This window comes from Brevibacillus sp. HD3.3A (assembly GCF_013284375.2).
GTDB classification, from domain to species: domain Bacteria; phylum Bacillota; class Bacilli; order Brevibacillales; family Brevibacillaceae; genus Brevibacillus; species Brevibacillus parabrevis.
In genome coordinates this window covers 3,114,760-3,172,430 of the sequence record NZ_CP085874.1, presented here as the reverse complement: position 1 = coordinate 3,172,430, position 57,671 = coordinate 3,114,760, and the positions used below count along the sequence as shown (strand labels likewise).

Below are 57,671 nucleotides of genomic sequence, written 5' to 3'. Positions count from 1 at the left end.
TACGGTACAGTCACCGGTGATACAGACCACCCAGTCGCCCGAATGGGAAAGGTTGTAGTGCAAGCGGTTCCACGGCCCTTGCAGGGATGGTTTTCCATAGGCGTTCGTGCCAAACGAAATGCTTTTCGCAGAAACGGCGAACGTTTCGGCGGCAATTTTTCTAATCAGCAGATCGGCCAGCAGTCCGCGGACGCGATCTTCGCGGCGGAAGAAAGCACCGAGCCGCTGTTTTTTGTCTTCGGCAACAAAGGACAGCAGGTGAGGAATGTAATCATCTGAAAAATCGGCAATAGAGACTGCGTATATGGGCATCATGCTGAACCTCCAACTCTGTATGCAAACACACTTTCTGTAAAAGGACGCGCGTGCAGTCTAGCTCATGTGCGGGTGTGGGCATGGCCTGATGACACCATTGGCTCGATCAGCTCAATGCCAAGGTCGATCATCCGCTCATCGCCCATGAGCGACACGAGCACTTTTACCCGCCGTTTGTGCTTGTCCACTTTTTTCACAATTCCTTCCATCCCTTTGAGTGGGCCAGACTCCACATATACCTTGGAATCTTGCGTGTAGACCTGGGAAAAATCAATCTGCTCATCGTGATTCAGCAGCCTGAGAATGATCGTGATTTCTTCCTCGGGAATCTTTTTGAAACAGAGCGCCTCTTCCCTGTTTTCCACCGGATCGCGGCTTTTCCGGGGAGAAGTCGATCTGTCGTACATCAGGTCGATTTTATTCAGATAGTTCAACATCCGAATAATTTTGGAGTGACTTCTAATAAAGTAATACTTCGAGAAATTCATGTCCGTTTTTACAAAAATGTAGCCTGGAAACAAATCCTTTTCAACCCGCATAATCTCGCCGTTTTTCTTCTCGGGAACGATACGTTGTGGAACCATGGAATACAGTGTTTCTTTGTCAAAAGATTTATTCAACCAATTTTTCACAGAATGTTCATAACCCGTTTTCACATAAAACGCATACCAGTTCATAAAAATGCAAGACTCCTTTTCATAACGTTTCTAAGATCATTGGCAGGTGCAGCAGCTCAGAAATCCTCAGCCTTCATTAAACTCGTCGCTCTCTAGTTGGTTCCTGACTCGGCTCGTTGAAGCTCTTTTCCTGTAACAACCATTGGGAAACCTTATGTCTCGCTTCGCATACATGAACCGGATTTTCGGTCTGCAAATGGAAGCAACATCAGCCATGCGCAATAATGTGCGATATAAGTAGTTATTTACATAATATTATTTTATTTTACAAATAATGGTAACGAAAAGTTTACTCATCGTCAAGGTCATCCAGAAACAGTAGTCGTTCTGGTCACTATTCGGGCTTGCATTTTCCATAGGCTGAATGTAGAGCTTCTGTAGGTGAGCAGGGAACGAAAGAGAGCAAATACTGACGAATATGTATAGACAGCTGGTGGATCGCAAAGTACATGCCAAACTGCTGGTGGATTTTCCTTGAACCAAATTTCGCTGGCAGCCAGCATGGTTCAAACCTTTTCTCTAAAAAGCTGCGTACGTCAAAAAAGAGGGGGTAGGAATTGTGCCTTTTTATCACATGCCTTTTTACGAAAGTCTGCGGACTGATCAGGACAATAGCTGCTGATCCAGATAGGCAGCACACAGGAAAACAGCCTCTCGTTTTTCCGTAGAAGAAAATTCCTGTTTTCCCAGTATAAAGCATTATATGGCTTGTGAACATATAAAAATTTTAATGTTATGAAAATATTTATCGTCAAAATATAGCCGCTACGCTTTCCTTTTTTATAGACACGTTGAAAAGGAAAAATGTTGCAGCGCCGAAACGAGCCAATCACTGGCTTCGCCAAAGGGAAAAACACGTATGCCGCTTATTGATTACGCAAGCGGGAGCAGGTTTGCCAAGCAAAACTTGGATTTACGTAAAAAGGTTGTAAAAAAACTTGTTGAACTTTTTACAAAATATCCCTATTTTTTAATCGACTTCCAATTTTTCTCTGCTATAATGAGTTTCAGCGTCAGTAACCTAGTGCTTTCAGCCTGTCAGCCGATCGGGGAACTTCCTGTGATTGTTTTCATGCAAATCAGTTTTCCTTCGTTCGCAGGCGGTAAGCAGGGCCGTATCCGGCAGGCGGGAATACCAGCACCCATTTTCCGCTACAGCATGAGCAAAATATGACTTTAGTATGAAGGAAAATTCCTAGAAACAGGAAATTTTCTTGTTGTTAAAATTACCCAAATGATGGAAAATGGGAAATTGGGAATGGAACGTTGACCTTGCCTGTCTCTTGTTGGCAACCATTTCGTCACACTTCATGATAAGCAGAAGTAATTCCATTATCGGAGGGGACATATGTTAGCAAATCAGGCCAATCTCATCGACAACAAGCGGGAACTGGAGCAGCATGCGCTAGTTCCATATGCACAGGGCAAGTCGATCCATCAATTGTTCGAGGAACAAGCAGAGGCTTTTCCAGACCGCGTTGCCATCGTTTTTGAAAACAGGCGGCTTTCGTATCAGGAGTTGAACAGGAAAGCCAATCAACTGGCAAGAGCCTTGCTCGAAAAAGGGGTGCAAACAGACAGCATCGTCGGTGTGATGATGGAGAAGTCCATCGAAAATATCATCGCGATTCTGGCCGTTCTCAAAGCAGGCGGAGCCTATGTGCCCATCGACATCGAATATCCCCGCGATCGCATCCAATATATTTTGCAGGATAGTCAAACGAAAATCGTGCTTACCCAAAAAAGCGTCAGCCAGCTCGTGCATGACGTCGGGTACAGCGGAGAAGTAGTTGTACTCGAAGAAGAACGGCTGGACGCTCGCGAGACTGCCAATCTGCACCAGCCCAGCAAGCCTACGGATCTTGCCTATGTCATTTACACCTCAGGCACGACAGGCAAGCCAAAAGGCACCATGCTTGAACATAAAGGCATCGCCAATTTGCAATCCTTTTTCCAAAATTCGTTTGGCGTCACCGAGCAAGACAGGATCGGGCTTTTTGCCAGCATGTCGTTCGACGCATCCGTTTGGGAAATGTTCATGGCTTTGCTGTCTGGCGCCAGCCTGTACATTCTTTCCAAACAGACGATCCATGATTTCGCTGCATTTGAACACTATTTGAGTGAAAATGAATTGACCATCATCACACTGCCGCCGACTTATTTGACTCACCTCACCCCAGAGCGCATCACCTCGCTACGCATCATGATTACGGCAGGATCAGCTTCCTCCGCACCCTTGGTAAACAAATGGAAAGACAAACTCAGGTACATAAATGCATACGGCCCGACGGAAACGAGCATTTGCGCGACGATCTGGGAAGCCCCGTCCAATCAGCTCTCCGTGCAATCGGTTCCGATCGGCAAACCGATTCAAAATACACATATTTATATCGTCAATGAAGACTTGCAGCTACTGCCGACTGGCAGCGAAGGCGAACTGTGCATCGGCGGAGTCGGCTTGGCAAGAGGCTATTGGAATCGGCCCGACTTGACCGCAGAAAAATTCGTAGACAATCCGTTCGTACCAGGCGAAAAAATGTACCGCACAGGTGACTTGGCCAAATGGCTGACGGATGGAACGATCGAGTTTCTCGGCAGAATCGACCATCAGGTGAAAATCAGAGGTCATCGCATCGAGCTTGGCGAAATCGAGTCTGTTTTGTTGGCACATGAACACATCACAGAGGCCGTGGTCATTGCCAGAGAGGATCAACACGCGGGACAGTATTTGTGCGCCTATTATATTTCGCAACAAGAAGCAACTCCTGCGCAGCTCAGAGACTACGCCGCCCAAAAGCTTCCGGCTTACATGCTGCCATCTTATTTCGTCAAGCTGGACAAAATGCCGCTTACGCCAAATGACAAGATCGACCGCAAAGCGTTGCCCGAGCCTGATCTTACGGCAAACCAAAGCCAGGCTGCCTACCATCCTCCGAGAACCGAGACAGAATCGATTCTCGTCTCCATCTGGCAAAACGTTTTGGGAATTGAAAAGATCGGGATTCGCGATAATTTTTACTCGCTCGGCGGAGATTCGATCCAAGCGATCCAGGTCGTGGCTCGTCTGCATTCCTATCAATTGAAGCTAGAGACGAAAGACTTGCTGAATTACCCGACGATCGAGCAGGTTGCTCTTTTTGTCAAGAGCACGACGAGAAAAAGCGATCAGGGCATCATCGCCGGGAACGTACCGCTTACACCCATTCAGAAGTGGTTTTTCGGGAAAAACTTTACGAATACAGGCCATTGGAACCAATCGTCTGTGCTCTATCGCCCGGAAGGCTTTGATCCTAAAGTCATCCAAAATGTCATGGACAAAATCATCGAACACCACGACGCGCTCCGCATGGTCTATCAGCACGAAAACGGAAATGTCGTTCAGCACAACCGCGGCTTGGGTGGACAATTATACGATTTCTTCTCTTATAATCTGACCGCGCAACCAGACGTCCAGCAGGCGATCGAAGCAGAGACGCAACGTCTGCACAGCAGCATGAATTTGCAGGAAGGGCCGCTGGTGAAGGTTGCCTTATTTCAGACGTTACATGGCGATCATTTGTTTCTCGCAATTCATCATTTGGTCGTGGATGGCATTTCCTGGCGCATTTTGTTTGAAGATTTGGCAACCGGATACGAGCAGGCACTTGCAGGGCAAGCGATCAGTCTACCCGAAAAAACGGATTCTTTTCAAAGCTGGTCACAATGGTTGCAAGAATATGCGAACGAGGCGGATTTGCTGAGCGAGATTCCGTACTGGGAGAGTCTCGAATCGCAAGCAAAAAATGTGTCCCTGCCGAAAGACTATGAAGTGACTGACTGCAAACAAAAGAGCGTGCGAAACATGCGGATACGGCTGCGCCCGGAAGAGACCGAGCAGTTGTTGAAGCACGCCAATCAGGCCTATCAAACGGAAATCAACGATCTGTTGTTGGCGGCGCTCGGCTTGGCTTTTGCGGAGTGGAGCAAGCTTGCGCAAATCGTCATTCATCTGGAGGGGCACGGGCGCGAGGACATCATCGAACAGGCAAACGTGGCCAGAACGGTCGGATGGTTTACGTCGCAATATCCGGTATTGCTCGACTTGAAGCAAACCGCTCCCTTGTCCGACTATATCAAGCTCACCAAAGAGAATATGCGGAAGATTCCTCGTAAAGGGATCGGTTACGACATCTTGAAGCATGTGACTCTTCCAGAAAATCGCGGTTCCTTATCCTTCCGCGTGCAGCCGGAAGTGACGTTCAACTACTTGGGACAGTTTGATGCGGACATGAGAACGGAACTGTTTACCCGCTCACCCTACAGCGGCGGCAACACGTTAGGCGCAGATGGCAAAAACAATCTGAGTCCTGAGTCGGAGGTGTACACCGCTTTGAATATAACCGGATTGATTGAAGGCGGAGAGCTCGTCCTCACATTCTCTTACAGCTCGGAGCAGTATCGGGAAGAGTCCATCCAGCAATTGAGCCAAAGTTATCAAAAGCATCTGCTTGCCATCATCGCGCATTGCACCGAGAAAAAAGAAGTAGAGCGAACGCCCAGCGATTTCAGCGTCAAAGGTCTCCAAATGGAAGAAATGGACGATATCTTCGAATTGCTTGCAAATACACTGCGCTAAACAGATGTTGGCCACCATTTGCAGGGGCAACTGCGTGCTTTCATTCCCGTTTTTATACATTTATAACAAATAAAGATATATCCGAGGTGCCGTAATGAGTGTATTTAGCAAAGAACAAGTTCAGGATATGTATGCGTTGACCCCGATGCAAGAGGGGATGCTGTTTCACGCCTTGCTCGATCAAGAGCACAACTCGCATCTGGTACAGATGTCGATTTCGTTGCAGGGCGATCTTGATGTTGGGCTATTTACGGATAGCCTGCATGTGCTGGTAGAGAGATACGATGTATTCCGCACGTTATTTCTCTATGAAAAGCTGAAGCAGCCTTTGCAAGTTGTCTTGAAGCAACGGCCTATTCCGATCGAATTTTACGACTTGTCTGCCTGCGACGAGTCCGAGAAGCAACTTCGCTATACGCAATACAAAAGGGCGGATCAGGAGCAGACGTTTCATCTGGCGAAAGACCCGTTGATGCGGGTCGCCCTTTTCCAAATGTCCCAGCACGACTACCAGGTCATCTGGAGCTTTCATCACATCCTCATGGACGGCTGGTGCTTCAGCATTATTTTTGATGACTTGCTTGCCATCTACTTGTCCTTGCAAAACAAGACGGCACTCTCCCTGGAGCCCGTACAGCCATACAGTCGCTTTATCAACTGGCTGGAAAAGCAAAATAAACAGGCCGCTCTCAACTATTGGAGCGACTATCTGGAAGCCTATGAACAAAAGACTACCTTGCCGAAGAAGGAAGCTGCCTTCGCCAAAGCATTTCAACCAACCCAATACCGCTTTTCGCTGAACCGTACCTTGACCAAGCAGCTCGGGACCATCGCCAGTCAAAATCAAGTGACGCTATCGACGGTGATTCAAACGATCTGGGGAGTTCTCCTGCAAAAATACAATGCGGCCCATGATGTGCTGTTTGGCTCTGTTGTATCCGGACGCCCAACAGACATCGTCGGAATCGACAAAATGGTTGGCTTGTTTATCAATACGATTCCATTCCGGGTGCAAGCGAAAGCTGGTCAAACGTTTTCCGAGCTGTTGCAGGCTGTGCACAAAAGAACTTTGCAATCACAGCCGTATGAGCACGTGCCTTTGTACGACATTCAAACTCAGTCCGTCTTGAAGCAGGAGCTGATTGACCACCTGCTGGTCATCGAAAATTACCCGCTGGTAGAGGCTTTGCAGAAAAAAGCCTTGAACCAGCAGATCGGCTTCACGATTACTGCTGTGGAAATGTTCGAGCCGACCAATTACGACTTGACTGTCATGGTGATGCCAAAAGAAGAGCTTGCCTTCCGTTTTGACTACAATGCGGCTCTGTTTGACGAACAGGTCGTGCAAAAACTGGCGGGGCACCTCCAGCAGATTGCGGATTGCGTGGCAAACAATCCAGGAGTCGAGCTTTGCCAGATTCCGTTGCTGACAGAAGCAGAAACTAGCCAGCTGTTGGCAAAGCGTACGGAAACAGCGGCTGACTATCCTGCCGCAACCATGCACGAGCTGTTTTCGCGGCAGGCAGAAAAAACGCCTGAGCAAGTGGCGGTAGTCTTCGCGGATCAGCACCTGACGTATCGGGAGCTGGATGAAAAATCCAATCAGCTCGCCCGCTTTTTGCGCAAAAAAGGCATTGGCACGGGCAGTTTTGTCGGCACGCTGCTGGATCGCTCGCTGGACATGATCGTCGGAATCCTCGGCGTCTTGAAGGCAGGCGGCGCATTTGTGCCGATCGACCCGGAGTTGCCTGCCGAACGAATCGCTTACATGCTGACGCATAGCAGAGTTCCATTGGTCGTGACGCAAAATCATTTGCGGGCAAAAGTGACCACGCCTACAGAAACAATTGACATCAACACAGCGGTGATCGGGGAAGAGAGCCGCGCCCCTATCGAATCGCTCAATCAGCCGCATGACTTGTTTTACATCATCTATACGTCCGGAACGACAGGGCAACCGAAAGGCGTCATGCTGGAGCATCGCAACATGGCGAACCTGATGCATTTTACGTTTGATCAGACGAACATCGCTTTTCATGAAAAAGTGTTGCAGTATACCACGTGCAGCTTTGATGTTTGCTACCAGGAAATTTTCTCCACGCTGCTATCCGGGGGCCAGCTCTACCTGATCACGAACGAGCTGAGACGGCATGTGGAAAAGCTGTTTGCTTTCATCCAGGAAAAGCAGATCAGCATTTTGTCTCTCCCGGTGTCCTTCCTGAAATTTATTTTTAACGAACAAGACTACGCGCAAAGCTTCCCGCGTTGTGTCAAACATATCATCACGGCCGGGGAACAACTCGTCGTCACACACGAGCTGCAAAAGTATCTGCGCCAGCATCGCGTATTTTTGCACAATCACTACGGCCCGTCGGAGACGCATGTGGTGACGACATGCACGATGGACCCGGGACAGGCGATACCAGAGCTGCCGCCCATCGGAAAGCCGATCAGCAACACAGGCATTTACATTTTGGATGAAGGGCTGCAATTGAAGCCGGAAGGGATCGTCGGGGAGTTGTACATTTCCGGCGCAAACGTAGGGAGAGGGTATTTGCACCAGCCTGAGCTGACCGCGGAGAAGTTTCTCGACAATCCGTATCAGCCAGGCGAAAGAATGTACCGAACGGGTGATCTGGCGCGTTGGTTGCCGGATGGCCAGCTCGAATTTTTGGGCCGAATCGACCATCAGGTAAAAATCAGGGGCCATCGCATCGAGCTGGGAGAGATCGAATCGCGCCTGCTCAACCATCCCGCCATCAAGGAAGCGGTGGTTATCGACCGAGCAGACGAGACAGGCGGCAAGTTTTTGTGCGCCTATGTCGTCCTGCAAAAAGCGCTCAGCGACGAAGAGATGCGGGCATACTTGGCGCAAGCGTTGCCGGAGTATATGATCCCTTCCTTTTTCGTGACGCTGGAGCGGATTCCAGTCACGCCGAACGGAAAAACAGACAGGCGAGCTTTGCCGAAGCCGGAAGGAAGTGCCAAGACGAAAGCGGATTACGTCGCCCCGACGACTGAGCTGGAACAAAAGCTGGTCGCGATTTGGGAGCAAATTCTTGGCGTGTCGCCGATCGGCATTCAGGATCATTTTTTCACGCTGGGCGGCCATTCGTTAAAAGCGATTCAGCTCATTTCCCGCATCCAAAAGGAATGCCAGGCGGATGTCCCGCTGCGCGTCCTGTTTGAGCAACCGACGATTCAAGCGCTGGCAGCGTATGTGGAAGGCGGGGAGGAAAGCGCGTATCTCGCCATTCCCCAGGCCGAGCCGCAAGCGTATTATCCCGTGTCGTCTGCGCAAAAACGCATGCTCATCTTAAACCAGCTCGATCCGCACAGTACGGTTTACAACCTGCCTGTCGCGATGATCCTCGAAGGAACGCTGGATAAAGCTCGGCTGGAGCACGCCATTTCCAGCCTGGTGGCTCGCCATGAGTCGTTGCGCACGTCGTTTCATACGATCAACGGGGAGCCAGTTTCGCGCATCCATGAGCAAGGCCACTTGCCGATTGTTTACTTGGAAACGGCGGAAGAGCAAGTGAACGAGGTCATTTTGGGGTTCATGCAGCCGTTTGATCTGGAAACAGCTCCGCTATGCCGGGTTGGCTTGGTGAAGCTCGCAGAGAACCGTCACGTCCTGATCATCGACATGCACCATATCATTTCGGACGGAGTCTCTTCTCAGCTCATCCTGAATGACTTTTCCCGTTTGTATCAAAACAAAGCTTTGCCAGAGCAGCGCATTCACTATAAAGACTTCGCCGTTTGGGAAAAAGCGTGGACACAAACGAACGATTACCAAAAACAGGAAAAATATTGGCTCGATCGATTTGCGGGCGAAATCCCGGTTTTGAACCTGCCGATGGATTACCCGCGGCCAGCTGTTCAAAGCTTTGAGGGCGAACGTTATTTGTTCCGCACAGAAAAACAGTTGTTGGAAAGTTTGCAGGACGTAGCCCAAAAGACAGGCACGACCTTGTACATGGTGCTTCTCGCAGCCTATCATGTGCTGCTTTCCAAATACTCCGGGCAGGATGACGTGATGATCGGCACCGTGACTGCCGGCAGGGTGCACCCGGATACGGAGAGCATGACGGGGATGTTCGTCAACACGCTGGCGATGCGCAATCAGTCTGCGCCGACCAAAACGTTCCGGCAATTTTTGCTGGAGGTAAAAGACAACACGCTGGCCGCTTTTGAACACGGGCAATATCCGTTTGAAGAGCTTGTCGAAAAGTTGGCGATCCAGCGAAACCGGAGCCGAAACCCGCTGTTCGACACCTTGTTCATTTTGCAAAACATGGATGCCGACCTGATCGAGCTGGATGGACTGACCGTGACTCCTTATGTGCCAGAGGGGGAAGTCGCCAAGTTCGATCTGTCGCTGGAAGCAAGCGAAAACCAGGCGGGACTTTCCTTCTGCTTCGAATTTTGCACCAAGCTGTTCGCACGCGAGACGATCGAGCGCATGTCGCTTCATTACTTGCAAATTTTGCAGGCAGTCAGCGCAAACACGGAACAGGAGCTGGCGCAAATCGAGATGCTGACTGCGCATGAGAAGCAGGAGCTGCTCGTTCACTTCAACGACACGGCCGCCCTGTATCCAGCGGAGAGCACGCTGTCGCAGCTGTTTGAAGATCAGGCACAGAAAACTCCTGAGCAAACCGCCGTCGTCTTCGGCGACAAACGACTGACGTACCGCGAACTGAACGAGCGGGCCAACCAGCTCGCGCACACTTTGCGGGCAAAAGGCGTGCAGGCTGAGCAAAGCGTAGGGATCATGGCGCAAAGATCGTTGGAAATGGCGATCGGAATTATCGCTATTCTCAAAGCGGGCGGGGCGTATGTGCCGATCGATCCGGATTATCCGAATGAGCGGATTGCTTACATGCTGGAAGATTGCGAAGCCCGTCTGGTGCTGACCCAGCAGCAGCTCGCCGAAAAGCTGGTCGCAAACGTGGAATGCCTGTATCTGGATGAGGAGGGCAGCTACTCGCCTCAGACGGAAAACATCGAGCCGATCCATACCGCTGCTGATCTCGCTTATATCATCTACACATCCGGTACGACAGGCAGGCCAAAAGGCGTCATGGTAGAGCATCGGGGAATCGTCAACAGTGTGACGTGGAACAGGGACGAGTTTGCCCTTTCTGTCCGGGACAGTGGAACGCTGTCGCTATCCTTTGCCTTCGATGCCTTTGCCCTTACTTTCTTTACGTTGATTGTATCAGGCTCCACGGTCGTCCTGATGCCGGATCACGAAGCCAAAGATCCGATCACGCTGCGCAACCTGATTGCCACTTGGGAATGCAGCTACGTCGTTTTCGTGCCCAGTATGTTCCAGGCGATATTGGAGTGCAGCACTCCGGCAGACATCCGCTCTATCCAGGCAGTCATGCTCGGGGGCGAAAAGCTGTCGCCGAAGCTTGTTCAGCTGTGCAAAGCGATGCATCCGCAGATGAGCGTGATGAATGCATACGGTCCGACGGAGAGCAGCGTCATGGCCACCTACCTGCGAGATACACAGCCAGATCAGCCGATCACCATCGGGCGGCCGATTGCCAACACCGCCATTTACATCGTAGACCAGCACCATCAACTGCTGCCTGTCGGGGTGGTAGGGGAAATCTGCATCGGCGGTCACGGCTTGGCGCGGGGCTATTGGAAAAAGCCGGAGCTTACTGCGGAGAAATTCGTGGCCAATCCAGCTGTTCCGGGAGAGCGCATGTACAAAACAGGCGATCTGGGCAGATGGCTCCACGACGGCACGATTGATTTTATAGGCCGCGTCGATGACCAGATCAAGGTGAGAGGATACCGGATTGAGGTCGGGGAGATTGAAGCGGTCTTGCTCGCTTATGACCAGACGAATGAAGCTATCGTCGTTGCTTATCAGGACGATCGCGGCGATTCCTATCTGGCTGCGTATGTCACGGGAAAAGCGGCGATAGAGGAATCCGAGCTTCGCGCGCATCTGTTGCGAGAGCTTCCGGCCTACATGGTGCCGACCTACCTGATTCAACTGGACGCTTTGCCGCTCACGCCAAACGGCAAGGTCGACCGCAAAGCACTGCCCAAGCCGGAAGGAAAGCCTGCAACAGGAGCAGCGTATGTCGCACCCGCTACAGAAGTGGAGGCGAAGCTGGTCGCCATTTGGGAGAATGCGCTGGGGATTTCCGGCGTCGGGGTGTTGGATCACTTTTTTGAGCTGGGCGGTCATTCCTTGAAAGCGATGACGGTTGTGGCGCAAGTGCATCGCGAGTTTCAAATCGACCTTTTGCTGAAGCAGTTTTTTGCAGCGCCAACCATCCGGGACTTGGCCCGCTTGATCGAACACAGCGAACAGGCAGCCGGCGCCGCCATTCAACCGGCAGAGCCGCAAGCGTATTATCCGGTATCTTCTGCTCAGCAGCGGATGTACTTGCTCCATCAGCTTGAAGGTGCCGGAATCAGCTACAACACACCGGGCATCATCATGCTGGAAGGCAAGCTCGATCGCGAGCGGTTGGCGTCTGCGCTGCAAGCGTTGGTAGATCGTCACGATATTTTGCGGACGTCTTTTGAGATGATCGGCGACGAGCTGGTGCAAAAAATTCATGACCGCGTGGCCGTGAACATGGAGTATGTGACGGCAGAGGAGCAGCAGATCGATGACCTTTTCCACGCGTTCGTCCGTCCGTTTGATCTTTCTGTGCCGCCATTGCTCCGCATGAGCCTGGTGAAACTCGCGGATGAGCGTCACCTGCTCCTGTACGACATGCACCATATTGCTGCCGATGCCGCATCGATCACGATCCTGTTCGATGAACTGGCTGAATTGTACCAGGGAAGAGAACTGCCGGAAATGCGCATCCAGTACAAAGATTTTGCTGTCTGGCAAAAAGCCTTGCATGAGTCGGATGCCTTCAAGCAGCAGGAAGCGTATTGGCTGAGCACGTTCGCTGGAAATATCACCGCTGTCGATGTGCCGACAGATTTTCCGCGCCCAGCCGTGAAAAGTTTTGCAGGGGGGCAAGTCACCCTGTCCATGGACCAAGAGCTGCTCAGTGCTTTGCACGAGTTGGCTGCGCATACGAATACGACGCTGTTTATGGTTTTGCTGGCCGCCTACAACGTGCTGCTCGCAAAATACGCTGGGCAAGACGACATCATCGTGGGAACGCCGATCTCCGGCAGGTCACGCGCCGAGCTTGCGCCTGTCGTCGGCATGTTCGTCCATACGCTGGCGATCCGCAACAAACCGACCGCTGAGAAGACATTCAAGCAGTTTTTGCAGGAGGTCAAGCAAAACGCGCTCGATGCTTTCGACCACCAGGACTACCCGTTTGAAAGCCTTGTGGAAAAGCTGGGCATTCCACGCGATCCGGGGCGCAATCCGCTGTTTGACACCATGTTCATCCTGCAAAACGATGAGTTGCACGCAAAAACGCTGGATCAGCTCGTCTATCGCCCTTATGAATCGGACAGCGCGCTTGACGTGGCGAAATTCGACTTGTCGTTCCATCTGACCGAGCGGGAAACCGACCTGTTCTTGCGCCTGGAATACTGCACCAAGCTGTTCAAGCAACAAACGGTAGAACGAATGGCGCACCACTTCTTGCAAATTTTGCGAGCGGTCACGGCCAATCCGGAAAATGAATTGCAAGAGATCGAGATGCTGACAGCAGCAGAAAAGCAAATGCTGCTGGTGGCGTTCAACGATACGCACAGAGAATACCGGGCAGATCAAACGATCCAGCAACTTTTTGAAGAGCTGGCGGAAAAAATGCCTGAGCACACGGCGCTCGTATTTGAAGAAAAGCGCATGTCGTTCCGGGAGCTGAATGAAAGAGCGAACCAGCTCGCAGCCATTTTGCGGGAAAAAGGAGTCGGGCCAGCACAGATCGTCGCTTTGCTGGTAGAGCGTTCCGCCGAGATGGTCATTGCCACGCTTGCCACGTTAAAAGCGGGCGGCGCCTTTTTGCCCGTCGATCCTGATTATCCGGAAGAGCGAATCCGCTACATGCTGGAGGACAGCCAGGCAAAACTGGTGGTGACCCATGCGCACTTGCTGCACAAAGTGAGCAGTCAGTCCGAAGTCGTTGATGTGGATGACCCTGGAAGTTACGCAACACAGACAGACAACCTGCCGTGCGCAAACACGCCGTCCGATTTGGCTTATATCATTTACACGTCCGGTACGACGGGCAAGCCAAAAGGCGTCATGCTGGAGCACAAAGGGGTAGCGAATCTGCAAGCGGTATTTGCCCATCATCTGGGCGTCACGCCGCAAGATCGGGCAGGGCATTTTGCCAGCATCTCGTTTGACGCATCGGTGTGGGATATGTTTGGCCCGTTGCTGTCGGGAGCGACCTTGTACGTCTTGTCCCGGGACGTCATCAACGATTTTCAGCGATTCGCCGAATACGTTCGCGATAACGCGATCACCTTCCTTACTTTGCCGCCGACGTACGCGATTTATCTGGAGCCGGAGCAGGTGCCGTCGTTACGCATCCTGATTACAGCCGGATCGGCTTCCTCCGTTGCACTGGTGGATAAATGGAAAGAAAAAGTCACCTATGTCAATGGATACGGCCCAACAGAGAGCACCGTTTGCGCGACACTGTGGAAAGCCAAGCCGAATGAGCCAGTCGAAACGATCACGATTGGCAAACCGATTCAGAACACCAAGCTGTACATCGTGGATGACCAGTTGCAGTTGAAAGCGCCGGGGCAGATGGGAGAACTGTGCATCAGCGGTTTGTCGCTGGCGAGAGGCTATTGGAATCGTCCAGAGCTGACCGCCGAGAAGTTCGTCGACAACCCGTTTGTGCCAGGAACAAAGATGTACAGGACAGGCGACCTGGCAAGATGGCTGCCAGATGGAACTATCGAGTATCTGGGCAGAATCGATCACCAAGTGAAAATTCGCGGACATCGTGTGGAACTCGGCGAAGTGGAAAGCGTGCTGCTGCGGTATGACACGGTCAAAGAGGCAGCTGCCATCACACATGAGGACGACCGCGGCCAAGCTTACTTGTGCGCCTACTACGTGGCGGAGGGAGAAGCCACGCCTGCGCAACTTCGAGCCTATATGGAAAACGAGTTGCCGAACTACATGGTTCCCGCCTTCTTTATCCAGTTGGAAAAGATGCCGCTGACACCGAATGACAAGATTGACCGAAAAGCGCTGCCGAAGCCGAACCAGGAGGAGAACCGGACTGAGCAATATGCAGCGCCGCAAACCGAGCTGGAACAGTTGCTGGCTGGCATCTGGGCAGATGTACTGGGGATCAAGCAAGTCGGAACGCAAGACAACTTCTTTGAATTGGGCGGCGATTCGATTAAAGCAATCCAGGTGTCCACCCGCCTGAATGCGTCAGGCTGGACGCTTGCGATGAAAGAACTGTTCCAGTACCCGACGATTGAAGAAGCTGCTCTGCGCGTCATCCCGAACAGCCGAGAGAGCGAGCAGGGTGTCGTAGAAGGCGAGATTGCCTTGACACCGATCCAGAAATGGTTCTTCGCGAACAACTTCACGGATCGTCACCATTGGAATCAGGCTGTCATGCTGTTTCGCGAGGACGGCTTTGACGAGGGACTCGTGCGGCAAGCGTTCCAGCAAATCGTCGAGCATCACGATGCGCTGCGCATGGTCTACAAGCAAGAGGCCGGGGCGATCAAGCAAATCAACCGCGGGCTGACCGACGAGCGCTTCCGTTTCTACTCTTATGATTTGAAAAATCACGCGAACAGCGAAGCACGCATCCTGGAGCTGTCTGATCAGATCCAGAGCAGCATCGATTTGGAGCACGGCCCACTCGTTCACGTGGCTCTGTTCGCCACAAAAGACGGGGATCATTTGCTGGTCGCGATCCACCATCTTGTCGTGGATGGCGTCTCCTGGCGCATTTTGTTCGAAGATTTTTCCTCAGCCTACTCGCAGGCTCTCCATCAGCAGGAGATCGTCTTGCCGAAAAAGACGGACTCCTTCAAAGACTGGGCGGCTCAATTGCAAAAGTACGCGGACAGCGACGAGCTGTTGCGGGAAGTGGCATATTGGCACAACTTGGAGACTACAACGACGACTGCGGCACTGCCAACAGATTTTGTCACGGCAGATCGCAAGCAAAAACATACGCGGACACTGTCGTTCGCGTTGACAGTCCCGCAGACAGAAAACCTTTTGCGTCACGTTCATCATGCCTATCACACAGAGATGAACGACCTGCTGCTGACAGCGCTCGGCTTGGCCGTAAAAGACTGGGCACATACGAATGGCGTCGTCATCAATCTGGAAGGCCATGGGCGCGAAGACATCCAGAACGAAATGAACGTCACGCGCACGATTGGCTGGTTCACTTCGCAATATCCGGTGGTGCTCGACATGGAAAAAGCCGAGGACTTGCCGTACCAGATCAAGCAAACCAAAGAAAACTTGCGGCGGATTCCGAAAAAAGGGATCGGCTACGAGATTTTGCGCACGCTGACGACAAGCCAGTTGCAGCCGCCATTAGCCTTTACGCTGCGGCCGGAAATCAGCTTTAACTATCTCGGTCAATTCGAGTCGGACGGAAAAACAGGCGGGTTTACATTCTCGCCGCTCGGAACAGGGCAGTTGTTCAGCCCGGAATCGGAGCGAGTGTTCCTGCTGGACATTTCCGCCATGATCGAGGACGGCGAGCTGCGGATCAGCGTAGGGTACAGCCGTCTCCAATATGAGGAAAAAACGATTGCCAGCCTGGCAGACAGCTACCGGAAGCACTTGCTAGGCATCATCGAGCATTGCATGGCAAAAGAAGAAGGCGAGTACACCCCGAGCGACCTGGGAGATGAAGAGCTGTCCATGGAGGAGCTGGAAAACATCCTGGAATGGATTTGATCCGGCGACAACAAAATTGATTTTCCTCCAATAAAAGTGGGGCACGCGGCGCTTTTATTGGAGGAACCCTCTTTGAACCGATAAATCACAGAGTTGAGGTGCCAAATGAAAAAGCAGGAAAACATCGCAAAAATTTACCCGCTAACCCCATTGCAAGAGGGTATGTTGTTTCACGCTGTCACGGACACGGGCAGCAGCGCCTATTGCCTCCAGATGTCTGCAACGATCGAGGGCGATTTTCACCTGCCGCTTTTTGAGCAGAGTCTGAACAAGCTCGTGGAAAACTACGAAGTATTGCGCACGGCTTTTGTATACCAAAACATGCAGCGACCTCGCCAAGTCGTGTTCAAGGAAAGAAAAGTGACCGTTCCTTGCGAAAACATCGCGCATTTGCCAAGCGCAGAGCAGGACGCGTACATACAAGCGTACACGAAGCAACATCATGCATTCGACCTGACAAAAGACAACTTGATGAAAGCAGCCATTTTTCAAACGGCCGAGAACAAGTACCGATTGGTTTGGGCCTTCCATCATATTATCGTGGACGGTTGGACATTGGGCGTCTTGCTGCATAAGCTGCTGACCTATTACGCAGCGCTGCGAAAAGGCGAGCCGATTCCGCGGGAAGCGACGAAGCCGTACAGCGAATATATCAAGTGGCTGGATAAGCAAAACAAGGACGAGGCCCTCGCTTATTGGCAAAACTACCTGGCAGGGTATGACCATCAGGCTGCTTTTCCGAAAAAGAAGCTTGGAACGGAAGCAAGCCGCTATGAACATGTCGAGGCGATGTTCACGATCGCTCCCGAGAAGACGCAGCAGCTGATCCAGATCGCGAACCAAAATCAGGCGACGATGAGCAGCGTGTTTCAAGCTCTTTGGGGCATTTTGGCCAGCACATACAAAAATGCGGACGATGTCGTTTTCGGCTCGGTCGTATCAGGCCGCCCGCCGCAAATCCAAGGAATTGAGAGCATGGTCGGCTTGTTCATCAACACGATTCCGACCCGCGTCCAGACGAACAAACAACAGACGTTCAGCGAGCTGCTGCAAACCGTGCAAAAGCAAGCCCTGGCGTCTGCCACCTACGATTTCGCGCCGCTGTACGAAATTCAGAGCACAACAGTGCTGAAACAGGAATTGATCGATCATTTGGTCACGTTTGAAAATTACCCCGATCATTCGATGAAGCATCTGGAAGAATCATTAGGGTTTCAATTCACCGTAGAAAGCGGAGATGAGCAGACCTCCTATGATTTGAACGTGGTCGTCGCCCTCGCTCCCTCGAACGAGCTGTACGTGAAGCTAAGCTACAATGCCGCGGTGTATGAATCGTCATTCGTAAACAGAATCGAAGGGCATCTCCGCACCGTCATCGACCAGGTGATCGGCAATCCGCATGTACACCTGCACGAGATCGGCATCATCACCGAAGAGGAAAAGCAGCAACTGCTCGTCGCCTACAACGACACGGCTGCTGAATATCCGCGGGACAAAACGATTTTCGAGCTGATCGCGGAACAAGCGAGCCGGACACCAGCGAAAGCAGCAGTTGTTTGCGGCGAGGACACCCTGACCTATCAGGAGCTGATGGAGCGTTCTGCCCAGCTTGCCAATGCTTTGCGCGAAAAAGGAATCGCCAGCGGCAGCATCGTCTCGATTATGGCGGAACATTCACTGGAGCTGATCGTGGCGATCATGGCTGTCTTGCGGTCAGGTGCTGCCTACTTGCCGATTGATCCCGAGTACCCGCAAGATCGCATCCAGTATTTGCTCGATGACAGCCAGACCACGCTGCTGTTAACCCAGTCGCATCTGCAACCAAACATCCAGTTTGCAGGCAGCGTGCTTTATTTGGACGATCGTTCCTTGTACGAAGGCGGCAGCACATCCTTCGCACCCGAGAGCAAGCCTGATGATTTGGCGTACATGATCTACACTTCCGGTTCTACCGGCAATCCAAAAGGGGCGATGATTACTCATCAAGGCCTGGTCAATTACATCTGGTGGGCCAACAAGGTGTACGTCCAAGGCGAAGCGGTGGACTTTCCGCTGTACTCATCTATTTCGTTCGATTTGACCGTCACCTCGATCTTCACGCCGCTTCTGTCCGGCAACACGATTCATGTGTACAGAGGGGCAGACAAGGTACAGGTCATTTTGGACATCATCAAAGATAACAAAGTCGGGATCATCAAGCTGACGCCGACACACCTGAAGCTGATTGAACACATCGACGGCAAGGCCAGCAGCATCAGGCGGTTCATCGTCGGCGGCGAGAACTTGCCGACAAAGCTGGCGAAGCAAATTTACGACCATTTCGGAGAGAACGTGCAAATTTTCAACGAGTACGGACCGACCGAAACCGTTGTCGGTTGCATGATTTACTTGTATGACCCGCAAACAACGACCCAGGAGTCGGTGCCAATCGGTGTCCCGGCAGACAACGTCCAGCTTTATTTGCTCGATGCTTCCATGCAGCCGGTGCCCGTCGGCTCGCTTGGCGAAATGTACATAGCCGGAGACGGCGTAGCCAAAGGGTATTTCAACAGACCGGAGCTGACGAAGGAAAAGTTTATCGACAACCCGTTCCGTCCGGGAACCAAAATGTATCGAACAGGCGACCTGGCAAAATGGCTGCCTGATGGAAACATGGAGTATGCAGGCAGAATGGACTATCAAGTGAAGATTCGCGGCCATCGGATCGAGATGGGCGAAATCGAAACGCGCCTGACGCAGCATGAGGCGGTCAAGGAAGCGGTCGTGATCGTGGAAAAGGATGAGAGCGGCCAAAACGTGTTGTACGCGTACCTTGTTTCCGAGCGGGAACTGACGGTAGCTGAGCTGAGAGAATTTTTGGGGCGCACGCTGCCTTCCTATATGATTCCTTCCTTCTTTATTCGCTTGGCGGAAATTCCGCTGACCGCGAACGGAAAAGTAGAGCGAAAAAAATTGCCGAAGCCAGCTGGCGCAGTCGTCACAGGCACGGCGTATGCAGCTCCGCAAAATGAAATCGAGGCAAAGCTGGCCGAGATATGGCAGCAAGTGCTGGGCATAAGCCAGGTAGGGATTCACGACGATTTCTTTGACTTGGGCGGACACTCGTTGAAGGCGATGACTGTCGTTTTCCAAGTCTCGAAAGCGCTGGAAGTGGAATTGCCCGTAAAGGCCTTGTTCGAACATCCAACCGTAGCGGAGCTGGCCCGCTTCCTTTCGCGGTCGGAAAAAACCGAGTACACCGCGATTCAACCCGTGGCAGCGCAGGAGTTTTACCCGGTTTCATCTGCGCAAAAAAGAATGTATATCCTGCAACAGTTCGAAGGCAACGGAATCAGCTACAACATTTCGGGTGCGATTCTCCTGGAAGGAAAGCTGGACTACGCCCGGTTTGCCAGCGCTGTGCAACAGCTGGCAGAGCGCCACGAAGCTTTGCGCACCTCGTTCCACCGGATCGACGGCGAGCCTGTGCAAAAAGTGCACGAGGAAGTAGAAGTGCCGCTTTTCATGCTGGAGGCTCCCGAAGACCAGGCGGAGAAAATCATGCGCGAGTTTGTCCGTCCGTTTGATCTCGGGGTCGCTCCGCTGATGCGAACAGGTTTGCTCAAGCTGGGCAAAGACCGCCATTTGTTTTTGCTCGACATGCACCATATCATCTCGGACGGCGTTTCTTCGCAAATTTTGCTGCGTGAATTTGCCGAGTTGTACCAGGGAGCAGACTTGCAGCCGCTTTCGCTGCAATACAAAGATTTCGCTGCTTGGCAAAATGAGCTGTTTCAGACGGAGGCATACAAGAAGCAGGAGCAGCACTGGCTGAACACGTTTGCTGATGAAATTCCGCTCTTGAACCTGCCGACTGACTATCCGCGCCCTAGCGTGCAAAGCTTTGCAGGCGATCTCGTCCTTTTTGCCGCCGGAAAAGAACTGCTGGAGCGGTTGCAACAGGTAGCGTCAGAAACAGGCACCACCTTGTACATGATTTTGCTTGCCGCCTACAATGTGCTGCTGTCCAAGTATACCGGCCAGGAAGACATCATCGTCGGGACGCCTGTCGCTGGACGTTCCCATGCGGACGTGGAAAACATCATGGGCATATTCGTGAACACATTGGCGCTGCGCAACCAGCCTGCCAGCAGCAAAACGTTTGCGCAATTTTTGCAGGAAGTGAAGCAAAACGCGCTTGCAGCCTATGACCATCAAGATTATCCATTTGAAGAACTTGTGGAAAAACTGGCGATTCAGCGGGATATTAGCCGAAATCCGTTGTTTGACACGTTGTTTTCTTTGGAAAACGCGAACCAGCAGTCGCTTGCCATCGCCGAGCTGACAGCGTCGCCCTATGAGCTGTTCAACAAAATTTCCAAGTTCGATCTCGCTTTGAACGCAAGCGAATCGCCAGCGGACATTCAGTTCCAGCTCACATTCGCAACCAAGCTGTTCAAGAAAGAAACGGTCGAGCGAATGGCCCGGCATTACCTGGAAATTTTGCGTTGGATCAGTGAGCAGCCGACGGCAAGCCTCGCGGACATCGACATGATGACGGAAGCGGAAAAACGCACACTCCTTCTGAACGTGAACGATACGTTTGTCGAGCGGACCGCCGCGACCGCCTTGCATCAATTAGTGGAGGAGCAAGCAGCACGCACGCCTGATGAAGTGGCCGTCGTGTACGAAGAATATGCCTTGACCTATCGCGAGCTGAACGCCAGGGCGAACCAGCTGGCCCGTTTGCTGCGCAGTCACGGAACCGGACCAGATACGTTGATCGGCATTATGGTGGACCGTTCGCCAGGCATGGTCGTCGGGATGCTGGCTGTGCTCAAAGCAGGCGGCGCGTACACGCCAATCGACCCAAGCTATCCGCCAGAACGAATCCAGTACATGCTCAGCGACAGCCAGGCGCCGATTTTGCTGACGCAGCGTCATTTGCAGGAGCTGGCTGCTTATCAAGGGGAGATCATCGACGTAGACGAGGAAGCGATTTACACCGGAGCCGACACGAACCTGGACAACGTCGCTGGCAAAGACGACTTGGCCTATGTGATCTACACATCGGGATCGACGGGCAATCCGAAAGGCGTCATGATCTCCCATCAGGCGATTTGCAATCACATGTTGTGGATGAGAGAGACGTTCCCGCTGACGACCGAGGATGCTGTCCTGCAAAAAACGCCGTTCAGCTTCGACGCTTCCGTATGGGAGTTTTATTTGCCGCTCATCACCGGAGGACAACTGGTGTTGGCAAAGCCGGACGGGCATCGCGACATCGCCTACATGACTCGTCTCATTCGAGATGAGAAAATCACGACCTTGCAGATGGTTCCGTCCTTGCTGGATCTGGTCATGACCGACCCGGGCTGGAGCGCATGCACGAGCTTGCAGCGAGTGTTCTGCGGCGGGGAAGCATTGACGCCTGCCCTCGTCTCGCGTTTTTACGAGACACAGCAAGCTCAGTTGATCAACTTGTACGGCCCTACAGAGACAACCATCGATGCGACTTATTGGCCTTGCCCGCGCCAGCAGGAATACAGCGCAATTCCGATCGGCAAACCGATCGACAACGTCCGGCTGTATGTCGTCAATGCCAGCAACCAGCTTCAGCCAGTAGGCGTAGCGGGAGAGCTGTGCATTGCCGGAGACGGTTTGGCCCGCGGCTATTGGCAGCGCGAGGAGCTGACGAAAGCAAGTTTTGTCGACAACCCGTTTGAGCCGGGCGGCACCATGTACCGTACCGGAGACATGGTCCGCTATTTGCCCGATGGCCATATCGAGTATTTGGGACGCATCGACCATCAAGTCAAAATCAGAGGTCACCGCATCGAGCTGGGGGAAATCGAAGCCACGCTTTTGCAGCATGAAGCGGTCAAAGCGGTCGTCGTCATGGCCCGCCAGGATGGCAAAGGGCAAAACAGCCTGTACGCCTATGTCGTAGCGGAGCAGGACATCCAGACAGCGGAGCTGAGAACGTACCTGTCTGCCACCTTGCCAGCCTACATGGTTCCGTCCGCTTTTGTTTTCTTGGAGCAGCTGCCGCTTTCAGCGAACGGCAAAGTGGATCGCAAGGCATTGCCTCAACCGGAGGATGCCGCCGCCTCTGCTGCCGTGTATGTGGCGCCGCGCAACGAATGGGAAGCCAAGCTCGCAGCGATATGGGAAAGTGTGCTTGGAGTCGAGCCGATCGGGGTTCACGATCATTTCTTTGAACTGGGCGGACATTCTTTGAAAGCGATGCACGTCATTTCTTTGCTCCAGCGCAGCTTCCAGGTGGACGTACCGTTGAAAGTCCTGTTTGAATCGCCAACGATCGCGGGCCTGGCCCCACTTGTTGCGGCTGCCCGCAAAGGCACGTACACAGCGATCCCCCCTGTCGAAAAGCAGGAGTATTACCCGGTTTCCGCGGCACAGAAGCGAATGTTCATTCTGCAGCAAATGGAAGGAGCAGGCATCAGCTACAACATGCCAGGCTTCATGTATCTCGACGGCAAGCTGGATACAGAGCGGCTGCAACAGGCGCTGAAAAGTTTGGTGCAACGCCACGAATCGTTGCGCACCTCGTTCCACTCCGTGCAAGGCGAGACGGTTCAGCGTGTGCATGACGATGTCGATCTGGCCATCTCGTTTGGCGAAGCGACCGAAGCAGAGACCCGGCAAATAGCCGAGCAGTTTATCCAGCCGTTCGATCTGGGAACAGCCCCGCTGTTGCGTGCCGGACTCATCAAGCTGGCGCCGGAACGCCACCTGTTCATGCTCGATTTGCACCATATTGTCGTCGATGGCGTCTCCATCGGCCTGCTCATCGAGGAATTTGCCCAGCTCTATCACGGGGAAGAGCTGCCAGCGCTGCGCATTCAGTACAAAGATTTTGCCAAGTGGCAGCAGGACTGGTTCCAGACCGAGGAATTTGCCGAGCAGGAAGCCTACTGGCTCAACACCTTTACGGGAGAAATCCCCGTGCTCAATCTGCCGACGGATTATCCAAGACCGTCTGTGAAAAGCTTTGCGGGAGATCGCTTCGCCTTTGGCTCCGGCACTGCTTTGCCAAAACAATTGCATCAGCTCGCCCAAGAGACAGGCACGACGCTCTACATGGTTCTGTTGGCCGCCTACAACGTGCTCCTGTCCAAATACTCCAGGCAAGAGGACATCATCGTCGGCGCTCCTACGGCTGGCAGGTCCCATGCCGAAACGGAGTCCATCGTCGGAATGTTTGTCAACACACTGGCCTTGCGCAACGAGCCAGCCGGGAGCAAAACTTTCCGCGACTTTTTGGCCGAAGTGAAAACCAACACGCTGGGAGCGTTTGAGCATCAAGATTATCCGCTCGATGAACTCGTCGACAAGCTGGACATGCAACGGGATTTGAGCCGCAACCCTTTGTTTGACACGGTTTTCATTTTGCAAAACATGGAGCAAAAGCCGTTCGAAATGGAGCAATTGACGATTACTCCTTATTCGGCAGAGGTGAAACAGGCCAAGTTTGACCTGTCGCTGGAGGCGTACGAAGAAAACGCGGAAATCATCTTTAGCCTGGATTACAGCACCAAGCTGTTTTCGCGCGAGACGATCGAAAAAATAGCGACCCATTTTATCCAAATCTTGCGGGCGGTCATTGCGGAACCGGAAATGCCGTTGTCCGAGATCACCATGCTCACAGAGGCGGAAAAGCAGCGCTTGCTGGTCGACTTCAACGGTGCGCACAAAGATTTTCCGCAAAACAAAACGCTTCAGGCGCTTTTTGAAGAACAAGCGGAAAAGTCGCCGCAGGCAACAGCCGTGGAAATCAGCGGGCAGCCCCTGTCCTATCAGGCGCTGAATGAGCGAGCCAACCAGCTTGCCGCTACGCTGCGGGAGCGGGGAGTACAGCCTGACCAACCTGTAGGGATTATGGCGAACCGCTCTGTGGAGATGGTCGTCGGCATCCTCGCCATCTTGAAAGCAGGCGGAGCTTACGTGCCGATCGACCCGGAATATCCGGAGGAGCGTGTCGCCTACATGCTGACGGATTGCCAAGCCCGCCTGGTGCTGACGCAAAAGCATCTGGGAGCGAAGCTTGGTTCCAGCGTGACCGCGGAATGCCTGTATCTCGACGACGAGAGCAACTATGGTGTGCACCGCTCGAATTTGCAGCCGATCAATACCGCTTCCGATCTGGCTTACATCATCTACACATCGGGTACGACTGGCAAGCCAAAAGGGGTCATGGTCGAGCACCGGGGCATCGTCAACAACGTGCTGTGGAAGAAAGCGGAGTACCAAATGAAGGTTGGCGACAGAAGCTTGCTGTCTCTGTCCTTTGCCTTTGACGCTTTCGTTCTGTCCTTCTTTACGCCTGTGCTTTCCGGGGCAACTGTCGTACTGGCGGAGGATGAAGAAGCCAAGGACCCAGTCTCTTTGAAAAAGCTCATCGCCGCTTCGCGCTGCACCTTGATGACAGGCGTGCCGAGCTTGTTCCAGGCCATTCTGGAATGCAGCACGCCAGCGGATATCCGTCCGCTGCAAACCGTCACACTCGGCGGAGAAAAAATTACGGCGCAGCTTGTTGAAAAATGCAAGCAGCTGAATCCCGATCTGGTCATCGTCAACGAGTACGGCCCGACAGAAAGCAGTGTCGTCGCCACCTGGCAGCGCCTTGCGGGTCCGGATGCTGCCATCACCATCGGGCGGCCGATTGCCAACACCAGCCTGTACATCGTGAACCAATATCACCAGCTACAGCCAATCGGCGTGGTCGGGGAGATTTGCATCGGCGGCCGCGGCTTGGCACGAGGCTATTGGAACAAGCCAGCGCTCACGGAAGAGAAGTTCGTTTCCCATCCGTTTGCGGCAGGCGAGCGCATGTACAAGACGGGCGATCTTGGCAAGTGGCTCCCGGACGGAACGATTGAATACATTGGGCGCATCGACGAACAGGTCAAAGTCCGAGGCTACCGAATTGAAATCGGCGAGATCGAGTCGGCTCTGCTGGCTGCGGAAAAGCTGACAGCGGCTGTTGTGGTCGTCTATGAGGATCAGCTTGGCCAGTCGGCTCTGGCAGCGTATTTTACCGCCGACGAACAGCTTGATGTCACGAAGCTGTGGTCGCATCTGTCGAAGCGACTCCCGTCGTACATGATTCCTGCGCATTTTGTGCAGCTCGATCAGCTTCCGCTTACGCCAAACGGCAAAGTCGACAAGAAAGCCTTGCCGAAGCCAGAAGGCAAGCCCGTAACCGAAGCGCAATATGTCGCGCCGACAAATGCGGTGGAAAGCAAGCTGGCAGAGATTTGGGAACGCGTGCTCGGGGTTAGCGGCATCGGCATTCTCGACAACTTTTTCCAGATCGGCGGACATTCCTTGAAAGCGATGGCTGTCGCTGCACAGGTGCATCGCGAGTATCAGGTTGAGCTTCCGCTGAAAGTGCTGTTCGCGCAACCTACGATCAAGGCGTTGGCCCAGTATGTCGCCACGAGCGGAAAAGAGACGTATGTGCCGATCGAGCCTGCACCGTTGCAAGAGTATTATCCTGTTTCTTCCGCGCAAAAGCGGATGTATGTCCTGCGCCAGTTTGCGGACACAGGCACGGTTTATAACATGCCGAGCGCGTTGTATATCGAAGGCGATCTGGAGCGGAAGCGTTTTGAAGCCGCCATCCACGGATTGGTCGAGCGGCACGAATCGCTGCGCACATCCTTCCATACGGTAAATGGCGAGCCTGTCCAGCGCGTACACGAGCATGTCGAGCTGAATGTGCAGTACGCGGAAGTGACGGAAGCGCAAGTGGAGCCAACCGTCGAGTCGTTCGTGCAAGCATTTGATCTGACAAAAGCTCCGCTATTGCGGGTCGGACTTTTCAAGCTGGCAGCGAAACGGCATCTGTTCCTGCTGGATATGCATCACATCATCTCGGATGGCGTCTCGGCCGGAATCATTATGGAAGAGTTCTCGAAGCTGTATCGAGGCGAAGAACTGCCTGCGCTTTCCGTCCATTACAAAGATTTCGCCGTCTGGCAGTCTGAACTGTTCCAGAGCGACGTCTATACCGAGCATGAAAACTACTGGCTGAACGCGTTTTCTGGCGACATTCCGGTGCTTAACTTGCCAGCCGATTTTTCTCGTCCGCTGACACAGAGCTTTGAAGGAGATTGCGTTTCGTTCCAGGCAGACAAAGCGTTGCTGGACGATCTTCACAAGCTCGCTCAGGAGAGCCAATCGACGTTGTTCATGGTATTGCTGGCGGCTTACAATGTGCTGCTTGCCAAGTACAGCGGACAGGAAGACATCGTCGTCGGCACACCGATTGCGGGCAGATCGCACGCCGATATCGAGAACGTTCTGGGGATGTTTGTCAACACGCTCGCTTTGCGCAACTATCCGGTCGAGACGAAACACTTCCAGGCATTTTTGGAAGAGGTCAAGCAAAATACGCTGCAAGCATACGCCCATCAAGATTATCCGTTCGAAGCACTGGTCGAAAAGCTGGACATCCAGCGGGATCTCAGCCGCAATCCGCTGTTTGACACCATGTTTATTTTGCAAAACCTGGACCAAAAAGCTTACGAGCTGGATGGGCTGAAACTGGAGGCATATCCGGCACAAGCAGGCAACGCCAAATTCGATCTCACGCTGGAAGCGCACGAGGACGAGACAGGCATTCATTTTGCGCTCGTCTACTCGACCAAATTGTTCCAGCGAGAATCAATCGAAAGAATGGCGGGTCACTTCCTGCAAGTGCTGCGCCAAGTCGTTGCCGACCAAGCAACTGCCTTGCGCGAGATCAGCCTGCTCAGCGAGGAAGAGCGCCGAATTGTGACCGTTGATTTCAACAACACGTTTGCCGCGTATCCGCGCGATCTGACGATTCAGGAGCTGTTCGAGCAGCAGGCAGCAAAAACTCCGGAGCATGCAGCGGTCGTGATGGACGGACAGATGCTGACGTATCGGGAGCTGAACGAAAAAGCGAACCAGCTCGCCCATGTCCTTCGTCAAAACGGAGTCGGGAAAGAGAGCATCGTCGGTCTGCTCGCAGATCGTTCGCTGGAAATGATTACAGGCATCATGGGGATTCTCAAAGCGGGCGGCGCCTACCTGGGCCTGGACCCGGAGCATCCGTCCGAACGCCTGGCTTACATGCTGGAAGATGGCGGCGTGAAAGTTGTCCTCGTGCAAAAGCACTTGCTGCCGCTCGTCGGCGAAGGGCTGACGCCAATCGTTTTGGAAGAGGAGAGCCTGCACCGGGAAGATTGCGGCAATCCGGCGATTGTCAACGGTGCGAGTGACCTGGCTTATGTGATGTACACCTCAGGCTCTACAGGCAAGCCAAAAGGAGTCATGGTCGAGCATCGCAACGTCACCCGCTTGGTCATGCATACGAATTACGTGCAAGTGCGCGAGAGCGACCGGATGATTCAAACCGGCGCGATTGGCTTCGACGCCATGACATTTGAGATTTTCGGCGCGTTGCTGCACGGGGCCAGCCTGTATTTGGTGAGCAAGGACGTCTTGCTGGATGCCGAAAAGCTGGGCAGCTTCCTGCGGACGAATCAGATTACGACCATGTGGCTGACCTCGCCGCTCTTCAACCAGCTTTCGCAAGACAATCCGGCGATGTTTGACAGCTTGCGCGCCTTGATCGTCGGTGGCGAAGCGTTGTCGCCGAAGCACATCAACCGAGTAAAAAGTGCCCTTCCTGACCTGGAAATCTGGAACGGATACGGCCCGACCGAAAACACGACCTTCTCGACGTGCTATTTGATTGAACAGCATTTTGAAGAGCAGATTCCGATTGGCAAGCCGATTGCAAACTCCACCGCATATATCGTCGACGGCAACAATCAGCCCCAGCCGATCGGCGTGCCGGGTGAACTGTGCGTCGGTGGTGACGGTGTCGCAAGAGGCTATGTGAACAACCCGGAATTAACCGCCGAAAAGTTTGTGCCCAATCCGTTTGCGCCTGGCGAAACGATGTATCGCACCGGAGATTTGGCGAGATGGCTGCCGGATGGGACGATTGAGTATTTGGGCCGAATCGACCAGCAGGTCAAAATCAGGGGATACCGGATCGAGCTTGGGGAAATCGAGACGGTCTTGTCCCAGCAGGCACAAGTAAAAGAAGCAGTCGTGGCCGTGATCGAGGAGGCGAACGGGCAAAAAGCTCTCTGCGCTTACTTTGTGCCAGAACAGGCCGTCGACGCCGCCGAGCTGCGAGAAGCGATGTCCAAACAGTTGCCTGGCTACATGGTCCCTGCCTACTATGTGCAAATGGAAAAGCTGCCGTTGACCGCGAACGGAAAGGTTGACCGCCGGGCATTGCCGCAGCCATCCGGCGAGCGGACGACAGGAAGCGCCTTTGTCGCTGCGCAAAATGATACCGAAGCGAAGCTGCAACAGATTTGGCAAGAAGTTTTGGGCATTCCGGCAATCGGCATTCACGACAACTTCTTTGAAATCGGCGGTCATTCCTTGAAGGCGATGAACGTCATCACGCAAGTCCATAAGACATTCCAGGTGGAGCTGCCGTTAAAAGCACTGTTTGCCACTCCGACGATCCATGAGTTGGCTGCGCATATTGCCGAGAGCGCATTCGAGCAGTTCGAGACGATCCAGCCAGTCGAGCCTGCCGCGTTTTATCCCGTGTCGTTTGCCCAAAAGCGAATGTACATCCTGCATCAGTTCGAAGGAAGCGGGATCAGCTACAACGTGCCGAGTGTGCTGGTGCTGGAAGGCAAGCTCGATTATGACCGCTTTGCTGCTGCCATCCAGAGCCTGGTTAGACGGCATGAATCTTTGCGCACCTCGTTCCATTCGGTAAACGGGGAACCGCTGCAACGAGTCCATGTGGATGTCGAGCTGCCTGTCCGCCTTTTGGAGGCGACAGAAGATCAGAGCGAATCGCTCATCCAGGAGCTAATCCAGCCGTTTGATCTGGAGATAGCCCCGTTGTTCAGAGTGAATCTGATCAAGCTTGGCGCAGAGCGGCACTTGTTCTTCATGGATATGCACCACATTATTTCCGATGGCGTATCGCTTGCGGTCATCGTCGAGGAAATTGCCAGCTTGTATGCAGGAAAACAGCTTTCCGACCTGCGCATCCAGTACAAAGACTTTGCTGTGTGGCAGACCAAGCTGTCTCAGTCGGATCGCTTCCAAAAACAGGAGGATTTTTGGACCCGGACGTTTGCCGGGGAGATTCCTTTGCTGAATCTGCCCCATGACTATCCAAGACCTTCTGTGCAGAGCTTTGACGGTGACACGGTCGCGCTTGGCACCGGACATCACCTGCTGGAACAACTGCGCAAGCTCGCTGCCGAGACTGGCACGACCTTGTTCATGGTGCTGCTGGCTGCCTACCATGTGTTGCTCTCCAAGTACGCCGGACAGGAAGAAATCGTCGTCGGTACACCGATCGCAGGCCGCTCGCACGCAGATGTAGAGCGCATTGTCGGGATGTTCGTCAACACGCTCGCTTTGAAAAATACGGCCGCTGGCAGCCTGAGCTTCCGCGCCTTTTTGGAAGACGTGAAGCAAAATGCGCTCCATGCCTTCGAGCATCAAGACTATCCGTTCGAGCATCTGGTCGAGAAGCTGCAAGTGCGGCGCGATCTGAGCAGAAACCCGCTGTTTGATACGATGTTCAGCCTGGGGCTTGCCGAATCAGCCGAAGGAGAAGTAGCGGATCTGAAAGTGTCGCCTTATCCGGTGAACGGCCACATCGCCAAATTCGACCTTTCCCTGGATGCGATGGAAAAACAGGATGGACTTCTTGTTCAATTCAGCTATTGCACGAAGCTGTTTGCAAAAGAAACGGTTGATCGACTGGCCGCCCATTACGTTCAGCTTTTGCAAACAATCACAGCCGATCCCGACATCGAGCTCGCCCGGATCAGCGTGTTGTCCAAAGCAGAGACGGAGCACATGCTGCACAGCTTCCTCGCAACCAAAACAGCCTATCCGACGGACAAAACGTTCCAGAAGCTGTTCGAGGAGCAAGTGGAAAAAACACCGAACGAGATTGCCGTTCTGTTCGGCAATGAACAGCTGACCTATCAGGAATTAAATGCAAAAGCAAACCAGCTCGCCCGCGTCCTGCGGCGAAAAGGCGTCAAGCCGGAGAGCACCGTCGGCATTCTCGTAGACCGCTCGCTCTACATGGTCATCGGCATGCTGGCTGTGTTGAAAGCAGGCGGGGCATTCGTCCCGATTGATCCAGACTACCCGCTGGAGCGCCAAGCGTTCATGCTCGAAGACAGCGAGGCGAAGCTGCTGCTCACCTTGCAAAAAATGAACAGTCAAGTTGCCTTCCCTTATGAAACCTTTTATCTGGATACAGAGACAGTGGATCAGGAGGAGACGGGCAATCTGGAGCACGTTGCGCAGCCGGAGAACGCCGCTTACATCATCTACACATCCGGTACGACGGGCAAGCCAAAAGGGGTCGTCCTCGAGCACCACAGCTATGCCAATGTCGCGTTTGCCTGGAAAGACGAATATCACCTGGACAGCTTCCCGGTCCGTTTGCTGCAAATGGCGAGCTTCGCCTTCGACGTCTCGACGGGCGATTTTGCCAGGGCGCTGCTGACAGGCGGGCAACTGGTCATCTGCCCGAATGAGGTCAAAATGGACCCAGCTTCGCTGTACGAGATCATCAGGCGTCACGAAATTACCATTTTCGAAGCGACACCAGCCTTGATCATGCCGTTGATGCACTACGTTTACGAAAACGAACTGGATATGAGTCAAATGAAGCTGCTGATTCTCGGAGCAGACAGCTGCCCGGCGGAAGACTTCAAAACGTTGCTCGCGCGCTTCGGCCAGAAGATGCGCATTATCAACAGCTACGGCGTGACAGAGGCGTGCATTGACACCAGCTACTACGAAGAAACAGACGTCACCGCCATCCGCTCGGGAACGGTGCCGATCGGCAAACCGCTTCCGAACATGACGATGTACGTCGTCGACGCGCATTTGAATTTGCAGCCTGTCGGCGTCGTAGGCGAATTGTGCATCGGCGGAGCAGGGGTTGCGCGCGGTTATTTGAACAGACCTGAGCTGACGGAAGAGAAGTTCGTGCCGAATCCGTTCGCCCCAGGTGAACGATTGTACCGCACAGGTGATCTGGCGAAGTGGCGCGCAGATGGCAATGTCGAGTTCCTCGGACGCAATGACCACCAGGTAAAAATCAGGGGTGTTCGCATCGAGCTGGGCGAGATCGAGACACAGCTGCGCAAGCTGGACGGAATTACGGAAGCAGTCGTGGTCGCAAGAGAAGATCACGGGCAGGAAAAGGAATTGTGCGCATACGTCGTGGCGGACCACAAGCTTGACACCGCAGAATTGCGGGCGAATTTGCTGAAGGAACTGCCGCAAGCGATGATTCCAGCGTATTTCGTCACCTTGGATGCGCTGCCGCTGACTGCCAATGGCAAAGTAGACAGACGTTCCTTGCCAGCGCCGGATGTCACCATGCTGAGAACGACCGAGTATGTAGCGCCGCGCTCCGTCTGGGAAGCCCGATTGGCCCAAGTATGGGAGCAGGTGCTGAATGTTCCGCAAGTGGGTGCGCTAGACGACTTTTTCGCGCTCGGCGGTCACTCCTTGCGTGCCATGCGCGTCATTTCCAGCATGCACAACGAATACCAGGTCGACATCCCGCTGCGCATCTTGTTCGAAAAACCGACGATTCAGGAACTGGCGGCGTTCATCGAAGAGACAGCCAAAGGGAATGTCTTCTCGATCGAGCCTGTGCAAAAGCAAGCGTACTATCCGGTTTCCTCGGCACAAAAGCGCATGTACATCCTCGATCAATTTGAGGGAGTCGGCATCAGCTACAACATGCCGTCGACTATGCTGATCGAAGGCAAGCTGGAGCGAACACGGGTGGAAGCGGCGTTCCAGCGCTTGATTGCGCGACATGAAAGCCTGCGCACTTCGTTTGCCGTCGTCAACGGAGAGCCTGTGCAAAACATTCACGAGGACGTTCCGTTTGCGCTTGCCTATTCGGAAGTCACAGAACAGGAGGCGCGCGAACTCGTTTCTTCCCTCGTGCAGCCGTTCGATCTGGAGGTCGCACCGCTCCTGCGCGTCTCGCTGCTGAAAATCGGCGAGGATCGTTACGTGCTCTTTACCGACATGCATCACAGCATTTCCGATGGCGTATCCTCCGGCATTCTTCTGGCAGAGTGGGTGCAGCTGTATCAAGGCGACGTTTTGCCGGAGCTGCGTATCCAGTACAAGGACTTTGCTGTGTGGCAACAAGAGTTTTCCCAGTCGACCGCCTTCCACAAGCAGGAAGCGTACTGGCTGCAAACGTTTGCCGATGACATTCCTGTGCTGAACTTGCCGAACGATTTCACCCGCCCCAGCACCCAAAGCTTTGCCGGGGATCAGTACACGATCGGCGCGGGCAAAGCGCTCACGGAAGGCTTGCACCAGTTGGCGCAGGCGACGGGAACGACTTTGTACATGGTTTTGCTCGCCGCGTACAACGTGCTGCTCGCCAAGTATGCCGGGCAGGAGGACATCATCGTCGGCACGCCGATTACAGGCAGATCCCATGCCGATCTCGAACCGATCGTCGGCATGTTCGTGAACACGTTGGCGATGCGTAACAAACCGCAGCGCGAAAAGACTTTTAGCGAGTTTTTGCAAGAAGTCAAGCAAAATGCGCTGGATGCGTACGGCCATCAGGACTACCCGTTTGAAGAGCTGGTGGAAAAGCTCGCGATCGCGCGCGATTTGAGCCGAAATCCGCTGTTTGACACCGTGTTTACGTTCCAAAACAGCACGGAAGAGGTCATGACGCTGCCTGAATGCACGCTTGCGCCGTTTATGACGGACGAAACAGGCCAGCACGCCAAGTTCGACTTGACTTTCAGCGCTACGGAAGAGCGGGAAGAAATGACGATTGGCGTGGAGTACAGCACAAGCTTGTTTACGCGGGAAACGATGGAACGGTTCAGCCGCCACTTCCTGACGATTGCAGCGAGCATCGTGCAAAATCCGCACATCCGTCTGGGCGAGATCGACATGCTTTTGCCAGAAGAAAAACAGCAGATTTTGGCCGGGTTCAACGATACGGCAGTCAGCTATGCGCTGGACAAAACGCTGCACCAGCTATTCGAAGAGCAGGTCGACAAAACACCGGATCAGGCAGCGCTTCTCTTTAGCGAGCAATCGCTGACGTACAGCGAACTGAACGAGCGAGCAAACAGACTGGCAAGGGTCCTGCGCGCAAAAGGAGTCGGACCGGACCGTCTGGTAGCGATCATGGCGGAGCGCTCGCCGGAAATGGTGATCGGTATTCTCGGTATTTTGAAGGCAGGCGGCGCTTATGTTCCCGTCGATCCCGGCTATCCGCAGGAGCGCATTCAGTACCTGCTCGAAGATAGCAACGCAGCCCTGCTGCTCAGCCAGGCGCATCTGTTGCCGCTGTTGGCCCAGGTGTCAAGCGAGCTGCCGGAGTGCCTTGATCTGAACGCTGAACTGGATGCCGGACTGAGCGGCTCCAACCTGCCAGCTGTCAACCAACCGACTGACCTTGCCTACGTCATCTATACATCCGGTACGACCGGCAAGCCGAAGGGTGTCATGATCCCGCATCAAGGAATCGTGAACTGCTTGCAGTGGAGAAGAGACGAATACGGGTTCGGGCCGAGTGACAAGGCGTTGCAAGTGTTCTCCTTTGCCTTCGACGGTTTTGTAGCCAGCTTGTTCGCTCCGCTGCTCGGAGGGGCAACGTGCGTGTTGCCGCAAGAAGCAGCTGCCAAAGACCCGGTCGCGCTGAAAAAACTGATGGCCGCAACGGAAGTCACCCATTACTACGGCGTACCGAGTCTGTTCCAGGCCATTCTCGATTGCTCGACGACAACCGACTTCAATCAGTTGCGTTGCGTCACTTTGGGCGGCGAGAAGCTGCCTGTGCAGCTTGTGCAAAAAACAAAAGAAAAGCATCCGGCAATCGAGATCAACAACGAGTACGGCCCGACGGAAAACAGCGTCGTCACCACCATCTCGCGCTCGATTGAAGCGGGGCAAGCGATCACGATTGGCCGACCGCTTGCGAACGTCCAAGTCTACATTGTAGATGAGCAGCATCACTTGCAGCCGATTGGCGTGGTCGGTGAGCTGTGCATCGGCGGAGCCGGGCTTGCCAGAGGCTATCTGAACAAACCGGAGCTGACCGCAGAGAAGTTTGTCGCAAATCCGTTCCGACCAGGCGAGCGCATGTACAAAACAGGCGACTTGGTAAAATGGCGGACGGATGGCACGATCGAGTACATCGGCCGCGCAGACGAACAGGTCAAGGTGAGAGGGTATCGCATCGAGATCGGCGAGATCGAGAGCGCCGTACTCGCTTACCAGGGCATCGATCAAGCGGTGGTCGTTGCGCGAGACGATGACGCTACGGCTGGTTCCTATCTTTGCGCCTACTTTGTCGCAGCAACAGCCATATCCGTATCCGGCTTGAGAAGCCATCTGGCCAAAGAGCTGCCTGCTTACATGATTCCGAGCTATTTCGTCGAGCTGGATCAGCTGCCGCTTTCCGCCAATGGAAAAGTGGATCGCAAAGCTTTGCCGAAGCCGCAACAGTCCGATGCGACCGTGCGCGAATACGTAGCGCCGAGAAATGCGACCGAACAGCAACTGGCAGCCATCTGGCAAGAAGTTTTGGGAGTAGAGCCAATCGGCATCACCGACCAGTTCTTTGAACTCGGAGGACATTCCTTAAAAGCTACGCTGCTGATTGCCAAAGTGTATGAGTACATGCAAATCGAGCTGCCGCTGAATCTCATCTTCCAGTATCCGACGATCGAAAAGGTGGCCGATTTCATCACGCATAAGCGCTTTGAGAGCAGATACGGCACAGCCATTTTGTTAAATCAGGAGACGGCGCGAAACGTATTTTGCTTCACGCCGATCGGCGCACAAAGCGTGTACTACCAGAAGCTTGCGGCGGAAATTCAAGGCGTCTCTTTGTACAGCTTTGATTTCATCCAGGATGACAACCGGATGGAGCAGTATATCGCGGCGATCACCGCAATTGATCCAAGCGGTCCGTACACGCTCATGGGCTACTCCTCGGGAGGCAATCTGGCTTTTGAAGTGGCGAAAGAACTGGAGGAGCGGGGCTATGGCGTCACCGACATCATCTTGTTCGACTCGTACTGGAAAGACAAGGCGATTGAGCGGACTGTTGCGGAAACAGAAAACGACATTGCCCAGCTATTCGCCGAGATTGGCGAAAACACCGAGATGTTCAACATGACGCAAGAAGACTTCCAGCTGTACGCCGCCAATGAGTTTGTCAAGCAAAGCTTCGTTCGCAAAACGGTCAGCTATGTGATGTTCCATAACAATCTGGTCAATACCGGAATGACCACTGCCGCGATCCACCTCATCCAATCCGAGCTGGAAGCAGACGAGGAAGCTCCGGTGGCAGCAAAATGGAACGAATCAGCCTGGGCAAATGCAACGCAACGACTGCTGACGTACAGCGGGCACGGAATCCACTCGCGCATGCTGGCAGGCGATTACGCGTCGCAAAATGCTTCGATTTTGCAAAACATCCTGCAAGAACTGTTCATCCTGAAATAAGACGGCAAATGTGTAAGGGATTCCCCTTGGGAGAAAGCTGTTCCGAGGGGAGTCCATCCCTAACATCCTTGGAGAGGAGCCGCACATGATTGTTACCAAGCAAGATCCACAGACAAGGAAAAGGAAAAGGAAAAGCGCCGTATTCGGCTGGGTATTGTCGTTTGTCAAGCCTTACCGAAATTGGGTAGTCATCTGCATCTTTGCTTCGCTGCTCGTCGCGGTGGCAGACATTTTGATGGGGGTCCTGATTCAGCGCATGGTCGAACATACAAACGACTTTGACAAGCTGGTCCAAATCGCCCTGATCATTTTTTGTCTCACCATCGTCGGTTTTCTCGCGAAGTATTTTATTACATACTCGGCCGCGCGGTTTAGCGCCAGAGCCATGCGGGATTTGAAAAACAAAATGGCGGCGCATCTCGAAAAAGTCCCGATGTCCACGATGGATCAATATCATTCGGGCGATCTCGTTTCTCGCTTGACGAGCGATGCGCAAATCTTGCAAAGCTTTTTGCAGCAGCACTTTTTCCAACTGTTCTATTTGCCGGTTGTGTTTGCCGGGGCACTGACCTTGCTGCTGTCGATCAATTGGAAGCTGATCATTTTCAGCGTCGCGATTCTGCCCATTGCCATCGTGATTACAGGGAGAATGAGCAGACCTTTGCAAACGTATGCCGAGCGCATGCAGGAGCATTTGGGGCAAGCCAATACCGTTGCCCAGGACACTTTGTCCGGGATTCACATGGTGAAAGCTTTTCAACTGGAAGACGTGATGTACCGCAAATACGCAGCGGGCATGAAGCAGGTGCTGAAAAACGGCATACTGGCTGAGAAAAAGCGCGCCTGGATGACCGCTCCCGGAATTTTGTTGTTTTCTGCGCCGATCCTGTTTTTTGTCGCCTACGGTGGCTACTTGATTCAGACCGGGGAGCTGAGCTTGGGCAGCCTGGTCATTTTCAGCTATTTGCTTCACTTTATTATCGAGCCGCTGTCACTCGCCCCTGTGCTGTTTGCCCAAGTCCAGGAGACTTCCGGGGCAGCCAAGCGCCTGCAAGACATTTTTTTGCAGCCTGTGGAGGAAAATGGCCGGACAGCTATTCCGATTGATCCAGCAGCCGTTCCGGTCGAGTTTGAGAACGTCTCGTTTGCCTACGAAAAGACGAAGATACTCGAAAATGTAAGCTTTGTGTTGCCGCCAAACAAAACCGTTGCCTTGGTCGGAGCGAGCGGCAGCGGCAAGAGCACCATCCTGAAATTGCTGTGCGGGTTTTACCGCATCGAGCCAGGCAACGGGTGCATGAAAGTGTTCGGACACTCCCTGAACGACTGGAATACCGCGGAGATGCGCCATTATTTGTCGCTGGTTTCGCAGGATACGACGCTCTTCCCGGTATCGATTGCGGAAAATATCTCGTACGGCCGGGTGCATGCGACGCGAGACGAGATTATCGCAGCAGCGAAAGCGGCCAATGCGCATGATTTCATCCTGGAGCTGCCCCAAGGCTATGAAACAAAAGTCGGGGAACGAGGCTCCCGGCTCTCCGGCGGGCAAAAACAGCGCATTGCCATTGCCCGCGCGCTTTTGAAGGATGCACCGATTTTGCTGCTGGATGAACCGACGTCAGCCCTCGATACGGAGTCTGAGGCACTCGTTCAGGAAGCGCTGGAAAATGTAATGCGCAATCGGACGGTGCTGGTCATTGCCCATCGTCTCTCCACGATCAAAGACGCGGATGAAGTGCTTGTCCTGGAGCAAGGGCAAATCGTCGAAAGAGGCACGCACTACGAATTGCTTGCCCAAGGCGGCGTGTACACCCGCTTGTATCAAAAACAGTTTGCTACAGATGAACAAAAAGCGCTGGCAGCAGAGGGGGTATAGTGTTGTGTTCATCCAGAAGTTAACGCAGGAGCTGCTGCAACTGCTGTCGCTGATGAAAGCGAAAAAGCGCGCGTATTTTTTGGGGCTACTCGGTGATGGAATCGGTCAAGCCGCTGTTTTGGTCGCTTTGCCATTTGTGTTTAAGGATTTGACAGACTTTGCGAGCTCGAAAGACCCGGCACTGCTCACCAGAGCGATCGTGACGATGGCTGCGATGTTTCTTTTGTTCAGTCTGCTGTCGCCTTTTTTCAGCTACATATATCGGCGCTGCGTCCGCGAGGTGGTTGCCAACATTCGGCTGCTTGTCTTTCAGCGATTGAGCCGCTTGCCTTTCGCCTACTACGAGCAGCATCATTCGGGCGATACGATGTCGCGGCTGGGCAACGACGTCCAGCTGATGGAGCGGGCGTATGCCGAACAGTTGAAAACGCTGTGCATCATTATGTTGTCGCTGGTTGGCTCGATCGTCGGGATGTTTGCTTTGGATGGGAAAATTGCCACGGTTCTTTTGCTCGTGAGCACGCTGACCCTTTACGTGAATGCGCAGTTTGCCAAGTCGGTGCGGCGCATTGGCGACCAAATGCAGCAGCAGCTTGGAACGGGCACAGAACGGCTGAGCGATTTTTTGGCAGGCTTGCCCGTCATCAAGATGTTTCATTTACAGAAGGTTGTGACGGCACGCTACACGGAAGCCAATGAACAAGTGACCTTGTCCGCGATCAAGCAAGGACATAAACACGCGCTGTTGGAAGGAACCAACTTTTTCATCCAGTTTGTCAGCTTCGGGGGAATGCTTGTGTTTGGCATCATGATGGTCGCCAAACAAATGATCGGACTCGGTGTGCTGGTCGCGATGGTTCAGCAGCAAATGCTGGTGACACTGGCTTTTTTGCAGCTTGGGCAGGTCATCACGACATTGCAAGGCTCGCTGGCAGGCGCTTCGCGGATTGTCGGCTTTCTCCAGGAACCGCTCGAACCGAAACGGTACGAACCAGCTTCCACCCCTACCGCAACCCGGATATACGACAGCATGCTGACAATGGAGCAGGTCGACTTTGGCTACACCGCCGATACAAAGGTGCTCCAAGGTGTGTCGCTGCAAGTCGGGCGAGGTCAAATGGCTGCGCTGGTAGGGACGAGCGGAGGCGGAAAAAGCACGGTGATGAAGCTGTTGTTAGGCTATTACCCGCCTTCTGCCGGTTCGCTTTCCTTGCTGGGCAAACCGATCGGCCAATATTCCATCGCGGAGATGCGGAGCCTGATTTCCTACGTGCCGCAGGACGCCTTTTTGTTCGAGGGAACCATCGAAGAAAACATTCGCTACGGTTGCCTCGACGCCACGGAAGAAGAGGTGATAAGAGCGAGCAAAGCCGCCTACGCTCACGATTTCATCATGGAACTGCCGGACGGCTATCAGACCCGCACAGGCGAGCGAGGGGCCAAGCTGTCGGGAGGACAGCGCCAACGCATCGCGATTGCCAGAGCGATCCTGAAAAATGCGCCGATTCTTTTACTGGATGAAGCAACCTCTGCTTTGGATACGGAATCGGAGTTCTGGGTGCAGCGAGCGTTGGCGGCTCTCATGCAGGAAAAAACCGTCCTGGTCATCGCTCATCGCCTGTCGACCATCGAGCATGCGGACATGATTTACGTGCTGCACGAAGGAAAAGTGATGGAACAGGGACGGCATGCGGAATTGCTGGCGCAAAACGGCTTGTACGCCAGCATGTATGAAGTACAGCAAAGAAAGGACAGACCTGCTCCCGCCTTGTCGGCGCCGGAAAGCAGCGCAAGTCTCATCTGACCCTGTTTTCCATCTGCCAAACTATCAATCGATCAATCAGCAAAGATGGGAGGAAAGAAATGAAGCTGTTTTGCTTTCCGTACGCAGGCGGACTTCCCGGCATCTACTACAGCTGGAAGTCGAGACTTCCGCCGACCTTTTTGGAAATCGACGCATTCGAGGTGCGCCCACACATTCCCCAGCCGAACCGGGACGTGTTCCTGCCAACCAGCTTTTATGAGCTGCTGGAGGATGTATGCGACCGGATCACGCCCGCACTGGCTGAGACGCCGTTTGCCTTTTTTGGCCACAGCATGGGCGGACTGGTCGCATTTGAACTGACCCGCAAGCTGATGCAAAAGGGCGCACTGTTGCCACAGCACTTGTTTCTGTCCGCCTCTCGCGCACCGCATGCGTATGGCAAACTTGCCAAGACGTACAACCTGCCGCATGACGAGTTTGTCGAAGCGCTGCGCAAGCTCGGCGGCACTCCTGACGACGTCTTGGAAAATCAAGAGCTGCTGGAGCTGTTTTTACCGATCCTGCGTGCCGATTTTCAAGCGGTGCAGACATACGAAATGAATCCCGATCTTCCTCGCCAGGTGCCTGTCAACATGACCGTGCTGTACGGTACGGAGGATACGATTGCACTCGAAGATATTTGGGCGTGGCGCGACTACTGCCAGGGAGCGTGCCAGTTTTTCCCGGTGTCTGGTGGCCATTTTTTCATTCACCACCAAACAAGTTCGATTCTCGAAATCATTCAAAATGTCCTGAAGGAAGAAAAAACGGTGGCAATCCATTCCTCTTTCTAGCAAAGGGGAATGGCACAAATAAATCCTATGTTAAGGTTGGTGTTATGATGAAGAACCGCAAAGCTTTGTCCCGAATGCTGGCAGCCGCTACGTTAACGACGGCACTGGTCTGCCCAACTGTCGCAAGCGCAGCAGCTCCGGCTCCTGTGCTGCATGACGACAATCCGAACGGCCATTTTGGCGACTGGTACACGGGTGCTGTCCCTCCCAACGCGTCGAATAACAAACCCGTGATTCTTTTTGTGCAAGGCTTGCACTCGACTTACAACACCTGGTACACGACAGACGGGTTTTACGATGCCGCGTATAACGCCGGGTATCGTACCGCTTTTGTCCAATTGAAAGACGCAGACGGCACTGGCGGAAACATGTGGACAAACGGGGCCAAGCTCGCCGAAGTGATCAAAAAGGTGGCGGATCATTACGGCGTCTCGAAAATCAACATCATTGCGCATTCCAAAGGCGGCATCGATACGCAGACCGCGCTCGTCCACTACGGGGCACATCCGTATGTAAACGTGGTCCATCAGCTGTCTACGCCGAACAAAGGTTCAGAATTGGCAGACCTGGCCTACAGCAACTGGGCAGGGTGGCTCGCCGATATTCTCGGCAAAAAAGACGACGCCGTGTACTCCTTGCAAACGTCATACATGGCGAATTTCCGCTCCCAAACCGACAACCGCAGCGAAAATCGCTCCACGACCACTTATATGGCTGCCGGAACAGGCGACGACGGCTGGTTTAGCGCTACGTGGTTTGCCCATGCCGTTTTGCCCGGTGAAGACGACGGCGCCGTTTCTGTAGACTCTGCTCTCGGTTTGCCTTACGGGATCAAAAGCTTCACGAAGGACATTTCCCACGGTCAAATCGCGAAGGCTTCGCAAACATGGAATCTGGTCGAGCCCAAATTGAAAAAAGCATCGGCAACGCTGCGGGAACAGCCGAACAAAGTCAGCAAAACGAAAGCAAAAGCTTCCGCAGAAGAAGAAAGCTCCTTCATTTTGCGCGGGGGCGAAGTAGAGGACACCGCTACAGAAACGTTTTTCCTGGAGAGCGGGATTGAAAAGCTGAATCTCGACACCATCACTTCTTCGCAAGCGACAAAGGTGACATTGATCAGCCCGTCCGGCGAAGAGTACGAGGCGGACTTGCGCGATCAGAGCGAATCGGAGGACGAGCCTCTCATTTTCGCCGAAGCTGTTCATCATTTCATTGAAATCGCTGAGCCTGAAGCGGGCGAGTGGACACTTGAGGTCGAAGGAGAGGACGATGCCTTCTTCATGGTCGCTTCGATTGAAGGCGGCGAGCAGGCGAAGGTAAAAGCGAGCAAAAAAGTATTCGAGCAGGGCGACAAAGCGAAAATTTCCGTGGAGCTGGGGGATAGCGAAATTGATCCTTCCTTGCTGCAAAAAGCAAATGTGACGCGTTCGCTCAACGGCGAAAAGGCCAGCGTGCTCGATCAGGTGAAGTTCGCGATCAAAGGCGATGAGCTGACAGGCAATTTTACCGTCCCAACGAAGCCTGGCGTGTACAATCTGTCATTTGACGTAACGGGCATCAATGAAGACGGCGAGCCATTTACCCGCTCGATCAACTACAATTTTGCGGTAACGGATGACGATGGCGAGTTGGAAAAGTAAGCGGCAAAACATGGACGACCCTTTTTCCAGGGTCGTTTTTTCTGTGCACAGGAAAAGCAGCTTTGTCCGAGCCAGGCACATGACCGATCTTCCCGGCGAGAAAAACAACAAGACAAACGCGTCTTGCTCGACTATACACACCCAAGAAATGGTACAATGAGAAGATGAGCAAAAATGAAACGATCGGGAGGGTGTTGCGCATGAGCGAAGCAAATCAGGAGTATATCGTCATCTCGGGTGCGCGAGAAAACAATCTGAAAAACGTATCCTTGCGCATTCCCAAGCGGAAAATTACAATCTTCACCGGAGTATCCGGCTCCGGCAAGTCATCCATCGTCTTCGATACGATCGCCGCAGAATCGACACGACTGCTGAATGAGAACTTCAGCATGTTCGTGCGCAATTTCTTGCCGCGCTATCCCCAGCCAGATGCGGACGCGATCGAGAACTTGAGCATGGCCGTGATTGTCGACCAGAAGCGGCTAGGCGGGGGTTCCCATTCCACGATGGGCACGATTACCGATATTTCGCCGATTCTCCGTCTGCTTTTCTCGCGAGCGGGGCAGCCGTACGTGGGACAAGCGCACCTGTTTTCGTTTAACGACCCGCAAGGCATGTGTCCGGAGTGCAACGGGATCGGCCGCAAACTGGGCGTAGACATGAGCAAGGCCATCGACATGTCCAAGTCGTTGAACGAAGGGGCTATCATGTTGCCGGACTATAAAGTAGACAGCTGGGATTGGACGTTGGTCTTGCAGTCAGGCTCGTTTGATCCGGACAAAAAGCTCTGCGATTACACGGAAGAAGAACTGGAACTGCTGCTGTACGGCAAAGCGAGGAAAGTGAAAATGGACTTCGCCGGGAAGCTGACGAACATTACGGTCGAAGGCGTCATCGAGAAGTTCACCAACAAGTACATCAAGCAGGACGTGAAGACGAAGTCCGAACGCACGCAAAAAGCGGTGGCACCGTACATCTCCGAAGGTCCATGCCCGAGTTGCAAAGGCGCGAGACTCAGCCAAGCCACGCTCAATTGCCGGATCAACGGACGCAACATCGCGGAAATGTCCGCTATGGAAGTTGGACAGCTCATCCTCGCCATTCGCGAAATCGACGATCCCGCCGTTGCGCCGCTCGTCAAGTCGCTGACGGAGCGGTTGCAGCATCTGGTGGATATCGGACTGGACTATTTGACGCTGGATCGCGAGACGGACACGTTGTCCGGCGGCGAGTCGCAACGCGTCAAAATGGTGAAGCATCTGAGCGGCAGTCTGGTGGATGTCACGTACATTTTCGACGAGCCGAGCGTCGGCTTGCACCCGCGGGATGTACACCGCCTGAACGGATTGCTGCAAAAGCTGCGCGACAAGGGCAACACCGTCATTGTCGTCGAGCACGATCCCGATGTGATCAAGGTGGCGGATCATATCGTCGACGTCGGGCCTCACGCCGGAAGCCGCGGCGGTACGATTATATATGAAGGAAGCTATCAGGGACTGCTTGCGTCCGGTACACTGACAGGGACCCATATGAAACGCCCCCTCCAGTTGAAAAGCGATTGCAGACAGCCGTCTGGCAAACTGTCCATCAAGGACGCTACGCTGCACAATTTGCAAAATGTGAGTGTCGATATTCCGACCGGAGTGCTGACCGTCGTGACAGGCGTGGCCGGATCAGGCAAAAGCACCTTGATTAACGAAATTTTCCTCAGCCAGCACCCAGATGCCATCGTCATCGACCAATCGGCGATAGGCGTATCCACGCGCTCGAATCCTGCGACCTACACAGGGATTATGGACGATGTGCGCAAGGCGTTTGCTTCCGCGAACAAAGTCAATCAAAGCTTGTTCAGCTTCAACTCCAAAGGAGCTTGCGAGAACTGCCAAGGGCTGGGCGTTGTGTACACCGACCTCGCCTTCCTCGACAGTGTGAAGCTGCCATGCGAAGTGTGCGGCGGGAAACGGTTCAAGGAAGAAGTGCTCGCCTACAAGCTGAACGGCAAGTCCATCGCAGAAGTGCTGGAGATGACGGTAGAGCAGGCGCTGGAGTTTTTCGAGCTAAAAGAAGTCGTGCGCAAGCTGCAGGCGATGAGCGATGTAGGTCTGAACTACATCACACTGGGACAGCCGCTCAGCACGCTATCAGGCGGGGAATGCCAGCGCATCAAGCTGGCAAGCGAGCTGCACAAGAAGGGGAGCATTTACGTCATGGACGAGCCGACGACAGGTTTGCATATGTCGGACATCGGCCATCTTCTTGCGATCATGAATCGGCTCGTGGACACCGGAAATACGGTGATTGTCATTGAACATAACCTCGACGTGATCAGCCAGGCGGACTGGATTATCGATATGGGGCCGGACGGCGGCAGCAAGGGCGGCCAGGTAGTGTTTGAGGGCACACCGGAGCAAATCGTCGAAGCGGAGCAGTCGATCACAGGTAAATATTTGAGGTAGTGTATAAAACAAAAAGGAGCAGGGAGAAGCAAGCCCTGTTCCTAAATGATTCCCACTTGTCCAACTTTGTAGTATGCTTGCCAAACAGGGAGGAGATGAATATATGACAAAACAACTGATCTTTGGCGACGCTATGCGCGAGCTGACTGCTACGCGCCGTATTTTGGAGCGCTTGCCCGAGGAACATCTGGACTGGAAGCCGCACGAGAAATCGATGACTTTGGGCGGACTTGCTACACACCTGGTCAACTTGCTGAACTGGCAACTCGCGATTTTGCAATACCCGCAGTTTGACCTTGCGACGGTACCGCTGCAGCGGGAGGCTTTGCAACGACGAGAGGAATTTCTGGAGGAGTTCGACGGGAACATCGGCAAGCTGGAAAAGCTGCTGGACGAATGCGACGAGAAATGGCTCAGCGAAGAGTGGACGTTGAGCCACGGCGATCATATCATCTTCTGTCAACCGCGGGCGATCGCGCTTCGCACTTTCGGCTTGAGTCATATGGTCCATCATCGTGCCCAGCTCGGGGTTTACTTGCGACTGCTCGACGTTCCGGTGCCTGGTTTTTACGGCCCTTCGGCTGATGAGCAAAACGGAGCTTGAACCAACCAACTGTAAGCGAGAGCTGAGCCTGGACAATCACTGGAGCGATTGAAGCAATTGCCGTAGTGTAGTTGATTTAAAAAAAGGTATTCAGGAGCGTCATAAGCACGCCTCTGAGTACCTTTTATTTTCCGATGCGTTGAATGTAGGAGCACGTTAGGGCGTTCACAATTATAGCGTTCTCTCTAACAGTGCTCCCACTTTTTTAGCCATGGCTTTGGGAGGGTAAGGCATTCCATTTTTTATCCACCATTCTATTACACCTACATAAGCGTTCCCGGCGTATTGCAAGACAACATCTTCACTAAAATCCGGATTTCTCCTGCTTTCTGTGTCAATCTCACCTTTAAATCCTTCGATAATCAAATCAAAAAGCCGTATGCGGAAAGAGGGCGCCCCTTTACTTGCTAACATCGTCGCAAAAAACACATAGTTTTTCTCAAAATACTCGAAGAAAGGTAAAAGGCCATTGCTCCAATCCAGCTTGCAAGCCCATTCGCCCATATCGCCCAGCTCATTCATGTGCGCCTCTATGAGTTTGTCTAATAAATCAAATTTATCCCGATAGTGGAGGTAAATGGTCCCTCGGTTTATGTTTGCCCGGTCGGCAATATCCTGAATCGTAATTTCATCGAAGTTTTTTTCAGCCATCAGTTCAATGACTGCCTTTTTCATCGCTTCCTGTGTTTTAAGAACTCTCCGATCTACTTTTGCCACCGTATTTTAACCAACTTTCTTAGATAATCAACATTTTCGATCGCTGTGTTGGAATATCAACAAATTCCGTGATTTTAACCATTGAATGTGCTTCCCTGACACCTATAATAATAGACATGAGTTGATTAAACAACTTGTTTTGTTTATGTAATCCAACACTGACCAGAAATGCAGAGGAGCGAAAAATATATGTGCAAAACTCATGTTCTAAGTGTCCCAAGTGCAAAAGCACCGTTTGAGAAGATTGTTATCGAAAGAAGACATCTTCGCCCGAATGATGTGCTAATCGATATTAAGTTTAGCGGCGTATGTCACTCCGATATTCACAGCGCTTACGGCGAATGGGCGAATGGAATCTTCCCCATGGTTCCGGGTCACGAAATCGCCGGAGTTGTAACAGCAATCGGATCGGAAGTTACGAAATTTTCTGTCGGTGATCGCGTTGGCGTTGGCTGCTTTGTTGACTCTTGCGGAGAATGCGAATATTGTCTCAGCGGAGAGGAGCAATATTGTACGAAAGGCGTTATCAACACGTATAACCAACTAGACTACGATGGTAATCCAACATACGGAGGATACAGCCAAAAAATCGTTGTAAAGGAAGGGTTCGTTGTCCATATTCCTACTGCTTTGAATTTGGATGTGGCGGCGCCGCTTTTATGTGCAGGTATCACCACGTATTCTCCCTTGAAGCACTGGAACGCTGGCCCGGGCAAGAAGGTTGCGATTGTCGGAATGGGGGGACTTGGCCACCTGGCCATTCAATTTGCGCATGCCCTTGGTGCAGATGTAACGGTTTTGAGTCGGTCGATGAATAAAAAGGACGAGGCCCTGGAATTGGGTGCAGACCAGTATTTTGCCACCAACGATCCCGCCACGTTCGCTGAATTGGCTGGTCATTTTGACCTCATATTAAATACCGTTTCTGCAAACCTTCCTGTCGATGCATACTTGTCGTTGCTTCGCGTAGATGGAACCCTTGTCAATGTTGGTGCGCCTGCCGAGCTTGATAAGTATCATGTGTTTTCCTTAATCATGGGCCGTCGCAGCATTGCCGGTTCGCTTGTCGGTGGCATTCGCGAGACACAAGAGATGCTCGACTTCGCCGCAGAACATGGCATTGAACCAAAAATCGAGATCATTCGCGCTGAACAAATAGAAGAAGCTTATGAGCGTGTTTTGCGCAGTGATGTGCGCTACCGATTCGTAATGGATATATCTACTTTGTAGTCTTTCATGATCCGAAATACATGTTCCCTAGGAAAAATGGGTTAGCCACTTTGCAGGTTAACCCACCTTTTGTTAAGAGCTTCCAAGCAATGAAGATAGGCGGTGTTTTTTTGGCTAAACGAGATCATTTATTCATTTTCATCTTAGCCATAGGGGCTTTCGGCATCATCAATACCGAAATGGGAGTTATAGGAATATTACCTTACATGGCTGATCACTTTCATATCAGTATATCTAAGGCCGGGTGGCTGGTGAGTCTCTTCGCACTTGCTGTATCCATCTCTGGTCCAACTATGCCGTTGTTATTTTCGGGGGTAAATCGCAAGACGGCCATGTTGCTCGTCCTTGGTATTTTCGTGCTGGGTAACATTGTCGCTATATTTACAACGAACTTTGCTATTGCAATCATTGCGCGAGTGATTCCCGCTATTTTTCACCCCATCTATTTTTCAGCAGCTTTTACAATGGCCGCCAGCTCCGTGCGCAAGGAAGAAGCGCCAAAAGTTGTTTCAAAAGTTTTTGTTGGAGTATCTGCAGGCATGGTACTTGGTGTACCCATCGCAAGTTTTCTGGCCAGTGCCGTTTCGTTTCAAGTATCCATGTCCTTTTTCGCAATGGTAAACGCTATCGTCTTTATCGCGATATTCGTATTTTTCCCTTCCATGCCTGTTCAAGAAAGACTTTCTTACGGCGCTCAATTATCGGTATTGAAAAAATCAATTACCTGGCTTTCCATTGTAGCTGTCATTTTACTAAATTCCGCAGTATTTGGGGTGTACAGCTATCTTGCCGAGTATCTGAAAGCCGTTACGAATACCTCCGGGAATGTAATCAGCGTCATGTTAGTCATATTCGGAGGAGCGAACATCATTGGAAACATTATAGCAGGGAAGTTACTTTCTCAAGCTGCGATCAAATCTGTCGTATCGTTTCCTTTTGCGTTGGGAGCCGTTTACATTGTTTTACTTCTACTTGGACAGTTTACCGTACCTATGGCTTTCATTACGCTGATTTGGGGAATATTGGCTGGAATAGGGGCGAATATAAATCAATATTGGATTATGTCTGCAGCTCCAGAAGCACCTGACTTCGCTAATGGTTTATTTTTATCATCCGTGAATTTAGGAACAACAATTGGTACAGCGGCAGGTGGATTATTTATTTCCGAATTAGGTACCCAATACGTCGTATTAGTGGGATTTTTATCGTTACTATTGAGTCTGGTATTTATATTCATGAGAAATCATATGAACAGTCCTGCAAAACAGCAGTCTAGGTGAGAAAAAGGAGTCAAATCGTATGAGATATGCTCCCAACACTATCCATTTGGGACAACGTGAGATTGACTTCCGCTACGAAAGAAGCAGCTTGCCTAAAGGCGTCTGCTTCTTTTTACATGAGATGGATTTGCAATGACTTTACTATACATTACAGATCAAAATGTTGACAAATATAAGAGTAGGTGATAAATTTATTCGAAAATACAGAATATTAAGGAGGGCTCAACATGCAACAACCCCAAAGCCAGCCTTGGATCAACGCAGGTACACTGGCGTCGATCCAAGAAAAGGGCCACAAGTTAATCCACGGCGGGATCGCCGTGTTTTATCATGAGCAGCAGGTTTACGCGGTAGACAATCGCTTTCCGCACTTGGGATTTCCCCTGCATATGGGCAGCCTGTGCGACGGGATCCTTACCTGCCATTGGCATCATGCGCGCTTTGACGTCTGTAGCGGCGGAACATTGGACCCGTGGGCGGACGATGTTCCATCCTATGCAGTCAAAATTGAGAATGGAGTAGTGTGGGTAAATCCGCACCCTAAACAGGCGAACAGCATTGAGAAACATATACTTCGGTTGCAAGAAGGTCTGGAGCAAAATCTGGGGCTGGTGATTGCCAAAGCTGTCGTCGGATTGGTGGAAGCCGGCGTTCCAGTCGCGAAAATCATGCAGGTCGGCATCCATTTCGGTACCGTCTATGGAAGGGGATGGAATCCAGGACTTACCATCCTGACCGCGATGGCCAATGTGCTGCCAAAGCTAGATAAGGCAGGGACGATCCTCGCCCTCTATCAAGGACTGCTTCATGTGGCTCGCAACAGCTCCGGTGCCGCGGCGCGGCATCTGCTCAAGCCGCTGCCGGAGTCTGACGTTCCGTTCGAGCGGCTGACGGAATGGTACCGCAACTGTATCGAGGTCCGCGACACACAAGGAGCTGAAAGAGTGTTGCTCACAGCGATCCGCCAAGGGGCTTCCCTGGAGCAGCTTTCGGAAATGATGTTGATCGCGGTGACTGATCACTTTTATTTGGATGGCGGCCATACATTCGATTTCCATAATAAAGCCTTTGAAGCGATTGACCTTATTGGCGAAGAGCATACCGAGCAGACACTGACCTCGCTGGTTCGGCTTCTCGCCAATCCGACGCGGAGCGAAGAACTTCATCAATGGCAATCGCCAGTGAATCTAGTCGCTCCACTGAAGGAAGTGTTCGCCCAGTTGGATAGTCTTCCTCTGGCCGCGCCTTATACAAATATTTCCGCAGAAGACGAGCAAAAAATGGTGAAGCAGTTGTTAAGCGACGAACCTCTTGAAACGGTGAATCTTGTGACAGAGCTTTTGAAATCCGGCGCACATCCGGCCCAGTTGGCCCAACTGGTTGCTTTGGCCGCGGCGGAGCGGATTGTTGGCTTCCATACCCAGAATGATTTCGGGGATTGGCTCTCCGTTTTGCATACGTTTACCTATGCCCACGCCGTGCACGAGCGTTTGCGCCGCTCAAGCCATCCATTGCTCATCCGCGCGATCTACCACGGGCTAATCAGAATTTATTTGGATCGTTTTTTGAATATCCCTGCGGCACGCCGCCCAGATGGCTCGGCCGTACCAGCCGTCGACACTACTTGTCCAGAGCGGCTGCTGGAAATTTTGGATCAACGCCAGCAGGTGAAAGAAGCGGCGCGCTGGACAGCCGGCTACCTGCACGCTGGCGGCAATCCCGACGCCTTGCTTAACACTTTGGGTCATGCGCTTTTACGCGAAGACGCCGAATTTCATTCGTTTCAAATGTACGAAGCGGCAGTAGCCGAATATGACCGCTGGGCGATGCGTAGCGACGCTTTTGCCACTCGCGCTGGTGAAACGATGCTTCTGGCAGCAACCCGCTATTTGGCTGCCCATGCACCAACTCCGCGCGAACAGCCACATATGGCCCAAATAGCCGTACGGCTGCATCGGGGAGACCGGCTATTTGAAGAAGCGTAATCCTAACATGAAGCTTTGATTGAAGAGATGACTTACTTGTCATCTTTTTGTTCCTGAATACCTCTTTTATCTTCCAATTACATTAATGACGAAGCGACTAATGCCGGATTTTTGACTTCCACAACGGTCATTATTGTTCCTGTTCTCCAATTCCGGCCAAGCACGGCCCATTCTTACGTATTCGATGTCACAAGTCAGAGCCTTACGTTGTTATATGTGCAAAACGTTAAGGAGCTGAGGAAAGATGAACGACTTAACTTGCGTAATCATTGGAGGAGGCCATGTAGGTCTTCATTCGCTTAAAGCGATAAAGGAAGAAACACATGGAATGGTGAACGGACGTCGTCTTCGGTTTGTTCTGATCGACAAGCAATCCGGTCATATGCGCAAAATGCTGTTGTTCCGGCCGGCTGTTGGCCAGGAAGACATTATGGTTCCGTGGACACATTATTCGTTCTCAGAAGGTGTCGAATTCGTTCAAGGCAAGGTTACGTCCGTGGACAGCGGGGCAAAACAGATTCAATATGAAGATACGCATGGTAATCATGCTCTCATGCCATATGATATTCTGGTCGTAGCGGTCGGGAGCATCGTTCGGAGACCGGAACCTGATCGGGGCGGCATCGCCTTGACCGATCCGCTAGCTGCGGCGGCCATCCGGGAACGCTGGCATACTAACTTGCGGAAGGCAGTTAGTGAGATGAATCCTGAGGAACGAAAGAGATTGATGTCGATCGCGGTTGCGGGCGCGGGCATCAGCGGCGTTGAGACATCTGCCGAGCTGGCGCTTGAGATGCGGAGAGAAGCATCGTCACTAGGGCTGAACCCCTCAGATATCTCTGTTTATTTGTTGAGTGGACAAAAACGATTGTTCATGGAAGGGCCCGAAAAAGTCGGGATAAAATTGGATCAGGCTCTCAGCAATTGCGGCGTAAAAGTTCTTTACAATCGTAAAGTGACAAAGGCGGAAGAAGATGCGGTGCAGCTCAGCAATGGCGATCGTCTGCCCGTTGGTCTATGTATCTGGACAATTGGTTTGATTCCGAATCCCGCCCTTCAAAGCATGGGATTGCCGCTTACTTCGGATGGTCAAGTGCTGGTGGATGAATGTTACCGCGTCCAAGGAGCGCAGGGCGTGTACAGCATCGGAGACTGTGCAAGAATCGTTGATCCGAGTAATGGTAAGGCGGATCTGATGAGAGCCGGAGAAGGTGCGCTGCAGGCAGATAAACTGGGGAAAATCGTAATGGCCGATCTGGAGGGCCGCCCTGCCCCGGTTCACAAATCCCCTAGCTCGATAATCGATTTCTTCTGTATCGGCTTAGGAGAAGATCGCGGGTTTGTATGGGGAAGAAAGTGGGGGCTTAATATGTTCATAACGGGAAAACTGGGGTGGAAAATCAGAAAACTGGCGTGGGACAAAGGCAGCATGCTACGCTAGCAAATAGATACCACAATCAACAGCCGAAATGAGTGAGATGATGGATGGAGGAATTGTTCGTTCAGTATAGAGCGCTTATGTTCACTCTGGCATACCAATTGACAGGTTCCGCAGCAGACGCTGAAGATGCGGTGCAGGACGTGTTTGTCAAGGCGTGCCAAGTACATCCCGAACGTCTAGATGAGCCTAAGGCTTATTTGTGCAAAATGGTAACCAATCGTTGCCTCAATCTGCAGAAATCGGCACGGAAGAAGAGGGAGTTGTACGTCGGTCCATGGCTCCCCGAACCGGTTCGGACGCAGGAGGCGGAATCGCTCGAGACGACAGTCATCCGCCGGGATCTGCTGTCATACGCGATGCTTGTACTGCTCGAGCGGCTGACGCCGACAGAGCGGACGGTCTTTGTCCTACGTGAGGCGCTAGGCTTCGACTACCCTGAAATTGCGGAACTGCTCGGCAAGCAAGAGGCGAACTGCCGTAAGCTGTTAAGCCGGGCAAGAAACAAAATGGGCATCGCCGAGGATGAGCAGGTTGCGGCCGAAGTAATCGAATTGGAATGGGTTAGCCGATTCCTCATCACTCTGGAGCAAGGGAACGTTGATCATCTAATGTCGCTGTTGGCCGAAGACGTCATGTTCGTCGCCGACGGAGGCGGGAAAGCAAAAGCGTTCAGGCATCCGGTGAAAACACCCGAGCTCGTGGCTCGAGTTCTATTCGCCGGAATCCAGAAGTTAAGGTCCTATTCCCAGGGAGATTTCCGTTTCGAGGTTGTCCCTCTGAACGGGGAGACCAGCATCATAATCCGTTTGGGGAGCGAAACCGTGGCTGCAGTATTCATCCAACTCCGACACGGAAAGCTTACGCGAATCTATGCTGTACGTAACCCGGATAAGCTTGCCCAGGTTTAGGTAGTGAAATGAAATTTTCATAAACCATACAACAAACAGGAAACGTTAGATCAACAATACAGCGGCAGTCTATAACTTTATTTTCTCGTTCAGGCCTGCCGCCGTTTGAAATACTACTATAAATTGGACACATATACACAACGACTCTTTGGGCGAACACTTCTACGGTGTTCGCTCTCTTATATGGTTGTTCATGAGAGTGCTGGGTCTACCTGTTTACCTAACAATATCATTATTATTCAAGTCTGCATCGAATAGTATGTTTACAGGGAGGGGTAGGTTATACAAACACTATTGTCTGTCATCCGGGATTCCCAGAGCGTAGCGGGGGTTTTGGTCAATCGGTAACAAAACCATTAGGGGAAATTGGTGAGCAAAGGAAAGAATACGTATAAGAGGCATAATTAATGAAAAGAATCATCCAAAAATTTAATTATGCTAAGCACGATCAAAAAATAAAAGTTATAATATGATTGAAACTCAGTTCATGAAAATGCTATTTCATGAACTGAGTTTAATAAGAATGAACTTAAACGGCACTAATTAAGACATACATGCGCAACCATTCTATATAACGAAGGAAATGCAGATCTACTGGCTATTTCTGAACTTCTTGGCCATAAAGACCCCAGTACTAATAAAATTTATACGAAGATCAAACAGGAAAAAATGCGTTCAGTGATTGAATCCAATCCATTAAACTATTAGAGATTTCCTTCTTTTCAAGTTCAAGTGGTTGCACAAATGATGCAACCACTTTTGCTTTAATGTACAGATGTTGCTTTTAAACTCTTGTACCAATGGAGTAATGTTTACGTTAACAGACAACAGTCTCAACGATTTCTGCTCTTTTTATCAGTTTACATAATATATATTATCGGACTCAAAATAATATCAAGCAAAACAGCAGTGAAGAACCACCTATCCCAGCCGAAAATGACCAACCAGCACCAGCACCAACAACAAACTCAAATCAGGCCAACCGTGCATAACCAGCCATTTGCCATACAGCCGCCACAAATAACCGGCATGATCCAAACTGTTTTCCTTCGACAAAATGCATCATCCGTCAAAGTCTCACATCAAATAGCTAATAGACGTGTAAATGCCCGGCATTGCCGATTTTCCGCTGGCTCAACAGATGCATCCCATGACAACAAATCCAAGCAAGCTTTCACAATAGCTTCAGTAGCCCCGAATCTGTGAAAGCTCTGGATCTACGAACCGTAAACCACAAACCACCACGCTCTAAGACATGTCCCTCAGACAACACCAAAAAATTCACCCATACGAAAAATAATGAAATATTTTTAAAATTATATATTTACATTTATTGTAAATTAAATTATATTATAATTAAGATCACTATGACTAAAAAACAACCACACTCACCTGGAGGTCTCGACATGACAAAAGTAAAAACAAAATCGACGGCAGCCACCACCTCTTCCAAAAAAAGATCCTACGAAGATACGCTAAATAACCTGGCCCACTACTTGGAGAAAAAACCAGGCAAACGAAAATAAAAACAAAGAGTGCCTGGCAAAAGCGGCACTCTGTTTGGCGTGAATCGAGGCTACGCCATCCTCTCTCTTCTCTTCCTTGCTCCACTACCTCTTGTCGATCCCCTCAGCCAATCGCTACTCTTCTTCTGGAGACTCCATCCAGCCTATCACGTAAAAATCCGTCAACAAGCGAACGATTTTCCCATCTGCATCGTAACCGATATAGCTTGCGTAGCTGCCATCGCCCCAGCCGGACGAAAACATGGCAATGTTTGCGCCATCCCCCATGTCTTTCACCAGCCAGTTCCGTGTGTGTTTGTACGTCTGATCCATTTCCTCCATCAATGTTTCGAAGTATGTATCATCCTGCTCCATTTTGCTCTCCAATTGTTTGCATGCCACTTCGTCCATAAAGCAGCCTGTGCCTGCGTCAACGCCGTAGCCAAAAAACTCATGAGGTGCGAGCTGAGAGACGTCCGAGTTTTCCCAGACCGCCATTTTCCAACTCACTACCGGCTTATCTGCAAACACAATCCGGGCCAAAGCGACGCGCTCATCCGGTTCCAATTCTTCCTCTGGCGACTTCGCTTCATCCAAATGCTGTACTTGTGCAATCGCGAGTTGAACCGGGAAGCTGCCTGTCGGGAATGTTTCCGTAAATGGTTCTGTTTCAAACATGACTAGCGGGTCATTGGCGACGATTTTTCCTGTTTGAATCTGGAGCTGGCCGATGTCTTGGCAGAAAAGGCGGTATTCATAGCCGTCCTGTTCCGTACGAAATCCTGCTGCAAATGCGCTTTCAAAAAAATCAGGATAATGCTCTCTCACACGTCATTCCTCCTAGCAAATCCATTTGGTATCGCTACAGAATGAAGCAACCCACTGTCATGTAGTTGCCAGCGGGTTGTCAGTCTTCGCATTCGTTTCTTGCTTGTTTATTTCGTTAAAGCTGCGTCCAGCGCTACTTCGATCATTTCGTTGAACGTCGTTTGGCGCTCATCTGCCGAAGTCTCTTCTCCGGTCAAAATGTGGTCGCTTACGGTCAAGATGGACAAGGCGTTGCGTTTATGCTTGGCAGCCAATGTGTACAGCGCGGAAGACTCCATTTCGACGGCAAGCACTTGGTAAGTCGCCAGTTTTTTGTACAGGTCAAAATTTTCGCGGTAGAAGCTGTCGCTGGTGAAAATATTGCCGACTTTGACCGACAGGTTGCGTTCAGAGGCTACTTGGTAAGCTTTGTGCAAAAGTTCAAAGCTCGCTGTCGGAGCAAAGTCAATCTGGTTGAACAGCAAGCGGTTTACTTGCGAATCAGAAGAAGCGCTCATCGCGATGATGACGTCGCGCACTTTGATGTCTTCCTGGATCGCTCCGCACGTTCCGACGCGAATCAAGTTTTGCACGCCGTAGGACTCCATCAGTTCATTCACGTAAATCGAGATAGACGGAACGCCCATGCCTGTTCCTTGGACGGAGACGCGTTTGCCTTTGTATGTACCTGTGAATCCGAGCATGCCGCGCACTTCATTGTAGCACTCGGCGCCTTCCAGGAAAGTTTCCGCAATGTATTTGGCGCGCAACGGATCGCCAGGCAGCAAAATCGTTTCTGCGATTTGTCCTTGCTTCGCTCCAATATGTATACTCATAATCGCTTGCTCCTTCTCTTACAAAAAATTTCCTACCTGACTATCGTACTACAAAAACCGAACGATGCAAAATGAAAAATAGAGAGCGATACTATGGCAGCATCGCTTATTTGAACCGTGTATGTCATTCGTCTGGTTGCTGTAAAAAGGAGATGGCCTCCAGGTGATCTCCCAAGTCTGTCAACTTGCTTTGCGCATCGCGTTCCGGCGTGATTCGCTGCTCCTTGCCTGAAAGCCGCTCAATCCTCGTGCGGATAGAAGTCACGCGCAGTTCTTTTTGCAAAGCGATCGCTTGTGCTACGGCTGGGACGAGAAAATAGTGGGCACCGATCGAGGAAGCAGCTTCCCGCGTGATGGCAAAAGGAAGATCGTTCATCGACGCACCGCCAAGCTCACTGCGATTGAGCAAGCTATTGAGGAATTGTTTGGCTAACTGCACCGGGTACTGTTCTTCCTTCACCCTTACAGGTGAACAGGCGGCGTGCCGTACAGCAATATCACCGCCGCGATAGCAGGAACGGACAAACGGCTGAAGCTCGTGGGCGGCGACGATTTGCTCCGCCGCAAGAAACAGCCACACGTCGCCCGTCGCTTCGCGCGCTCCCACTGTACGCCACACATCTTCCCCGAGCGCAAAAGGATAGACGAAGATGCGCAAGGCGCTGCCAGAGTAGGAAAGTACCTGTTCCAGCGAGCGATCTTGACTGCCGTGCACGACGACGACGATTTCCAAGGGACAGAGCTTCTCAGCCTGTTTGAGCACCTTGAGCACCGTTTTTTCATCCTGTTCGACTCCGACGATAATGCTTAGTCTGCCCTGATTCTCCCATTTTTCCACATGGCTAATGCGGACGCCTTTTGCGTCTTTGCGCTCTCTTGCGGATTCTCTTGGTCCTTTCTTTCCGTTTGGCACCCCATCCATCGGCCTCCTTGTCGTCTGATTCCTGGTAGAACACAGAACGCAGATGCAAAAGTCCTGTTTCTTGCGCCAAAATCCGGTGTCGTTCCCCATCCGGCATGGCTCCGCGCTCATTTTTATCTTGGAGGAGCATGTGAATCGCTCGCGCATGTTCCTCGAATAAGACTGATTTTGGTTTGGCTAAAGCCTGACTTGGCGGCAATTGCTTTCGTGCGGAGCGCTCGATTGGCTCACAGGTGATGGCAAGATCTTTTTTGACGGCTTTCACAAGCGCCACGGCCGGAATGCGCAAGGCTCGAAAGTCGATCGTCTCCAACGCCTTGCGGTTCAGTATGAACGGAGCCTTTTCCAACGAAGCCGAACCGAACTGCCGATGACCGAGCAACTGATTCAGGAAGGAAAAGGCGTAGCGGACAGAGCCCGGCTTCGTTTTTGCCTGTCCAAAGTCGTCTGCGCACATGACGACGTCATAGCCTTGCTGGACTTTTGCGATCCACTTTTTATAACAAGCCTGTGACAAGCCGTTTCGCTCGTCCAGAAAAAGCAGAACGCTTCCTGTGGCGTGCTTGGCGCCAATCGCCCGGCATTCGCTGCTGCTGGCATTGCTCTCGGCCGCAATCACTTTCGCTCCCCACACGTAAGATACAGAGATATCGTCCGCATGGGACTGCAACCCTGCGCAGACGATGATCATTTCCGCGCCAGGAGTCACTTGCTTGACAGCGTGAACCAAGCGCTCTACATTCCTGGCCTGGTCATGGGTCGGGATAATGACGGACAAAAGACCTTGTACATCGTGTGTAGCGTCCATCGGCAGTTCCCCCCATCGACA

General features: G+C 52.3%; 23 protein-coding genes and 1 pseudogene (1 of these 24 running past the window's edge). 16 read left to right on the top strand and 8 right to left on the bottom strand.

The window, feature by feature from the left end; translation table 11 throughout:
- Both HP435_RS15030 and loaP read right to left on the bottom strand, forming a co-directional pair.
- Positions 1-315: the start of a 4'-phosphopantetheinyl transferase family protein gene (locus HP435_RS15030; RefSeq protein WP_173597329.1), read on the bottom strand. The gene continues 378 nt to the left of window position 1, outside the view; only the first 315 of its 693 coding nucleotides appear in the window; its start codon is at positions 313-315; the stop codon falls past the left edge of the window.
- Positions 316-377: 62 nt separating this feature from the next.
- Complete coding sequence (gene loaP / locus HP435_RS15025) at positions 378-992, bottom strand: antiterminator LoaP (protein WP_173597330.1); 615 nt, start codon at positions 990-992, stop codon at positions 378-380.
- An 859-nt stretch (positions 993-1,851) separates the two neighbouring features.
- Between loaP and HP435_RS15020 the strand changes: the two genes are divergently transcribed.
- The 10 genes from HP435_RS15020 to HP435_RS14975 all read left to right on the top strand — a co-directional run bounded on the left by HP435_RS15020 (position 1,852) and on the right by HP435_RS14975 (position 45,211).
- A complete protein-coding gene (locus HP435_RS15020; RefSeq protein ID WP_122966491.1) occupies positions 1,852-2,166 on the top strand; it encodes a hypothetical protein in 315 nt (104 codons plus the stop codon).
- A 174-nt stretch (positions 2,167-2,340) separates the two neighbouring features.
- Positions 2,341-5,607: a non-ribosomal peptide synthetase gene (locus tag HP435_RS15015; RefSeq protein ID WP_173599368.1), complete on the top strand. Its 3,267-nt coding sequence runs from the start codon at positions 2,341-2,343 to the stop codon at positions 5,605-5,607.
- Positions 5,608-5,701: 94 nt separating this feature from the next.
- Positions 5,702-16,468 carry a non-ribosomal peptide synthetase gene (locus tag HP435_RS15010; protein ID WP_173599367.1) on the top strand — a complete coding sequence of 3,589 codons (10,767 nt, stop codon included), beginning with the start codon at positions 5,702-5,704 and terminating at the stop codon, positions 16,466-16,468.
- A 105-nt stretch (positions 16,469-16,573) separates the two neighbouring features.
- Entirely contained in the window at positions 16,574-36,034 is a 19,461-nt protein-coding gene (locus HP435_RS15005) for a non-ribosomal peptide synthase/polyketide synthase (protein ID WP_173599366.1), read from the top strand.
- Between the two features lie 85 nt (positions 36,035-36,119).
- Complete coding sequence (locus HP435_RS15000; RefSeq protein WP_173599365.1) at positions 36,120-37,913, top strand: ABC transporter ATP-binding protein; 1,794 nt, start codon at positions 36,120-36,122, stop codon at positions 37,911-37,913.
- A gap of 4 nt (positions 37,914-37,917) precedes the next feature.
- Positions 37,918-39,717 carry an ABC transporter ATP-binding protein gene (locus tag HP435_RS14995; protein ID WP_173599364.1) on the top strand — a complete coding sequence of 600 codons (1,800 nt, stop codon included), beginning with the start codon at positions 37,918-37,920 and terminating at the stop codon, positions 39,715-39,717.
- Between the two features lie 59 nt (positions 39,718-39,776).
- Positions 39,777-40,511, top strand: coding sequence for a thioesterase II family protein (locus tag HP435_RS14990; RefSeq protein ID WP_173599363.1), 735 nt, complete (start codon positions 39,777-39,779; stop codon positions 40,509-40,511).
- 47 nt (positions 40,512-40,558) lie between these two features.
- Positions 40,559-42,151 carry an alpha/beta hydrolase gene (locus tag HP435_RS14985; protein ID WP_173597338.1) on the top strand — a complete coding sequence of 531 codons (1,593 nt, stop codon included), beginning with the start codon at positions 40,559-40,561 and terminating at the stop codon, positions 42,149-42,151.
- A gap of 200 nt (positions 42,152-42,351) precedes the next feature.
- Complete coding sequence (locus HP435_RS14980) at positions 42,352-44,607, top strand: ATP-binding cassette domain-containing protein (RefSeq protein WP_122966499.1); 2,256 nt, start codon at positions 42,352-42,354, stop codon at positions 44,605-44,607.
- 103 nt (positions 44,608-44,710) lie between these two features.
- Complete coding sequence (locus HP435_RS14975) at positions 44,711-45,211, top strand: DinB family protein (protein ID WP_122966500.1); 501 nt, start codon at positions 44,711-44,713, stop codon at positions 45,209-45,211.
- A 171-nt stretch (positions 45,212-45,382) separates the two neighbouring features.
- Here the strand turns inward: HP435_RS14975 and HP435_RS14970 are convergent, their stop codons facing one another.
- Positions 45,383-45,928 (bottom strand): TetR/AcrR family transcriptional regulator, encoded by a 546-nt coding sequence (locus tag HP435_RS14970; protein ID WP_122966501.1) that lies wholly within the window; start codon positions 45,926-45,928, stop codon positions 45,383-45,385.
- Between the two features lie 189 nt (positions 45,929-46,117).
- Here HP435_RS14970 and HP435_RS14965 point away from each other — a divergent pair, with 189 nt between their 5' ends.
- The 6 genes and pseudogenes from HP435_RS14965 to HP435_RS29275 all read left to right on the top strand — a co-directional run.
- The gene (locus HP435_RS14965; RefSeq protein ID WP_122966502.1) at positions 46,118-47,158 is read left to right on the top strand and encodes an NAD(P)-dependent alcohol dehydrogenase; all 1,041 of its coding nucleotides are present in this window, start codon (positions 46,118-46,120) and stop codon (positions 47,156-47,158) included.
- Between the two features lie 89 nt (positions 47,159-47,247).
- Complete coding sequence (locus HP435_RS14960) at positions 47,248-48,438, top strand: MFS transporter (protein ID WP_370641075.1); 1,191 nt, start codon at positions 47,248-47,250, stop codon at positions 48,436-48,438.
- Positions 48,439-48,665: 227 nt separating this feature from the next.
- Positions 48,666-50,423, top strand: coding sequence for a Rieske (2Fe-2S) protein (locus HP435_RS14955; RefSeq protein ID WP_173599361.1), 1,758 nt, complete (start codon positions 48,666-48,668; stop codon positions 50,421-50,423).
- Between the two features lie 244 nt (positions 50,424-50,667).
- Complete coding sequence (locus tag HP435_RS14950; RefSeq protein ID WP_173599360.1) at positions 50,668-51,864, top strand: NAD(P)/FAD-dependent oxidoreductase; 1,197 nt, start codon at positions 50,668-50,670, stop codon at positions 51,862-51,864.
- A gap of 44 nt (positions 51,865-51,908) precedes the next feature.
- Positions 51,909-52,772, top strand: a complete 864-nt coding sequence (gene sigJ, locus HP435_RS14945; RefSeq protein WP_173599359.1) for an RNA polymerase sigma factor SigJ — start codon at positions 51,909-51,911, stop codon at positions 52,770-52,772.
- 555 nt (positions 52,773-53,327) lie between these two features.
- Positions 53,328-53,480: pseudogene (locus tag HP435_RS29275) on the top strand (recombinase XerD); the annotation flags it as partial.
- A gap of 213 nt (positions 53,481-53,693) precedes the next feature.
- Here HP435_RS29275 and HP435_RS29080 read toward each other — a convergent pair.
- From HP435_RS29080 to HP435_RS14925, 5 genes are all read right to left on the bottom strand, one after another.
- On the bottom strand, positions 53,694-53,828 hold the full coding sequence (locus HP435_RS29080; RefSeq protein ID WP_255679047.1) for a hypothetical protein: 135 nt from the start codon (positions 53,826-53,828) through the stop codon (positions 53,694-53,696).
- 584 nt (positions 53,829-54,412) lie between these two features.
- Positions 54,413-55,105 (bottom strand): DUF4241 domain-containing protein, encoded by a 693-nt coding sequence (locus HP435_RS14940; RefSeq protein WP_173599358.1) that lies wholly within the window; start codon positions 55,103-55,105, stop codon positions 54,413-54,415.
- A gap of 107 nt (positions 55,106-55,212) precedes the next feature.
- Positions 55,213-55,920 (bottom strand): purine-nucleoside phosphorylase, encoded by a 708-nt coding sequence (gene deoD / locus HP435_RS14935; RefSeq protein WP_122966507.1) that lies wholly within the window; start codon positions 55,918-55,920, stop codon positions 55,213-55,215.
- Between the two features lie 124 nt (positions 55,921-56,044).
- Complete coding sequence (locus HP435_RS14930; RefSeq protein ID WP_229049679.1) at positions 56,045-56,833, bottom strand: glycosyltransferase family A protein; 789 nt, start codon at positions 56,831-56,833, stop codon at positions 56,045-56,047.
- Entirely contained in the window at positions 56,763-57,650 is an 888-nt protein-coding gene (locus HP435_RS14925; protein WP_173599356.1) for a glycosyltransferase family 2 protein, read from the bottom strand. Before HP435_RS14925 ends, HP435_RS14930 begins: the two co-directional genes overlap by 71 nt.
- Between the last annotated feature and the right edge of the window lie 21 nt (positions 57,651-57,671).

Excerpts from the sequence above, each read along its gene's own strand:
- loaP (WP_173597330.1), bottom strand. The coding sequence starts at position 992 with ATGAACTGGTATGCGTTTTATGTGAAAACGGGTTATGAACATTCTGTG.
- HP435_RS15020 (WP_122966491.1), top strand. The coding sequence starts at position 1,852 with ATGCCGCTTATTGATTACGCAAGCGGGAGCAGGTTTGCCAAGCAAAAC.
- HP435_RS15015 (WP_173599368.1), top strand. The coding sequence starts at position 2,341 with ATGTTAGCAAATCAGGCCAATCTCATCGACAACAAGCGGGAACTGGAG.
- HP435_RS15010 (WP_173599367.1), top strand. The coding sequence starts at position 5,702 with ATGAGTGTATTTAGCAAAGAACAAGTTCAGGATATGTATGCGTTGACC.
- HP435_RS15005 (WP_173599366.1), top strand. The coding sequence starts at position 16,574 with ATGAAAAAGCAGGAAAACATCGCAAAAATTTACCCGCTAACCCCATTG.
- HP435_RS15000 (WP_173599365.1), top strand. The coding sequence starts at position 36,120 with ATGATTGTTACCAAGCAAGATCCACAGACAAGGAAAAGGAAAAGGAAA.
- HP435_RS14990 (WP_173599363.1), top strand. The coding sequence starts at position 39,777 with ATGAAGCTGTTTTGCTTTCCGTACGCAGGCGGACTTCCCGGCATCTAC.
- HP435_RS14985 (WP_173597338.1), top strand. The coding sequence starts at position 40,559 with ATGAAGAACCGCAAAGCTTTGTCCCGAATGCTGGCAGCCGCTACGTTA.
- HP435_RS14980 (WP_122966499.1), top strand. The coding sequence starts at position 42,352 with ATGAGCGAAGCAAATCAGGAGTATATCGTCATCTCGGGTGCGCGAGAA.
- HP435_RS14975 (WP_122966500.1), top strand. The coding sequence starts at position 44,711 with ATGACAAAACAACTGATCTTTGGCGACGCTATGCGCGAGCTGACTGCT.
- HP435_RS14965 (WP_122966502.1), top strand. The coding sequence starts at position 46,118 with ATGTGCAAAACTCATGTTCTAAGTGTCCCAAGTGCAAAAGCACCGTTT.
- HP435_RS14960 (WP_370641075.1), top strand. The coding sequence starts at position 47,248 with ATGAAGATAGGCGGTGTTTTTTTGGCTAAACGAGATCATTTATTCATT.
- HP435_RS14955 (WP_173599361.1), top strand. The coding sequence starts at position 48,666 with ATGCAACAACCCCAAAGCCAGCCTTGGATCAACGCAGGTACACTGGCG.
- HP435_RS14950 (WP_173599360.1), top strand. The coding sequence starts at position 50,668 with ATGAACGACTTAACTTGCGTAATCATTGGAGGAGGCCATGTAGGTCTT.
- sigJ (WP_173599359.1), top strand. The coding sequence starts at position 51,909 with ATGGAGGAATTGTTCGTTCAGTATAGAGCGCTTATGTTCACTCTGGCA.
- deoD (WP_122966507.1), bottom strand. The coding sequence starts at position 55,920 with ATGAGTATACATATTGGAGCGAAGCAAGGACAAATCGCAGAAACGATT.
- HP435_RS14925 (WP_173599356.1), bottom strand. The coding sequence starts at position 57,650 with ATGGACGCTACACACGATGTACAAGGTCTTTTGTCCGTCATTATCCCG.